Origin of the sequence: Methanosarcina sp. 1.H.T.1A.1 (assembly GCF_000979295.1) — an archaeon.
GTDB lineage: Archaea > Halobacteriota > Methanosarcinia > Methanosarcinales > Methanosarcinaceae > Methanosarcina.
Window position 1 is genome coordinate 1 of the sequence record NZ_JJQY01000017.1, and the last position, 42,079, is coordinate 42,079.

26 protein-coding genes and 2 pseudogenes are annotated in these 42,079 nt (G+C 44.6%); 12 read left to right on the forward strand and 16 right to left on the reverse strand.

Annotation, left to right across the window (positions count from 1 at the left end):
• Positions 1-295: pseudogene (locus EO95_RS02480) on the reverse strand (hypothetical protein); the annotation flags it as partial.
• Positions 296-579: 284 nt separating this feature from the next.
• Here EO95_RS02480 and EO95_RS02485 point away from each other — a divergent pair.
• Entirely contained in the window at positions 580-831 is a 252-nt protein-coding gene (locus EO95_RS02485; protein ID WP_082105900.1) for a type II toxin-antitoxin system death-on-curing family toxin, read from the forward strand.
• A 170-nt stretch (positions 832-1,001) separates the two neighbouring features.
• On the opposite strand, the gene EO95_RS02490 is transcribed toward EO95_RS02485, so the two are convergent.
• A complete protein-coding gene (locus tag EO95_RS02490; RefSeq protein WP_156163955.1) occupies positions 1,002-2,351 on the reverse strand; it encodes a hypothetical protein in 1,350 nt (449 codons plus the stop codon).
• A gap of 593 nt (positions 2,352-2,944) precedes the next feature.
• Here EO95_RS02490 and iorA point away from each other — a divergent pair.
• Genes iorA through EO95_RS02505 form a run of 3 tightly spaced genes read left to right on the forward strand, consistent with a single transcriptional unit; the run spans position 2,945 to position 6,763 of the window.
• Positions 2,945-4,804, forward strand: a complete 1,860-nt coding sequence (gene iorA / locus EO95_RS02495) for an indolepyruvate ferredoxin oxidoreductase subunit alpha (RefSeq protein ID WP_048131833.1) — start codon at positions 2,945-2,947, stop codon at positions 4,802-4,804.
• A complete protein-coding gene (locus EO95_RS02500) occupies positions 4,801-5,463 on the forward strand; it encodes an indolepyruvate oxidoreductase subunit beta (RefSeq protein ID WP_048131835.1) in 663 nt (220 codons plus the stop codon). The genes iorA and EO95_RS02500 overlap by 4 nt, the downstream gene beginning before the upstream one ends.
• Positions 5,456-6,763, forward strand: coding sequence for a phenylacetate--CoA ligase family protein (locus tag EO95_RS02505; protein ID WP_048131837.1), 1,308 nt, complete (start codon positions 5,456-5,458; stop codon positions 6,761-6,763). Before EO95_RS02500 ends, EO95_RS02505 begins: the two co-directional genes overlap by 8 nt.
• A gap of 68 nt (positions 6,764-6,831) precedes the next feature.
• Here the strand turns inward: EO95_RS02505 and EO95_RS02510 are convergent, their stop codons facing one another.
• From EO95_RS02510 to EO95_RS02535, 6 genes are all read right to left on the reverse strand, one after another.
• Positions 6,832-7,959: a mechanosensitive ion channel family protein gene (locus EO95_RS02510; protein WP_048131839.1), complete on the reverse strand. Its 1,128-nt coding sequence runs from the start codon at positions 7,957-7,959 to the stop codon at positions 6,832-6,834.
• Between the two features lie 336 nt (positions 7,960-8,295).
• A complete protein-coding gene (locus EO95_RS02515; RefSeq protein ID WP_235282827.1) occupies positions 8,296-11,529 on the reverse strand; it encodes a fasciclin domain-containing protein in 3,234 nt (1,077 codons plus the stop codon).
• A gap of 742 nt (positions 11,530-12,271) precedes the next feature.
• Positions 12,272-14,392 (reverse strand): hypothetical protein, encoded by a 2,121-nt coding sequence (locus EO95_RS18135; protein WP_048131841.1) that lies wholly within the window; start codon positions 14,390-14,392, stop codon positions 12,272-12,274.
• On the reverse strand, positions 14,373-15,869 hold the full coding sequence (locus EO95_RS02525; protein WP_048131842.1) for a hypothetical protein: 1,497 nt from the start codon (positions 15,867-15,869) through the stop codon (positions 14,373-14,375). The genes EO95_RS18135 and EO95_RS02525 overlap by 20 nt, the downstream gene beginning before the upstream one ends.
• Entirely contained in the window at positions 15,866-19,063 is a 3,198-nt protein-coding gene (locus EO95_RS02530; RefSeq protein WP_048131844.1) for a tubulin-like doman-containing protein, read from the reverse strand. The genes EO95_RS02525 and EO95_RS02530 overlap by 4 nt, the downstream gene beginning before the upstream one ends.
• Positions 19,060-19,788, reverse strand: coding sequence for a hypothetical protein (locus EO95_RS02535; RefSeq protein WP_048131847.1), 729 nt, complete (start codon positions 19,786-19,788; stop codon positions 19,060-19,062). Before EO95_RS02535 ends, EO95_RS02530 begins: the two co-directional genes overlap by 4 nt.
• Positions 19,789-20,063: 275 nt before the next feature.
• On the opposite strand from EO95_RS02535, the pseudogene EO95_RS18685 reads away from it, so the two are divergent.
• Positions 20,064-20,180, forward strand: a pseudogene (locus EO95_RS18685) (RNA-guided endonuclease TnpB family protein); the annotation flags it as partial.
• Positions 20,181-20,656: 476 nt separating this feature from the next.
• Here EO95_RS18685 and EO95_RS02545 read toward each other — a convergent pair.
• The 4 genes from EO95_RS02545 to EO95_RS02560 all read right to left on the reverse strand — a co-directional run bounded on the left by EO95_RS02545 (position 20,657) and on the right by EO95_RS02560 (position 23,552).
• Entirely contained in the window at positions 20,657-21,055 is a 399-nt protein-coding gene (locus EO95_RS02545; protein ID WP_048131851.1) for a molybdopterin dinucleotide binding domain-containing protein, read from the reverse strand.
• Positions 21,055-22,299, reverse strand: coding sequence for a formylmethanofuran dehydrogenase subunit B (locus tag EO95_RS02550; protein ID WP_048131853.1), 1,245 nt, complete (start codon positions 22,297-22,299; stop codon positions 21,055-21,057). The genes EO95_RS02545 and EO95_RS02550 overlap by 1 nt, the downstream gene beginning before the upstream one ends.
• 9 nt (positions 22,300-22,308) lie before the next feature.
• A complete protein-coding gene (locus tag EO95_RS02555; protein WP_048131855.1) occupies positions 22,309-22,773 on the reverse strand; it encodes a (Fe-S)-binding protein in 465 nt (154 codons plus the stop codon).
• A gap of 497 nt (positions 22,774-23,270) precedes the next feature.
• Positions 23,271-23,552, reverse strand: coding sequence for a ferredoxin-thioredoxin reductase catalytic domain-containing protein (locus tag EO95_RS02560; protein ID WP_048131874.1), 282 nt, complete (start codon positions 23,550-23,552; stop codon positions 23,271-23,273).
• Positions 23,553-24,595: 1,043 nt separating this feature from the next.
• On the opposite strand from EO95_RS02560, the gene hdrA2 reads away from it, so the two are divergent.
• Both hdrA2 and EO95_RS02570 read left to right on the forward strand, forming a co-directional pair.
• Positions 24,596-26,977 (forward strand): CoB-CoM heterodisulfide reductase HdrA2, encoded by a 2,382-nt coding sequence (gene hdrA2, locus EO95_RS02565; RefSeq protein ID WP_048131857.1) that lies wholly within the window; start codon positions 24,596-24,598, stop codon positions 26,975-26,977.
• Positions 26,974-28,497 carry a 4Fe-4S binding protein gene (locus tag EO95_RS02570; protein WP_048131859.1) on the forward strand — a complete coding sequence of 508 codons (1,524 nt, stop codon included), beginning with the start codon at positions 26,974-26,976 and terminating at the stop codon, positions 28,495-28,497. Before hdrA2 ends, EO95_RS02570 begins: the two co-directional genes overlap by 4 nt.
• A gap of 205 nt (positions 28,498-28,702) precedes the next feature.
• Here EO95_RS02570 and EO95_RS02575 read toward each other — a convergent pair whose 3' ends face one another.
• Positions 28,703-29,155, reverse strand: a complete 453-nt coding sequence (locus EO95_RS02575) for a universal stress protein (RefSeq protein WP_048131861.1) — start codon at positions 29,153-29,155, stop codon at positions 28,703-28,705.
• A gap of 832 nt (positions 29,156-29,987) precedes the next feature.
• Positions 29,988-31,418 (reverse strand): PAS domain-containing sensor histidine kinase, encoded by a 1,431-nt coding sequence (locus tag EO95_RS16635; protein ID WP_052733461.1) that lies wholly within the window; start codon positions 31,416-31,418, stop codon positions 29,988-29,990.
• A 279-nt stretch (positions 31,419-31,697) separates the two neighbouring features.
• Between EO95_RS16635 and EO95_RS02585 the strand changes: the two genes are divergently transcribed.
• Positions 31,698-32,210, forward strand: a complete 513-nt coding sequence (locus EO95_RS02585; protein ID WP_162197339.1) for an MASE1 domain-containing protein — start codon at positions 31,698-31,700, stop codon at positions 32,208-32,210.
• Positions 32,211-32,889: 679 nt separating this feature from the next.
• On the opposite strand, the gene EO95_RS02590 is transcribed toward EO95_RS02585, so the two are convergent.
• A complete protein-coding gene (locus EO95_RS02590; protein WP_200894985.1) occupies positions 32,890-35,598 on the reverse strand; it encodes an FAD-binding and (Fe-S)-binding domain-containing protein in 2,709 nt (902 codons plus the stop codon).
• 211 nt (positions 35,599-35,809) lie between these two features.
• Between EO95_RS02590 and EO95_RS17405 the strand changes: the two genes are divergently transcribed.
• A complete protein-coding gene (locus EO95_RS17405) occupies positions 35,810-36,031 on the forward strand; it encodes a hypothetical protein (protein WP_156161302.1) in 222 nt (73 codons plus the stop codon).
• A 9-nt stretch (positions 36,032-36,040) separates the two neighbouring features.
• Here the strand turns inward: EO95_RS17405 and EO95_RS16640 are convergent, their stop codons facing one another.
• Positions 36,041-36,457 (reverse strand): nuclear transport factor 2 family protein, encoded by a 417-nt coding sequence (locus tag EO95_RS16640; RefSeq protein ID WP_052733463.1) that lies wholly within the window; start codon positions 36,455-36,457, stop codon positions 36,041-36,043.
• A gap of 529 nt (positions 36,458-36,986) precedes the next feature.
• Between EO95_RS16640 and gatE the strand changes: the two genes are divergently transcribed.
• The 3 genes from gatE to EO95_RS02610 all read left to right on the forward strand — a co-directional run bounded on the left by gatE (position 36,987) and on the right by EO95_RS02610 (position 41,885).
• Complete coding sequence (gene gatE, locus EO95_RS02600) at positions 36,987-38,888, forward strand: Glu-tRNA(Gln) amidotransferase subunit GatE (RefSeq protein ID WP_048131863.1); 1,902 nt, start codon at positions 36,987-36,989, stop codon at positions 38,886-38,888.
• A gap of 656 nt (positions 38,889-39,544) precedes the next feature.
• On the forward strand, positions 39,545-39,928 hold the full coding sequence (locus EO95_RS02605) for a response regulator (RefSeq protein ID WP_048131865.1): 384 nt from the start codon (positions 39,545-39,547) through the stop codon (positions 39,926-39,928).
• Positions 39,929-40,406: 478 nt separating this feature from the next.
• Positions 40,407-41,885, forward strand: coding sequence for an aldehyde dehydrogenase family protein (locus tag EO95_RS02610; protein ID WP_048131867.1), 1,479 nt, complete (start codon positions 40,407-40,409; stop codon positions 41,883-41,885).
• Positions 41,886-42,079: the final 194 nt, after the last annotated feature.

A 42,079-nucleotide genomic window follows, 5' to 3' on the forward strand; every position in this document is an offset into this window, starting at 1 on the left:
CCGTCTCGTGGGCTCGGAGATGTGTATAAGAGACAGGTGTAGCATCGAGAAGAAGGGCGATAACACCTGCAATAGGTGCCATAAGTGCAACTGCAAATACCATCATAGAAACGAATCCTTCGACATCGTAAGCTCCGGGATTAAAAAGCAAGTAAAAAAACGAGTATATGGCAATGTTGATTGCTGCAAAAATGATAGGATCAGTGTATCCTCCGGTCTTTGGCATTTCCCTGTAAAAATGAGATGGGCTTTTCATAACTTCTTTCCAGGTCCCGATGTAATCAAAACGTGTCATGGTAAATAATATTAAGAAGTTTTATTTATATTTGATCTCCAAGAAATGTAAACATAGATGGCTCTGAAAATACGGATTTCTGACAAAAAAATCGAAATAATAGTTTTTTAATCGTTGTCTCTCAGGACGAAGAATACGTTACCATGTTTTCCTTCTCGGACCCGACTAAAGTAAGAAAAAGCAGAAAATATTGATAATTACGCTATCGAGGGACGAGATATAGTAATTGTTGAACACATGCTCGAATATGAAATTAAAGCTGAGAATTCGGTTTTCTAAATGCTGTGATAGTATTGCAGACAATAGCAGGTCAGCACCCTTTCGTTAATGGGAACAAGAGAACCGGAATAGCTACTGCAATAATGATTTTGAGAAATGAAGGATACAGGCTGACAGTTGATGATAATAATGATTTTATAGTTGCTGTGGCAACGCCGGAGAAGAATTTATCGGTTGAACATATTGTGGATTGGGTGAGAGAGAATTCTGTTTTTGAAGTCATAAGGGAGCTACAATCAATGAATAAAAAATTATAAATTAAGACATTTTGAGATCTTACAAGGCTGGTTTATCAATTCAACTGCTAAGTCTACAGAATCTGTCAGTCAACTCTTTCTGGTTTTTATCAGTTCAGTAGATATTCCAAACTATCGGAAATCTATTTTGTTGCAAGTGATATGTCACTTGTTCCATCTCACCTATGACATTAGAAAGAATAATCACTATCATGCTCATCTTTTTCGATCTTTAATCCTATATTTGAGGATACTATATTGATAGGTACACTAATTGACCCTGCCCAAGTATACATCTCTAAAATTCTAGAAGCTTTTTTGGAACTAACTTGGGATACAACTTCATTCAATGACGGGACAATATCTTTAAGATTACTAATGTAAACAATTTTTGATTTAGGTTTTACTTTATCAAAATGAAGTATAACATCTTTTGATATACTTTTAGTAGATACTATAACTGCGTAGTTTGGTTTATACAGATCAATTCGACTGCTAAAAGCATATGCATGTCCCATAGAAAACTCGTTGTCTTTTAGTTCAAACATACAAAGAGCTCCATCGACATCTACAAAAGCATCTATTTCTTCTGCCCCATCACGCAAGTTAAGTAGTATTTGGTTATTTGAAATACCAAGTTTCCGGAGATTATCAACTAATTTGACTGTAGTCCAGTAGCTTTGATCTAACATTTTTCTTAAAACAATATTAGGGGTAAAAAGTTTCTCGTACCGTTCTTCCGAAATAAGTTTGCCACAAGAACACTTTACTCCAACTTCGATCATTTTATTAACAACATCTAGAGAGTTTACTCTGTTAATTTGATTAGAGGTATCTCGACAAATAATAACGTATTCCTCGTTGATAAGCTCTGATTCGACTAACCTATGAATGTGCTCAGTTATCTCTTCAGGTTTTGCGATCTTTTTTTTATTTAAGTCTGATTCTAGAATTGCGCCTGATTGCCTGATAGTGATTGTAATATCACGTATCGCTTGATTCTCTAATATAGTGGCAAGCCTTATTTCTTCTTCAGTAACGGTATCAGCAGATACAAACTTATTATTCTCTTCTTTGGAAAGTTCTAAAAATTTAGGGTTGATTGTTTGACAACGAGTCCATTCTACATCACTTATGTGTAAAGCTTCTGACAAAACACCAATGAAATGATTTAGATGTTCTATCTTTTCTTTATCCCCGATATAACCAACTTCAATTTTAAGTTTATTTTCCTTATTGTTTTTCAAGTCAGTACTTTCACTGGGAAAATCAAAAAGACTGGATTGATTGGCTACTTTTTCGTAGATCACAATATAAAGAAGGCTTTCTCTATCTGGAGAATAAAAAATTTCACCTTTAAGAGGCAAATTATTTTCTTTTTCGTATGAGAAAGACATTCTTCTTCTATAGCCCATGTATCTTAAAGAGTCATAGTCCATTCCAAAATTTAAGGCATTATCTATTTTGGCATTCTCATCGAAAACTTTCAAAAATTGAGATTTCGCTTTTGTAATTAAAGGAGTATAATTATGCTTTCCCAAATTCGTAATTATATCATCCAGTGAAATATCATTTTCACAAAGTCTCTCTTTTCCATATATTATACAAGTCATTAAGTGTCACTGTGAGCTTTTATTAAAAAACTGTAATGTATCTATAATAAGTTTGTCTTTTCGATCCCTCTTAAAACTCATGGTACAAATACTCCATTGCTTGCAGATAGGTGCGCCAGCGCAATTTCGATTTCTAAAAAACTGCTTCAAGATAAAACTAGGAGTTACGCACTTGAGATCAAAAATCAAGCACAATAAACGTTGTAGTTAAATATGAGTATTAAACCGTGAAATGTTTATCGCTATTGATTTCTCGTTTCAACCGCGTAAGTCCTAAAAACAAAAACTTTATATCCGTATTTTACGTACTTCTTCCCGCAGTGTTGTACATAGATGTGCGTCGTATTCCAATTACGTAAAAAAGCGACGAAATATCCAGATATATTTTCCAGGATTCTCAAAACAATTTTGGTAGATGATTTGAGAATGCAGGTTCGTTTTCAACCTCATTTTATTACTTTGAGGCTTGTCTAAATTTATCCAGTTCATTAAAGTATTCCTACGATCCGAGATGAGTTTATTTGACTGAAAAAAAACTGTTAATGGGTAATGAAGCCATTGCACTTGGAGCGATAGAAGCTGGCGTACAGGTAGTTACCGGGTATCCGGGAACTCCCTCGACCGAAGCTCTGGAGACAATTCTCCGGTATGCGGACAGGTGCGGGATTTATACCGAATGGTCGAGCAACGAAAAGGTTGCACTTGAAACAGCTGTAGGGGCGGCTTATTCCGGGGCAAATGTGCTTGTGACCATGAAACAGGTAGGGTTAAATGTAGCATCCGACCCCCTGATGAGCCTGACCTACATAGGGGTAAAAGGGGCTCTTGTCCTGCTTGTTGCCGATGACCCGGGGCCTCATTCCTCTCAGACTGAGCAGGATACGAGGGCTTTCGGGCATTTTGCAAATATCCCTGTCCTTGACCCTGCAAACCCGCAGGAAGCTTACGAGCTTACAAAACTGGCTTTTGAGCTTTCGCATGAATTCGAAATTCCGGTCATCCTCAGGACTACCACGCGGGTTTCTCACAGTTGCGGGGATGTGGAGCTCGCAGCCGCAGAACCTGCTCCGGTTGAAGCTTCCTGTGAAGGCTTTATAAAGGACAGGCGCTGGACTATTTTTCCAAGGCTTACTGCCGAGAGGCACCCCTGGCTTGAAAACGTACAGGTGCAGCTTTCCGAGCGCTTTTCAGGGCTTCCGTACAATTCCGTTTCTGGAAGCGGAAAAATCGGGATCATAGCCTCAGGGGTTTCAGCTCTCTACGTAAAGGAGGCTGTAAAGGGCTTTGAAGAGGTTTTCACCCTATTCAGGGTAGGGACAGTGTATCCTTTCCCTGAAAAGGCAGCCCTTTCCTTCTTAAAGGGCATCGAAAAACTGATCGTGGTCGAAGAACTTGACCCTTATCTTGAAGAACAGGCCCTCCAGCTTGTCGGAAAGGCTCACCTGCCTGTTGATATCTATGGAAAAAAGAACGGCTTTTTCCCGGTGAGCGGGGAATACAATGTTGATATTGTTATTGACAGCGTCAACAAAGTGCTTGCAGACCTTGGAGAAACAGCCAGCCTTTCCCATGCTTCCCCTGCGATTTTGAGAGGGGAGCTTCCGCCTCTGCCAGTCCGGGCTCCTACCCTCTGTGCGGGCTGCATGCACAGGACCGTTTTTTACGCATTCAAGCAGGCTGCAAAACAGCTTAAAAAGAACTCTCAGGTCGAGACTATTTTTTCCGGGGATATTGGCTGTTATACCCTTGGGAACGCCCACCCTCTCAATATGGTTGACACCTGCCTCTGCATGGGGGCAGGGATGAGTATAGCAGGAGGGCTTTCCCGCACGAACCCGGAGGCAAAGCAGGTGGCTTTTATCGGGGATTCTACCTTCTTCCATTCAGGCATCCCTGCTGTGGTAAATGCTGTCTACAACGGAGCTGATGTTACCCTTGCAGTCCTTGACAACCGCACAACTGCCATGACAGGGCACCAGCCGCATCCCGGAATCGGAGTGACGGCCCTTGGAAGTCCCTCAAAAGCCATTGACATTGCCGGCGTGGTCCGGAGCTGTGGAGTTGAGTTTGTAAGGACCGTGGAAACAGGAAGCCTGGAAAACTGCGTGGAGGCGGCAAAGGAAGCCATGGAATTTAAGGGTCCTTCCGCGGTCGTGTTCAAAGGAAAATGTGTCGGGATTACAAAATCCTTTACACGCTTTGCAATTGATCCTGACAGCTGTACAGGCTGTGGGTTCTGCGTAAAGCAGCTCGGCTGCCCTGCCATTTTCCTCCCTGCAGGAGAAGACAAGCCTCTCATCCAGGACAGCTGCAGCGGCTGCGGGCTCTGTGCTCAAATCTGTCCTTCGGGAGCCATAAGGGAAGACGGGGTGAAGAAATGAAGGACGAAGGAACTAAGGGTGAAGGAATGAAGTATGATATTCTGATTGCAGGCGTTGGAGGGCAGGGTGTTGTGCTTGCTTCCCGCATGCTTGCGCTTGCTGCAATGAAAGCCGGGTTCCGTGTGAGCACTGCCGAAACCATAGGCATGTCCCAGAGGGAAGGTTCGGTAAGCAGCCATATCAGGATCGGAGATGAAATCCCGGGTTCCCTGATTCCTGCAGGGCAGGCAGACCTGCTTATAGGGCTTGAACCTGCAGAAACCGTAAGAAACCTGCCTTTCCTGAAAAAAGACGGGAAAATCATAGTGAACTCTCATGCTATACCCCCTGCATCAAAGCCCCCGGGAAGTCCTGAATATGATCCTGCAGCTTTGCTGGCCTTTCTGGAAGCCCATGTTCAGGGTATACTTTGCCTTGATTTTACACAGCTTGCAGAAGAAGCAGGCACATACAGGGCTGCAAATGTTGCAATGCTTGGAGCGGCTGCCGGCACAGGTATGCTGCCTTTTTCAAGAGAAATTATTCTGGCAGTACTTGAAACCGAAATTCCTGAAAAACACAGGGCTGTAAACAGGGCTGCGTTTGAAGGTGCGATCGAAAGAATTAAGCTAATCCCCGGGCAACCAGACGGGGAACAGAAGGTGAAATTAAATGTATGAAGCATCCTTGGAGTCTGAGCTCGATCCGGATGTCCAGCTCTACCACCCCAAACTCTCGGAAGAAGATACCTTCGTAAAATTGAAGGGACTGCTTAAACGTGTGGTTGAAGGAAGCCCATTTTACCAGAAGAAGTTCAAGGAAGCAAACGTGGATATAGAGAATATCAGGTCTCTTGAAGACCTGAAACTCCTTCCTTTCACACACAAAGAGGAACTGAGGGATGCCTATCCCCTCGGGCTGCAGACCGTGCCCGATTCAGAGATTGTCAGGATCCATTCATCCTCCGGGACAACTGGTAAGCCTGTCATTATTCCCTATACTCGAAAAGACGTTGATGTCTGGGCAGAGCTGGTGATGCGCTGCTACATGCTGGCAGGCCTTACCAACCAGGACAGGATTCAGATTACACCCGGGTACGGGCTCTGGACCGCAGGGATAGGGTTCCAGCTCGGAGCCGAGCGCCTTGGAGCGATGGCAATACCCACAGGTCCCGGAAACACCGAAAAACAGCTTGAGATGCTTACGGACCTGAAGTCCACAGCCCTTGCAAGCACCTCTTCCTATGCGATTTTGCTTGCTGAAGAAATTGAAAAGCGCGGCTTAAAAGACCAGATCAACCTCAGGGTCGGGATTGTGGGTTCCGAACGCTGGAGCGAAAAGATGCGCAACAGGATTGAAACCGAACTCGGGATCGAGACCTTTGACATCTACGGGCTGACCGAAATCTACGGGCCGGGAATTGCCCTTGACTGCTCTTACCATGAGGGAATGCACTACTGGTCCGACTACCTGCTCTTTGAAATCATTGACCCGATAACGGGAGAACAGCTCCCAGAAGGTACTCTCGGGGAACTTGTAATTACCACCCTTGCAAAGGAAGGAGCACCTCTGATCCGCTACAGGACAAGGGACCTGACGCGCATAATCCCCGGGCTCTGTAAATGCGGCTGCCCTTTCCCCAGAATTGACAGGATCCTTGGAAGGTCTGATGACCGCATAAAGATTAAGGCAGTAAATATCTATCCCGGCCAGATCGAGGATATAATCCACAGGGTGCCCAGGGTCAGCAGTGAATACCAGATCCTCCTTACCCGCAAAAACGGCAGGGACAGTATGACCTTCAAAGTTGAAATTGAAGGGGCAGAAGATCCTGTAAAGAAAGAACAAACTGAAAAAGCCCTGGGAAAAGCGTTCAAGGACTTTATAGGGGTGAGCGTGGATATTGTGGGTGTTAAGCTCGGGGAACTTCCAAGAAGCATGAAAAAGACAAAAAGAGTAATCGATGAAAGGGAACTTTAAAATCCTTTCATCATTTAACCTACCTGTTTCATTACCCTTTATTTATTTCTCTTTTTTATTTTCCTTTTTTATTGACCTGTTTCATCGTCAATATCTGTTTCATCATCAATATCAGTTAGCCTGCTCCTTGGAGCATATTCCATTTTAGTTCCTTTTGCTGGGGCGGATTTTTCAGGAGACTTTTCCTTCTGAATATCTGTCTTGTACACGATAGTCCTGTAAGGATACGGAATTTCGATACCTTCACTGTCAAAGCGCCTTTTAATTGCTTCCCTTATTTCACACCCTGAACTGTATGCATCGCTCCTGTCCTTAAACCAGACCAGCAGGCGGAGGTTTACGGAAAAATCCCCAAGATCTGTCACGTATACTTTAACCTCTCCTCTTTCCCTGAAATCCGGGTCTACAGTATGCAGCACGGACAGGTCCATGAATCCGTTTGCAAGGGTTTCGGGTTTCAGGAAACTGGGCTTTATAACACTGTGCTTCATGGTCTGGGGAGGCATGACCAGAGGATGCTTTCGGGCTTCTTCAATCATGATTTTTTTTGCCAGGCTAATATCAGAATCATAACCGATTCCAACGTTTATTGGCCAGATAACTGCAGGATCTTCTATGGTCCAGTTGATTACTGCCTCATTGCTGATTATTGAGTTAGGGATGATAAGGCGCCTGTTATCCCAGGTTATAATAACCGTATGCCTGAGGTTGAGGTCCGTAACCTTTCCGTATTCGTTCATAATATTCAGCCTGTCTCCAACCCTGAAAGGCTGAAAAAGAGCAAGGGAAATGCCTGCAATAATGTTGCTCAGTGTGCTCTGGGCTGCAAAACCGATTACGATACCGGCAAGCCCTGCCCCTGTAAAGAGGGCTACAGAGAGACTGCGCAGGTCAGGAATACTGAATATTATAATAATTAGACCTACAAAATAGATTGATGCAACCGTAACGTGCCTGAACATCCGGAAAGCCGTGGTGTCCATGCGCAGCTTGCCGCTTGCTTTTGTAAAGTAACTTTCCATAAGGTGGTTTACAGTCCTTGCGACAAGGATGGTTCCCATGCCTATGAAAATGATGAATAAGAGGGTACCGAAGTTAGCCGAGAACCAGGCGAATGATTGATCTAATATTCTGTCAAAATAGGACATATTTTCTGCAAAAGAAGGGGATGAATCTAGGGTTTCGGGGGTATCCATGCCCTCAACCTTTAGCAGGAAGCTTTATATAAATATTGATTAAAAAATACATGAACTGTAAGAGTGTAGTAAATAAAGTTCTGCAAAAAGGATTGAAGCAGTTGGAATGGTTAACAGGTCAGGTTGAGTAAGGGAAACTAATTAAAACAAGAAAGTAAATTTGAGTAAAAAGAAGATTTGAGTAAAAAGAAGATTTGAGTAAAAAGAAGATTTGAGTAAAAAGAAGATTTGAGTAAAAAGAAGATTCCATAAATGGAAATCTCCTTCTTTTCTCTTTTAAGGACTGTTTTTTCTGGTTTTCATTGGGCTCTTACATTACCTTTCAGGGTGACCTCCTCAGGCATACAGATTTTCATCTCTCACAAAGACCCAGTAACCCTCATATGGTTCGATTTCAAGTTCATCTGTTCCAAGCTGGTTCTCGCCTAATGTCCCGTTGAAGTCATTGTAACCGACATACTGGTAGTAGCCTGTAGTGTTGTTGCCCGGCACCCAGGGACCCACAATTTTTGCATACGAGCTGTCAATGGTCGTGAATGCAACTTCCGCAGAGACAGTCTCGTTTACAGGTGAACCCAGCGCGTTCCAGCCCGGATAGGTCTGTAAGCTCGGTGGAGCAGTAACCAGCTTTTTCTCAACTGAAGCAAACTGCTCTGTAGCATTGAACTCGGTTCCGTTGGGAACATTGATCCAGTATCCTTTTAGAGGCTCAATATTTGAGACATCTTCGAAGAGTTTGGTTGAAGCGTTGTAATAAATCAGAGATGTATAGTTCACATCTGAAAGCAAATAATCAACGCTTGTATTGTTGGCTTCGAAAGGCATCGAGAAGAAGTACCAGTTTCCTGTCTGGTCTCCATCTGTCTGATTTCCATCCGTCTGGTTGCCGTCGGTCTGATCCCCATCTGTCTGGTCTCCATCAGAAGGAAGTCCGCTGTCCGGAGGGATGAGCACTTCATCGATTATACAGATAACTCCATTGTTTACAATGATTATCTGTGTGATAGTTACGTTTTGTATTGTGATATTGTCCCCTACTATATTGATTTGAAGTGCATTGCCCTGAATGTTAGTAACGGTATTCATGCTGGCAAGCTGTTCGCGAGTAAACTTCCCACTAATTACGTGGTAGGAGAGAACCTCCCTGAGCAGAGTTGTATTGCTCATGAGTTCATTACGGGTTGCTGCTGGCAGCTTATCGAAGGCTTCGTTACTCGGAATACAGACAGTATAAGGTCCTGTTTCGTTCAGGGTCTGTGTCAGGTTTGCGGCCTGCGTTGCGTTTACAAATTCGGTTAATCTCGTCTGGTTCTGTGCCGCCTCTATGATGTTTTCTCTTGCTATCATTTCGGCAACCGTAATGTTAGCCACGTAGGTTGCATTCTCGATTGCAGCTTCTCCACCCACTTCAGTTGTGTACCAGAAACTGAGGTTGTCCCCATCACTTACCGGGTTCATTCCGAAGTCATTTTCAGCCGGCTCCCCATTTATGTAGACAAACCACATTTCTCCGGTTTGATTATTGTTATTTATGCCCTCTATGCCCTCAAGTGCGAACGACACACTGGTCATGTTGGTCACATTTTCGGTCATGTTCTGCATTAAAGACGCGTTAAAGTCGAGTCCTGTTGCATATAGAGCTCCGAAGTCTGTGAGATTGTTTATTGTATAATTCCGGGAAGCATTCTGCCTGAACTTGACGTTTCCTTCCGTCAGGTTTACAGTATCGTCGTAGAGTACTGTCAGATTTAGTCCTGGTTCTGGTTCCGGCTCGGGTTCCGGCTCAGGTTCCGGCGGGATAAGGACTGCATCTATTACGTGGATTACGCCATTGCTGGCATTTACATCCTGTACTATAATCTTTGCGTCTCCTACAAACACTCCTTCCTCAGTAACATTAACCGGCAGGCTGCTTCCCTGAAGTGTGGTAATGTTGGTCCTGTTAACAACATCTGCTGCCATCAGCCTCTCACCTGCAACGTGATAGAGGAGGACGTTTGTCAATGCGTTTGTGTCGTTAAGGAGAGCTTCAACAGTGCCGTTGGGAAGAGCATTAAAAGCCTCATCGGTAGGAGCAAAGACAGTGTAGGGACCTTCACCTTTAAGGGTCTGGGTCAGGTTTGCAGCCTCAACTGCTGCAAGAAGAGTCGTGAAGTTTCCAGCCTGAGTTGCGGTTTCAATAATATCTTTCTCCTCAGACGGAACCTCTCCTTCTTCTACAGCAACCGTAATGTTAGCCACGTAGGTTGCATTTTCTATTGCGGCTTCTCCACCCACTTCAGTTGTATACCAGAAACTGAGGTTGTCCCCGTCAGTTACCGGGTTCATGCCGAAGTCTCCTTCAGCAGGCATTCCGTTGAGGTAGAGGAACCACATCTCTCCGGTAGTGTTATTGTTCTCGACTCCTTCCATGCCCTCAAGCACAAATGACACACTCATGTTGTCGGTCATATTCCCATCAGTTACGTTGTCGGTCATATTCCCGTCAGCCATGTTCTGCATCACGGAAACGCTAAAGTCGAGTCCTGTTGCAGACAGAGCTCCGAAGTCCGTGAGATTGTCTATTGTATAGCTCTGGGTAGCATTTTCCGGTGTGAAGGTGAAGCTTCCTTCCGTCAGGTTTACTGTATCATTGTACAGCGTTGTCAGATTTAGTCCTGGCTCAGGTTCTGGCTCGGGTTCCGGCTCAGGTTCCGGCGGGATCAGTACAGCATCTATAGCGTGTATTACTCCGTTGCTGGCATTTACATCCTGCACTATAATCTTTGCGTCTCCTACAAACACTCCTTCCTCAGTGACATTTACCGGGAGTTCGCTTCCCTGAAGGGTCGTAATGTTGGTCCTGTTAACAACATCTGCTGCCATCAGCCTCTCACCTGCAACGTGATAGAGGAGGATGTTTGTCAATGCGTTTGTGTCGTTAAGGAGAGCTTCGACTGTTCCGTTTGGAAGCGCGTTAAAAGCCTCATCATTCGGAGCAAAGACGGTGTATGGTCCTTCTCCTTTCAGAGTGTCAGTAAGGTTTGCAGCCCCAATTGCTGCAAGAAGAGTCGTGAAGTTTCCAGCCTGAGTTGCGGTTTCAATTATGTCTGGCATCTGGGCTTCTGTTGAAATTCCAATCTTTACCAGATATTTTGCTTCTCCAAGGACCGGTTCTCCTCCTTCTTCAAGGGCGTACAGGAAGCTGACAGTGTCGCCTGCACTCACCGGGTTCATGCTTATGTCCGCAGTAGCCTGGACGCCATTTATTAAGATGAACCATTTCTCCCGGGTTTCATTGTTGTTCTGGTATCCTTCTATGCTTTCAAGTACGAAGGTCTTCTCGGGCATGTTCCCGTTCATTTCTCCGGCCATTTTCCCAAGGTCCGTTACCTTAAAATCAAGCCCCGTTGCGTAGAGTGCTCCCAGGTCTGTGAAGTTGGAGATCTCATAGCTTGCAGAGGCGTTATTGCTCGGCACAAAGGTAAAGTTGCCTTCTTTGAGGACAACCGTGTCGTTATAGAGTTCCATAGCTGGATTTTCTTCATCCTGTGCCGAACCGGTACAGGTAGCTGCACTTAATAAAAACAAAATAATTAAAGCATAGGCTAAACTGGTTAATTCCGATCTAATCCGAATTCCCCCCTATTTTTCCCTTCAGCAGACCCTACTTCTATTATACTCTAGTCTATTAGATCTGAAACCCCGTTTTTGTCTGGCTGAAGTTTTATTTCGTGTGAATAGGTATAACTTCCAATCTTATATATCATACAAAGAGTATTTGTATTTTCTTATTAATATTATATTATAATGAATAACAGCATTTTTATAAAAATTATTTTAAATCTTATAATAATAAGAGTCCTTTAATCCATCATCTGAGCATTCAGTTTTTTACCTGATTTTTCCTGGGGGAAAACCTCTTTCTCATCCACATTGAGGTTTAAAACCCATATATCTCCTTATTTGTCTTTTTCGGAAACAAGATACAACCCATATCTCAATAACAAATCTCAGTTTCAGGAAAAATCGAAAGAGGGATTTAATAATTATTATTTTTTATTTGTCTCTAAAAAATAGCCTTCTAAAGTTGAAGAAAAGCCTGTAGAATATAAATTCAACACATGTTTTATATATAAATAAACTAAAAAAGAATCAAGCGGATCGGGTTTTGAATTTTACTTAAGGTAGCGTTGGATATAATTAAGTCAAGTTTAACTTATTTTATTCAGGGAGAACATTTTTAATTATGGTCCTCACATGGTCAGATACCGGGTATTACGGGGTTAAAGGTAATAATTGTCCGGAGAGGGTTCACAAGCCCTGTTCTCTTTTACGTCGTCTCGTTAACTTCTGTCGAGTTAACTTTTGTCGAATTACCTTCTGTCGAATTAACTTTTGTCGAATTACCTTCTGTCGAATTAACTTTTGTCGAATTACCTTCTGTAGAGTTAACTTTTGTCGAATTTACTTCTGTTGAGTTAACTTCTGCTGAATTTACTTCTGCTGAATTAACTTCTGTCGAATTTACTTCTGTTGAGTTAACTTCTGCTGAATTAACTTCTGTCGAGTTAACGTCTGTTGCATTACCCCCGGTCTCATTCACAATATCGCCAAGAATACTGTGGTCCTCCCAAATGCTTTCGTTTACACCGTTTTTGTTCTTATTAAAATTCGTATTTTCAAACTGAATCGTGAAAGGCAGTATACCTGTACTGTTATTTTCAGAGAATGTAACCGAAGGGATTTTCGGCTCCGGAACCGTTTTTAATAGAATCAGGAGCCCGACTATCACAATGAGTAAAAAACTGCAGGCATACTTAATTGTTTTTTTCACTTGTTGGGATTTTTTCATTTTTCGTTCTTTCAAATAATGCCGGCCCAGCCACTTATCCAGTTTTTGGACTTCATTTTCCCTCAATTTCAGAATAAAGTCATTGCCTGTAGGGTAATATGCATCACCTTTCAGGCCATTCATGCCTGTGGCTCTTTCCGGGATCAGGGCTTCAAGCAGAACCTTTCCCCCTTCCCCCGGCATCTCCAGGGCATTAATTACGTACTTTAAGAAATCAATTTCATTAGAAGGGCTCAGATGTGCCAGCCCTTTTTTTACCCCGGTTTCAAAAGCTTCTTTCTCGCGCCGATTTCCATAAAAGGAGGCGCTTGCACACAGCCGAAGTAAAGCCGAATCATCCGGGCTTCCCTGTGACACATGAGATGCATTTTCCAGCAGCTGCATAAGTTCGGCAATGAAATTTTCATAAAAAATATTCTTTTCCAGGAAGTGCCGGTGTATCCTTATTTTCTGTTCCTGATCGTCAAGTCTCCGATACAGTTCCATAAGGAAAGCCTCAAGCCTTTTGTTATTTGCAGGCTGCACTTCCCCAAGCGCTGTGATTAAGTCCGCTGCAAGCTCTTCATCATGGATTATAACGAGATGGTCGGCCCGGTGTGTAGTGAGCAGTGCTTCTACAATTATCTTCAGGGCTTTCGGGTTTTTGCGGTACAGTCCAAAAAAGCTGTCCATTGCTCCGGAAGACGCAAAGGTGTCGATTGATTCCGAAGCATTATTTTCAAGCAGGGATTCCAGGACTCGTTCGAAAAACTCTTCCCGGCCCCCGGAATTAGTTTGGAAATGTTTCTGAAAGTCCGGGTTTTCCACGAGCCGGGAGAAGCTTTCGTATAACAGTTCATAATAGCGTCCTGAGTATGAAGGCTGGCCGGGGTAAGGCCGGACTTCTCCTGATTCGAGATAGAAATCGGGGTCAGGTTCTCCAGGACTGACTGAGCTATCCACCGGAGACGGAGAGAGGGAGAGAGCAAAGCTGAAGTCCAGGAAATTTAAGGGGCTGAATTTTGAAATTAAGCTTCCAATAAAGGGAATCCCGTTTGAAAGGTCGGATGTCCTGACTGAAACCCTCTGTCCCGAGAGAAGTTTTCCTGCCGGATATGCAATGCTTTTTGTGGGGACGCCGGTTGTATGGATCCCCTCAAGGTCTCCTGCTTCCCAGAGGCCAAGCACCTGATATCTTATTGTTTCCAGGTTTTCTACATGGGATTTTGCCTCTCTGTAGAATCTTTTGATCAAGCCCATATCTGAAGTGGGAATCGAAGAGGAAGCGGGAGTGGAAATAGAAGTTGAAGCAGTAGAGGACGAGGAAGTGGAAATCGAAGTTGAAGCAGCAGAGGAAGAGAAAATAGAAGTGGTATCATAAGTTATCTCCTCCGGGGCATAACTTGCAATGAAGACAACCCTTTCTTCTCTCCCCCTCGTTATTTTTACAAGGAGACTGCAGCCGAGAAAAATTTCGCCTTTTCGGGTTTCAACGTACAGGGCGCTTCTTTTAATGTCCAGCTGTTTGGCAAGTTCGGCGTATTCTTCAAAGTTATTATTTCCTGCAAGCAGCCTCCCGGTTGAATTGTATACCCCGAAATCAGGAGCCGAACTGTGCAATTTCTCTGACCCTCCAGGGATAAATCTGGGTAACCCTCTGCTGTCCTTCAACCGTCATTCCTTCTTTTGAAAGCTGGGGGGGCAGCGTTGCATCCACACTAACAGTATATAAATAGACGGGGACCTTCTGGGCTCTGTGCCGGATCTCTCTGAAAGTATCCATTTTGCTCATGAGGTCATAGACTTCCTGTTCTATTTCCTGAGCTGCTTCCGAATCTTCTGAAATTTCGGACAGGTCCTTGAATTTATCAATTTTTGTTACCACAAGGGCGTATGACTTCTCACTTCCCAGGATATCAATAAGCCGCGAATAAAGCCCGAACAGCCGGGTCAATTCTTTTCTCCCTTCCTGCTGGTAATTAAGGAGGTAATCCCCATCTACCAGAAATATGATTTCTCCGGCAGTTTCCATTTTTTTGTAGATGGAGGCAAGAATTAAATTGTGGAATTCTCCCCTGAGTTCCTTTGCATAGTCTTTCTTCAGCAGTTCCAGAAAGCTGATTGTCCCTATTTGCCTGTAAATGGTATTCGCGTTAAAACGTTCAAGCTTTTCCGTCAGGTTTTGGACAGCTGAGGCGTATTTTTCGGGTTCGAGATCTTCTGTATATTCCCCACTGTAATCAACAAAGGAGAATTCTATCGGAATCGCTCCTTTTTTCCCGGATAACTCATACATTGCCATATCAGCACGGCCGGTGCTCTTTGGCATGTTTCCTGCTTCCAGTTCTGCCAGCATTGATTCGATTCTTAGCCTGTTTTCGTTCACTTTAGAGAGATTTCCCTGCATGTCATATGAAATAATAATTTCCCGGTGAGTGCCGTCGTAAAAATTAACAAAGTGGTTGTACAGGGCAAGCAGAAGAAGGGTTTTACCTGACCTCGAAGGCCCGTATACAAAGACCTCTGAAATCCGGATGTCGCTTATAAGTTTTGTTGACATCAACAGGGCAAGCACTACCAGAAGGGCAAAACCCAGATTTTTTGGCTCTTCTGCGCCGCTTTCTAATAACTGTTGAATCCTTTCAATAGAGAGGGGGGACATGAGTCCCAGCAGCTGGACGAAGAGGTATACCGCCAGGGCAAAAAAGAAGAGCCTGGACCCTGTCCTTGTATATCCTGTAAGTGTATTGAACCTGTTATTGTAAAGAGCCCGAAAGTCCAGCAGGCCTCCCGCCAGGAGACCAAAAAGCAAACCGTTTGTCTTTAAAACTCCCGGATAAAAAGAAAGAGTATAAAGGAAAGGCAAAAATGTCGCAAATAAAAAAAAACTTCCTTTCCTTGACTGTTCATGTAAAGCCAGCCCTAAAGCGCTTGTAATAAAAAATGCCGGCAAAAAACTCAGCAAAAACGCACCTATCCAGGAAGTTACCGGAAACTCGATCATCCTTGAAAACTTTAAAAAAAGGAAGGATAAAAGCAGGACAAAAGCTATTGCCAGCAGTTCAAAGAACAGTTTCCTGTTGCTGTGGATCCTCATTTTTCGAAGCCTCTCCCCTCATTTTTCAAGGCTTTTCTTATGCTTTTTTCCTCATACAGTTCGTTGATTCTTGCCCCGACGTTTATCCCTTTCTTTTCCAGGTTTGCCAGTTCTCCTGCTTCCTTCAGGTCAAAAAGAGCTTTTCGGGTCACGTATTTTCCTTCCTGGAGTTTCAGCACGTGGTGCAGCACGTTATCTTTCTTGTTTTCATATATCTCCCAGAAACCTCCCCCTGCGGTCAGGGGGGAGATATTGTCCAGGAAGCCTGTAGCTGAAAAGAAGGTCAGGGAAATATCCCACGGCCTTGTGTGATTGTGGGTGACAAGCCTGGCGTCATTGCTGTTGCTCAGGGCAAGGATTCCGTTTATTTCTTCTTTGATTGTATCAGCTATGGGTTCGCTTGCAATCCGGCTTGAGATGTATGAGGACCTGGAAGAAACAACCAGGGCGGCTTTTCCTAAATTCCAGCGCTCGGTGGTGTTTATCGGGATCATCAAGTTGTGGATCCCGAGTTTATAGTTTTCTATCAGATTTTTGTAAGTAACCAGTATTTCGTTAATGAGTTTGTCAAGTTCGCGTTTCCCGCCCTCGTCCCAGTCAAGGTCCTTCATATCGGAACTTGCGTCAATCAGGGAGAGGATTTTGGGGTTTACGTCCCCGAATTTTGTCATGTAAAGGCTGCTGAAGGTCTTGCTGCCCGAATTTTTAATGTTACTGATCTTTGTGAAATCTTCATAAAATTTCTCATAGTAACGGTTCAGGTCTCTCCTGTAAACAATTGTTTCTTCGGTCAGGTCCTCGAGCTTCTCAAGCATAGCGGAAAGGGTATTTTTCTCCCCCAGGCTCTCTTCCAGCGTCTGGAAATCTGCTTCAACTCCCTTCAGCTTCCCGAAATAGTCTTCTTTTTGCAGGTATTTCCGGGTCAAAATCTCCCTTAACAGGCTTCTTAGTTTTGGCCTGTCTCCGGACTTAAACACCTGCTCGATTTCATCAATATCGACGTCTTTTTCGTCAAGGTCGGGGAAAAAGGAATGCAGGATCGTGTTTTTTAGTTCTTCGGATTTTTTATTGTGGTTTTCACTCAGGAAATTTTCGTGGACAAAAAGCTCGAAGGGAGCATTTATCCGGACGTACTCCTTTCCGGATGTTTTGATATAATCTTCCATGCTCCGCTTCTGCGCTTCAAACTTTCTGAGAGCCTTTTTTTGATTGCCCTTTATGGCTCCTATCATTTTCTCTTTAAATCCGCCTTTTTTAGTTCTGTCGATCCTGTATTCATAGTAATAGTAGAGGGCAATTGATTCTACGAGCCTGGAAAGGGCTGAGAGGTCCAGTTCGAGTTCATGAGAGAAGGTATCGATTTCTCTCTGGAGTTCAGGGACTCCTGACAGACGCAGCCAGCTATCTTTGTCTCCGCTTTTAATATTTCCTGCTTTAAAATTGCTGACAAATAAGTCAATTTTTGTTTTCAGGCTCTGCTCATGTTCCTGAATACTTTTTAATTTCTTTTTCTGGACAAAGTACTGTTCAAGGTCTCTATCATTATCGTTTAACGTCTTGTCAATAGCCTTTTCAACCCTGGACTGCAGTTGTTTGAGGGAAACCTGCTCAGCCTGTTTACTTTCAATTCCGGCTTTTGCTTCCAGGCTCTCTTCTTTGAGGCTTCTGGCTTTTGCATTTAAGCGGTCGACAACGGATACAAGCTCCTGTTTGCCTTTGAGGACATTGATGAGCACACCTCTTGCAGCTTCCTCTTCGATGCCTGCAACCCGTTTGAAAAGCTTTGCTGTGTCTTCGATGCCTGAAAGAGCCTCAGGAATTAGCCTAAATAGCTTTTTGTCGTTTTCATCTTTTAATTCGTCTTCCTTTACGCTGCTGGTAAAAGCTTTTACCTTTGAGATGAATTCCAGAAGATTGTCATAGCTGGTGATTTTTTCGATCCCGCCATCCGATGAGATGTTGTTCTGTATATAAAATTCGACAGCTTCAGGGCTCTGGTAATTGAGGAGTTTTCCAATTTCGTTTTTCCAGATTTTTTCGACGTTTCCATATTCCTTTCTAATAAAGTCGGAATCCATTTTTGTGGGAGGCATTTCTTTGAACTGATCGAAATTGTCCAGCAGGGCTTTTACAGCCCGGTTTATTTCTTTTCTGGCAGTAGTGATATTTTCGAGTTCCAGGATGATTTCTTCATATTGTTTTTTCAGGATTTTGAGCTCTTCTACCGGGTACTCAATTATATGGGCATCTGCAAAAATAAACGAGGAATAAAGGCTTTTTGAGTCGCTGAGGTTAATATCCCCTTTTTCTATATGGAATAAATTTGTCAGGATGTGGGGGAACATGGCGTCGAATTCATGCACTTCCAGCCGCGCCTCTTCTCCTTTTTTATAGCCTGTAGGCCCAAGGGAGGTCAGGATTACATAGTTGAAAAGCCTCTCGTTCAAATTCAGGTATTCGAGTTCTGTAAGTGCAATTGCTGCGTTTAACTGCTCCTTTTCCCCTTCTTTTGTCGTGGGGATTACCGCAAAGAGCCAGATCTGGGTAGCCTCTCCTCTCAGAGCCCGGATATATCGGGCAAGGTCGATAAACATCCCTGACCCTGTGCCGCCCCCAAGCCCTACAATGATTGCCGTCGTCCCGGTATTCGGAAAGGTAGGAAACCCGCTTGCTTGCCCCTGGCTCAGGACTTTATAAAAAATTGCCTTTGAAATCGCCCTTCTCCGGTGCACGCCTCCACCAAAATCATCAATCAAAAAGGGGTCGATTGTCCTCAGTTCCTCAAAACTCAGGCCAAAGTCTCCCTCGTCGTTCAACCACCAGGTCTTAACAGCGGGATCCGATTTCCTGTCCTTTATCTTTGTTGCGACCTCCCGGCTTGCCAGGTCAGAGACCTGGTTTATGTTTGCCAGGGCAGGAAGGTAATAGTACTGGTATTCAATATTCCCCCTGGCTCCTATCTCATGAATCCCAGCCTTGATCTCGCTTCTTTGCACTTCATCTTCGACTTTTTCATTTGCGTCCGTATCCATGGTGTAGATCCGGAGCCGCCTGCCTGAGGCAAGGTAATTGCCAAGGATCCATTCGTGGTTGCAGATTTCCCTGCACAGGCGTTTTCCACAGCCCCCAATCCCCACAATGGTCAGGTCCGTAGGGAGCTGCAGTGCAGAATAAGTACTTTCCCTTGCGTTCATTCCTCTTCCTCCTCTCCGGAATTGCCAGTTCTTACCCCCAGTATAAAGCTCACAGCCGCAATGCCAAGCCCGGCGATCACATAGCCCCAGTTAAAAGAATTTTCTTTTTTCTTGATTAAATAGTCCGCAATTTTGTTTGCCTCGGTGACAAGTCCCCTGTCGAACATGTCCTGCAGGTACACAGCAAAAAAAGAGTCGTCGATGAGCGTCAATTTCTGTCTGAACGCTTCAATTTCGGGAACCGAAATCGCAAACGTGCGAGTATCACTTTCTTTTATGGAGTTGCCTTCTTCATCGGTCAACCGGATCCTGTAGTGGGCATATCCTGTACGCTTCGGGTTGTATTTTACAAGGGTAAGCTTTTCGTACTGCTTGACTTCAGTAATTTCGGGGACCTGGCCTTTTAGCTGGACAACGATTTTGTTCTGTCCGTCTTCAACGGGAAGCACAAAGTGGCTTTCATTGCTTTGAAGGTCCAGGTCCGTAAAATTGTATATCGGCTGGTCGTCATATTTCATCAGGTCCGTATCAAAATAGATATAATCCGCAGCAGCTGGAATGCTGCTAATTGTCAGGACGCCGCTGATTACCTGTTTTTCCTCAACTTCTGCCGGCAGTTCCCCTTCCACCTGGACCTGGCTTGCCGATGCAAGCCCCGAAAGTATGAACTGAAAAAAAAATAGAAAACATAACGTTGTCACGTAGGCCTTATGACCTGCTCTCATACTCGATACCCCCTCTAAAAAATATAATGATACGATCTAAAACCCTATTCAATGTATTCATGTAGCAATAAATAACTTTTTTTTTAAGAATTTTTATAAAGAAACATTGATATAAATTCAATTCTGTTTAGCTGAATTATTCTATTGATTTGAATCGAAATAAAAGAGTATATTTTGCTTTCAAGGAGTTTTGTCTTCAAGAAGGCTGCATCTCATACGAGACACAATATACAGGATATATTCGAGAAATATTGGTACAGTAATATTACGGTGAGATCAAGGACTTTGCCATTCTTTCAACCGGATCAAAAAAATAGAGAAACCTGAACTTGAAAAACTCTTGGGAACGCCTGAAAACTCTCCAGAGGAGGGTCAGCAGGAAACAGAAGGGTTGAAACAGAAAGGTTCTAAGAACCGGAAAAAAGCTGTCAGATACCCCTTTTGCTCTGAATTTCTCTCAACCTTTTTTTCCCAAGCTCAACAATATTCATCAGTTCCTTATACTCATTTTCGGAAATCATACTTCCGGAAGATAGGATTTTTATAAAACTCCCATCCGAATACAGTAAGACTCCGTCCCAGGAAGTGAAATGCAGGCCTGAGAGGTACTCACATGGAAGCTCCCATTTAGGGGTTACATTTTCAAAACCTTGAAAATAGTATGAAATAATTCCGTTTTTTAAATGAGGGGTAAATTTCAGGATCACAGTAGCCGTGTTTTCACCTCATAAAACCTCAGCAGGAAACCCGTTAAATCTTTAGATTTAGCGGGTAGTTGACATGGTGATCATAGAAAGCACTAAAAGGGCAGGGTAAAAAGAAAATTTCCGTTTTTAAGGTCCCTGGGGAACCTTATAAAAAAGGAATTTTAAAAACCGAGTTCGGTTACTTTTTCTCCTTTTGCACTGGTAACGGTTGCAGAGATGTCTTTAAATTTTGGGATCCCCGTACCGCCTGTTTCATCCGAGACCAGCATATTGGACCAGGGGCTGTTGGGCATATACGCAATGCCCCTGTGAGAGGGCTCGTATCCGGATTCTTCAGCTCTTACCACAATCGTTCCGAAAGAGTTTTTCAGGACTACAGTGTCGCCTTTTTTCACGCTCAACTGCTTGAGGTCGGCAGGGTCCAGTTTTATGACGGCAGAGCGGTCTCTGTAATCTTCTCCAAAACGGTTTTCGATCATCGCCTTGTCCTGGAAGATGTCCCTGTACGTTATAACCCTGACCTTTATTTCAGGGGCTTTAAGAAAAGATCCGAAATCCATCAGAGGGCCTCCATTATCTTCTTGAGAACTGCTTCATCCGAAAGACGGGTTGTCTCCACAACAGGTTTGAAGTTTACTTTAACCCCGTCCATACGCGTGGCACTCCCTCCTGACTCCACCCCGCTGATTGCAGTGTTGATATAGACCTTTGCACTTCTGGAGGTAAGGGTTTCGCAGGGGTCCAATGAGATGACGGGAATTTCAAGCAGGTTCTTTGCAACGGACCTGGGCAGGCTTGAAAGCGGATCCGAACCGATGATAAGGGCGGCATCCACAGTTTTAGTTTTCAGAGATTCAACGATTGAATATTCGGGCCCGTGCTTCACAGTACCGTCTTCAAACTTTACACTGTTTACATGCCCTGTTTCTTCAAAGAGGTTTTCATTAAAGCCCCGCATGTTGTAGTGCCCCACCATAGGTATCAGGTGGAAATTTGCTTTTTCGTTCAGGGCATCCATGAGCCGGATAAGGGGTTCAAGGTTTTCCAGGGAGTAGACCAGGCCAAGCCCTACAAAGACCACGCCGAATTTTGCCCCTTTCAGGATATTCGCCAGTTCAAGAATTCTTTTAGGGGGGAAGTTGTAGGATGTTTTCGGAAGCTTTCCGGAAAGCCCTGCAATCAGAGCGTCGATGAACTCGGCATCTCCTCCCGGAGGGATCTGGAAGAAATAGTTCCCGCAGATCTTTGCGGTATGGGATTTCCGGACATCTATTGCAATTGCTGTCCTTTCCTCTTCCCAGCCCCGCTGCTTTTCAGTTCCCCTTGGGAAATAGGAATGTTTCGAAAGGTGACGGGGGTGAGAGTCCGACGGGTCTGCCCCCCAGAAAATAGTAACATCGGCTTTATTTCTTACATCATCAAGAGTACATACCTTGAACTTGTTTTGAAGGAGAGCTTCAACCACACGTCCCTGGCAAAATGAGGAAGTATCGTCAAGGGTTGCACTGGTTTTTCTTGCAAGCTCGATTGCAAGTTTCTGGGTCTCATTGGTAGAAGTCCCAAGCCCGAAAATCAGGGGGTTTTTTGCATTCTTCAGGATAGCTGCAGCCTCACTGATTGCAGTTGCTTCATCTACAGGCTTATCGTCGACCCGAAAAACTGCACTTTCCCGGCCTTCTTTCATGTGGGCTACGCCTACCCTGCAGGCGGTATAGACCTTGTTTACTATGTTCTTTTCAGACTCGACCTCGATATCGTCGCAGAGCATTCCGCAGCCTGTGCATACGTAATAATCTTTCTCCATCCTCTCACCTCACACAAACTCGATAGCCTCTACAGGGCAGGTTACTATACAGCCGTTACAGAGGATCTTGTTCTTTCCGAATCTGCGGCACTCCCCCACGTTCTGGGCTTTGACAATTCCGTCTTCGATGGTCAGGATCAGTTTACTGGCGCTCTTTGGAGCATTGCCCGAACCGACGCCGTAAGGGTCATTTGCAACATTGACAGGGCAGGCAACCACACAGTTTCCGCAACCAAAACAGAGGTCTTCATGCACTATAAGTCCTGTTTCGGTTGCTCCTTCCGACGGCTTGAAGAGGCCGCTGATCTTTTCGTAGCTTTCTTTGTATTTGGTTTCCTCTTTCAGGGGCGGGCAGTCTTCAGGGGTCAGCTCGCGGGCCATAAGGGCAACTGCAAACGCCATACAGGAGGTTTTTCCACATTTTTTGCAGTTAGTCTTTGGAAGCATCTGATAGAGTTCCATTGCATTTGTCATTCCAGGTCACCCTTGAGTCAAATTTATCCTATTGTTAATTTATTAAAGGGATAGCAGGTCAATACCACACCAGGTCGATAGTGTTATGTACAGGCCAATAGTGTTATGTACAGGCCAATAGTGTGAACCGGAAATTTCTTATTGAAGAATATCCGGTTTGAAAGAAACGCTGTCCAAGAATCTTGAGTGTCTAAGAGCATTGAAGTACAATGTCAATAGATTCAGTTAAAGAGATGAATGTAATCAACCTTAAACTATTGCTTTTTAATTCTCAATGTTAATTTTAATTTGCAGTGTTAACAGCCTTCAGAGACTCCAGGTTCTCAAATAAGGTTCTTGCCTTCTGCAGGCTGAAAGACAGGCATTTCAACTTAAGTGAAAAGATTAGAGTGAGGCTGGAAGAGGACAAAAAGTATTTATATAAATTGTCCCCTCCCGCCTTCGCTAATAGTATTTAAAGCTCGTTTTAGGAGCAGGTCTGGCAGAACAAAGTCAGATCAGGAAGGCTTAAAGAAAAGTTCACAGTGGCAGTTCCCGTCTCTTTCAATTTCATCTTTATGATAGATACAGGGACAAACTATCTTTTTATCCTCGTTCTCGTCCCCGGTTACTATCCTGCAAGGACAATAGCGCCTCCCGAACTTTTCAACCCTTGAAGCAAGCCCGTCAAGAACGTAATCAAGAGCTTCTTTATCCGGGTTAAGCCTGTAGCCTGCTTTGCTTGCGTATTTTTCTGTCCATTCATACATCTTATCTTTTACTTCATCATGTTCACTCATGTAGAGTTCCCTCCTGTTTTTGTAAGAGTGATACTGGTTATTTGTGAGAAGGTCATACACGGAAATATTATTAGAGAGTCAGGTGCATTCCTGTTCTTGCACAATTGCCGTAGATATGTCTCACATCCAGGTTTCTTAAGAATTATTTTAAACACCTGCTCACAGGAAATTCCCGCATACATAATAAATTATTAAGTAACAATTCGGCACTGACTGATAGATTACGAATTAAGTTCTCAAACTATAAAATCAATTGGTGAGCATCATAATCTTCGATAAGCCAGTCTGAGGTTATCCGATTAAATTAACCGGATTCTTTCCCGGGAACTTAAACACGGGTTTTAACAGGAATCCGAAAGTTAATATATATACAACCATTATATCTGAATATAAATATAACGCGTCTTATATTAATGGCGTGGTAAATATGCCTTCAAAATAAAGGATTAAACAGATTGTACTCAGGTTAAATAGCTCATCATACAGTATTAAATGATGTAGTGTAAAAAATGATGTAGTGTAAAACTATTCTGCTTATCCGGGCGCAGGACTGGGGTTACCATATAATGAGATTACAGTTGCCTTGAAATATTTCTGCTCTTGCCTGCAATGAGGCTGAAGGAAGGCAAATCCGGAAAGCAAATGGAATAATTACACTAAAGGCTACTGAGTCTGAATTCTCTCTAATAGGGCTGCCGGTCAGAGGCTCAGAAAACTTTTACAAAATAAAGGTTTTGATTTTGTACAAAACGACTACATTTTTATCCTGTTTGAGGGAAAATTTATATTGAGATTTATAAAACACAAAGTCCACAAATGCCCGGAAAGCTTAAAAAAGCCTTTACAGGTTCGTGCAAAAAATTCGCTGAACCAGGGCTACACAGGACCTTACTTATTCTGCACTGGCGGAAATCATATGCAGGAAAGCTTTCCGAAATTATAATTCTTAAATTTTAACTTATAACTTATATACTAATACACATCAAAAAATATATCAGAACTCGATCTCTAAGAATATTCATAGATATAAGGAGTTAACAAGCATGCGAATCGGAGTCTACATTTGCCATTGCGGACTGAATATTGCGGGAGTAATTGATGTTTCAGCCCTTGAGGAAATGGCGAATAAACTGGAAGATGTGGTGCTTGCCCGGGAAGTACAGTTTCTATGTTCCGATTCCGGACAGGAAGGCATCATCAAGGACATAAAGGATAACAAAATCGACAGGGTTGTGGTAGCTGCCTGTTCCCCCAGGCTGCACGAAAAAACCTTCAGGCATGTCATGGAAAAAGCCGACCTTAACCCTTACCTTATGGAAATGGTAAACATAAGGGAGCAGTGCTCCTGGGTGCATGCAGACGACCCGCAGATGGCGACCCAGAAAGCTTTTGACCTGATAAGGATGGGGGTTGCAAAAGCCCGGTTCCTCAGGGAACTGAGTGCGACAAGCTCAAAAGCCAGCAGAAATGTCCTTGTCATAGGGGGAGGGGTTGCAGGAATCGAAGCAGCCTTAAACCTTGCAGAAGCCGGTTTTCCCGTAACCATGGTAGAGAGGGAGTCTACAATCGGGGGCAAAATGGCCCTGATGAATGAAGTATTTCCAACAAATGACTGCTCTATCTGCGTGCTTGCTCCTAAAATGACGGAAGTCCAGAACCACCCGAATATTACTCTTTACACATATTCCGAAATTACCGATATTTCAGGTTCGGTCGGAAAATTCCACGTTAAAGTCAAACGCAAACCAAGATTCGTGATTGAAGACAAATGCAAGGGCTGCGTTGACCTCTGTGCCGGGGTTTGTCCCGTAGAAATCGAAAACCCCATGAATTACGGGATTGGAAAGACCCGGGCTATCTATATGCCAATCCCCCAGTCCGTCCCGCAGGTAGTACTCATTGACCCTGACCACTGTGTGGGCTGCGGGCTCTGCCAGCAGGCATGTCCTGCAGAAGCTGTGGATTATGAACAGAAGCCCGAGGAAATTGAATTCGAAGCAGGAGCTGTAATCGTTTCTACAGGCTACCAGCTCTTTGACGCCTCCAGGAAAAAGGAGTACGGGTTTGGGAAATACCCCGATGTCATAACGAATATGCAGCTTGAAAGGATGCTGAACTCAGCAGGACCCACAGGCGGAAGAGTCCCTGTGCCTTCTACCGGCAAGCCCCCAAAGAGTGTTGCATTTATCCAGTGTGTGGGGTCAAGGGACAAAACAGTAGGCAACGAACACTGTTCAAGGGTCTGCTGCATGGCAGCTCTCAAGAATTCCCAGATGATCAAGGAGCGTTACCCTGATACCGATATTACGATCCACTACATAGATATCCGGGCTGCCGGGGAGATGTACGAAGAATATTACACTCGGACGCAGGGAATGGGCGTTGACTTCATCCGCGGAAAGGTTGCCGAGGTCTATGCCGGCGAAGACGGAAGGCCGGTTGTACGTTACGAAAATACCCTTGAGTCCAGGGTTGAAGAAGAAGCCCATGACCTTGTTGTGCTTTCCACGGGCTACGAGCCCAGCAAGGCCGCAGAGGGAATTGGCAGAATGCTTAATCTTTCGAGGCGGCCTGACCGCTTCTTTGCAAGTGCCCACCCGAAAATGCGCCCTGTAGATGCACCGGTAAGCGGGGTTTTCCTTGCAGGCTGCGCCTCGGGTCCCAAAGAAATCCAGGTCTCCATAGCCCAGGGCAGTGCCTGTGCTTCCAAAGTTATGCAGCTCCTTGGCACGGGAGAACTTGAAGCCGACCCCATGGGCGCTCATGTTGACACGGAAAAGTGCATAGGTTGCAAGACCTGTGTGGAAGTCTGCAAGTTCGGAAAGATCAGCATTGTCGACAAAAAAGCTGTTGTGGACGAGGTCTCCTGTTACGGTTGCGGGGACTGCAGTGCAGCATGCCCAGTTGGTGCAATTCAGATGAGGAACTTTGAAAACGAGCAGATCCTTGCGCAGGTCCGGGCTGCAACCGCCCATAAGTCCCAGAGCCCCTTTGTTGTGGCTTTCCTCTGCAACTGGTGCAGTTATGCCTGTGCAGACCTGACAGGGATGTCGAGGATCCATTACCCGACAAACATCAGGGTCATCCGTACCATGTGTTCTGCAAGGGTAAACCCGGAATTCGTGCTTGAAGCCTTAAAAGGCGGAGCTGATGGGGTGCTTGTTGCGGGGTGCAGGATGGATGAATGCCACTACATTCACGGAAACTTTGATGCGAAAAAACGCATGGATGTCTTAAAGGAAATCATAAAGGAAATAGGGCTTGACCCGAAAAGGCTCAGGACCCTCTGGATCTCGGCTGCCGAAGGAGAACGTTTCTCGAACACGATCACCGAGTTTGTAAAGGAACTCAAAGAAATAGGGCCCATAGGGACCGAACTCAAGCGGGAATGTACGGGAACCGGACAGGAGGAGGTGGCACAATGAGCGAGAAACATCCCGAAGAGTGCCCCGAAGAGTGCCCCGAAGAGTGCCAAGAACAGGAAACTCACGTATGCGGTGGGTGCTGCTGCGGAGCCGGAGAAAACGAAAAGCCCGACACCGGTGAAAACGAATCAGGGAAATTTGAGTCTGAAGAATCCGGATCAGAGGAATTCGAATTAGAGGAACCGGAAGTAGCAGTGTCCGGAGAAGGTGAAGGTGAAAACCAGGAAAAGATCACGGTTACAACCAGCATGGACCTGCAGGGGACCCATTTCCTCTATACGCAGGCGACTGAGAAGTCCCTCAAGACCCTCGATTACGACTACAAGCGCTGCAACGGCTGTGGGATCTGTGTGGAGATCTGCCCCACAAAAGCCCTTGAACTGGGCCCCATGCATGAGATTGCAACCGGGCTTGATGCCCCTCCTGTGATGATGGACCTTGATAAATGCACCTTCTGCAGGATGTGCTCAAACCTCTGCCCTGTGCACGCCATTTCCTTCGAAGCCGTGGGAGAGGTCCCTGATGAAAAGCAGTATCCAAAATATGATACATATGTAAATATCAACGAGAAATGTCTCCCCTGCCTCCTCTGTGAGGGAGCCTGCCCGCAGGATGCAATAGAGGTTGAGTTCACCTTCCCGAAAAAAGAAGAGATTGCTCCCTTTAAGGAAGGATTAGAGGGTGAAATCGAAATCGATACTGAAAAATGTAACTTCTGCGGGATCTGTGCCCGGTTCTGTGACGCTTTTCTCCTGCTTGAGCGCGAACCTACTCCTGAGAACCCTGTACCTTTTGAGCAGCTCCTTGTTGATACGGACAAATGTGACTACTGTGTGCTCTGCCAGGACATCTGCCCGGAAGAGGCAATAAAGGTTAAAGGGGAGCGACCCTGCGAAGCCCCGAAGGTGGAAGGCAAAGTTAAGGTTGACGAGCTGAAATGCACGCAGTGTGCCCGCTGTCAGGCTGTCTGCCCCTACGAAGCTGTTGACCTGCAAAAGCCCATGGAAGGGAAACTGAGCCTTATTGAGCTTAATCTGAAAGAGTGCGATCCCCAGGGCTGCCGCGGCTGCTTTAACGTCTGCCCCTCGGAACTCTGGTACGTGCCGATAGACCCTGAAGACCCGCGAAAGATTGCTTTTGCCGAAGATTTCTGCATGTATTGCGGGGCCTGCGTGAAAGCCTGCCACCTTGCAGCCATAAAAGTAGAAAGATCTGATGTCCACCACACAGAGATCCCGGATACACCCTGGGCTGCCCAGTGGAGGGATGCAATCGAGTCCCTGAAGACAGGAATCAGGAAAGGAGTTGACCGGGCCGTCTTCAGAGAGACTGAAACCCTCAAAGCCCAGAAGTTTATGGGCATAGAGTTCCCATGCACCGATGAGGAAACACTTGCAGCTGTTCAGGCAAAAATCGATTCACTCATGCCTGCCCTTAAGAGTGCGAAGGTCAGGAAACTCTGGGAAACCGACTCTCCGGAAAACGCCTCTGCAGCCGTGAAAAAGAAAATGGAAAGCTGAATTGAAAGCTGAATTGAAAGCAGAAGTGAAGGCTGAATTGAAAGCAGAAGGGAAGGCTGAATTGAAAGCTGAATGAAGTTAAAAGGCAATCGCCTGCCAGGCTAACAGAAGGAATACAAAAGAAGGGCGGCTGAAGAAAAACCGATTGATGCAGATGCAGAAGACAAAAACCTGAGGCTGAATGGTATTTTTTGGGATCTCAGCCTCAGGCCCTGCACTTTTCACTTATAATCATTACCGGTACCTTGCAGTGCCGGACAACATTTTCTGCCACACTGCCGAGCAGCAGCCTGTCCAGCCCTGTCTTGCCGAGAGTTCCCATAACAACAATATCCATCTCATTCTCTTCGGCATAACGGATCAGTTCGGTAGCCGGATGCCCTTCAAGCAGGATGGGCTTCACATCGACCCCTTCCATCTCTCCTGCTCTTTTTACATAACTAACGGCCGCATGTCCTTCTTTTTTCAGGGCTTCATTCATCCTTTCCCAGTCAAAATCCACAGCCATTGACGAGAAATAATCCGTGGACACCACATATACAGCATAAACAGTCCCCCTGTTCAAACGGGCAAGCTCTATCGCATTGTTAGCAGCCATCCTGGAACAGACCGAACCGTCGGTTGCAATCATTATTTTCTTGAAACTAGCGACTCCCATCAAACAACACCCAATTACACTATGTGCCTGTAAGAAATATAATTGCATCGGGGTTTAGAGGATGGAACGAAATAATGAAATAAAGAAATAAATAACGAAAATAAAGAATAAAAGAATAAAAGAAATAAATAACGAAAATAAAGAATAAAAGAATAAAAGAAAGAATAAAAGAATAAAAGAAAGAATAAAAGAATAAAAGAAAGAAAGTAAAAAAGAAAAGAGTGAAGGAACAGAAGACAGGGAAGAGGGAACGAAATTAATTATTTCGGGAAGTTTTGATTAACGACAAAACTATACTTCTATATATGGGAGGAAATTATTGTATAATTTATGGAAGACTCACCCAAGAATTCCCCCTCCACCTGGAAACAAAATGTTCTATTTTTGAAAGATCGTGAAGTAAATCCTGATATATTGATTGGAGTATTGATGCATTTATTCCTTATTCTTTGCCTGATCATTTTACTATACCTGTTAGCAAAACAGTTCCTGTTAATTCACTAAGTAAATTCTCCCTGAGCTAAAGACTCAGGGTTTTCCTGCTGAGGGTTTATGAAACTGTACCGGCGCAGATTCAGAAAAGGTCTGCCTCCAGTCTCCTTCCGCAGGCCGTGTCTCATGGCGTCCGGGTTGATGATTGACAAGACGCTTGAAAAATTGGGGGCGCAACTTTAGAAGTTTCTGATGGAGTTTGCGGCTCCGGTGCCTTATGCGTTGATTTTGCTGGATTGAATGGGGAAATCCCAAACCGGCGTTTCCATTTTTGCTTCGGTAGATAAGGGGTGCCGGGGTTTCTATTGGCTCTCAGGCACCAGGGCTCTCACCGGTGGTGTCAGCTGAGTTGCAGCTCGGTAGGGCTTTGAAGTGGGAGGCTGAAACCGAAGATACTGTACTTTCCGTATTCACTTTTGACCCAAACATCTCCTCCATGGAGTTCAACCAGTTTCTTGACAAGGGATAGGCCCAGTCCTGTGCCTTCAGGCTTCTTTTCAGTGTACCTTTCAGTGGGCCCCTCAACCTGGGAAAAAGGTTTGAAAAGTTTTGGCAGGTCTTCTTCCTTTATTCCTATGCCCTCATCTTCAACCTCGAATTGCATAAACTCTTCAACTACTCTGACTCTTACGGTAATGTTTCCCCCCTCAATGGAAAATTTGTTTGCATTCCCTATGAGGTTGTACAGTATCTGCTTTAACTTACCACTGTCCGCTTCCAAAATACCAACATCATGTTCTATGTCGGTGCTGATAGTTATTCCCCTGCCGCTTGCAGCCGGCCTCATAACTTCTGTGATCTCCCTGACTATCAGGGGGACCGAGACCTTCTCATACTGGAGTTCCATCTTTCCGGCTTCTGCTTTTGATAAGTCTAGGATGTCATTGATGAGGCCGAGCAGATGCCTGCCGCTTATGGATATATTTTTTGCATACTTCATCTGTTTTTCATTTAAGGGTCCTGCGAAATTCTCAATAAGCAGATCGGAAAACCCAATGATCGCATTAAGAGGCGTTCGAATTTCATGGCTCATACCTGCCAGGAATTTGCTTTTAGCAGTGTTTGAAGCCTCAGCAAGTTCCTTTGCTTCCAGAAGAGTATGCTCCATTCTTTTCCTTTCGGTAAGGTCTATTTCCATGGAGAAGATCTCAAACTGGTCTTCAGGTACCTGGACAGCCGAATAGCTGGAAAATACAGGGATTTTTTCCTCCTTCTTCGTTAAAAAAGTACTTTCCGATGCACTGACATAAGTCCTATCTTTTTGCATGGAACCGATGATCTTTAAAAAATCATTTTTATTTTCATAGGGGACTATAAGCTCAGTCAGTTTCTTCCCCATGGCTTCATTTTTGGGATACCCATACATTTTTTCGCTTGCAATGTTCCAGTAAATTACAGTACAATCCGGATCAAAGCCCTGGACAGCAACCTCCGGTACATTGTCAATAAAATTCTGAAATTTTAGTTCACATAGGTAAAGTTTTTTCTCCTGAACTTTAACAGTTCTCAAAAGACCTACCTGCCTGTTGAGAACCATATATACGATATTGGCAATCAGAAGAACCAGAATAAATGTAAGTGCCTTAATAAAAGTTACATCACCGGGAGTGAGTCCATTTACAAGGACACTTTCAAGCCAATTTGCAATATACAACCAGGCACGATAAAGGACTAGAAAAAAAAGCAAAATTGTTGTCACAGCTACAGAATATGGTTTTGCGAACCATTCCTTTAGCCGGAGTGGGTCCATGTCCTCTTGATCGCTTTTCATTGCCATAACTCCCGGTAATGCAATTTACGAAAAATAATGAATCTCCGCCTTGCTGATAAAAATTTGTTCTATTTTGCTGCAGTTATGTTATATACTAAAAATGTTATATATGTTTATGCCATTTTTATATATGTTTATTCCATTACCAGTACCCCTTTCAGAGGACTAGCTACATCTCAATTATGTCATAAAATTAAAGGAGAGTCTATAATTCCCGATATAGAGTCAGTATCAACTCATCTGAATATTTTTCTTTTCTTGATACTGGTAAATTCACTTTTGTCAAGATTTGCAGTTGTAACCTCTCCTATCTCACCTGCGCCCGGCGTATCCAGTATGTATTTTGCAGTCGCTTTTATGATCGTTTTTGCTCTCTGGTATGGAATATGGGGAGGGATTTCTGCCTATCTTGGCTGTATGATAGGAGCAGGAATCCTTGCGGATATGCCCCTTTCATTAAATGTTGTATGGTCACTTGCTGATCTCTGGCAGGTCCTTATACCCCTGACGGCTTTTGCGTACTTCAGGGTTAACATAAGGCTAAGAACAAAACGGGACATGGGGATTTTCCTTTTGTTCGGGTGTCTGCTTAACAACTTTATCGGTGCGATGTGGGGTGCCTTAATGATCGTCAGGGAAGGTATGGTCCCATGGACGGAATTTTTTGTGACATTTGAAGGATGGTTCGTTGGCAATGTTGTTACTACATTGGTAATTGTACCATTTTGCCTCAAGTACATCACTCCATATATCCAGCAGACAAAATCTTACGTCCATAATTACTGGATCTGATTATTAGAGTAAGTATGAAAAGAGATATATTGAGAGCTTAAGAATGTGGTCCGAAATAGGTAAAAAATAACAAAGTAAGAATTAAATATCGCATTGGTCCTCGGTTAAGGAATTTTCTTTCCCGAGAGCTATCGATTTTGCACCAGAAGCCTGCCTTAAGTTTTGGCCCCTTTATATGAAATCGATACCCAGTTCTGGCCTACAATTGGATCAAATATTTGACAACTGTTGTGGAAGTGGAGGCAATTGTCACGACTCTTCACTTAATCGAAGACGCATGAAAGAAAATTACGAAATGTCATCCAGATGTATTTTTTTCAGTTTTCATAGTGACCTTTTTAGTCATCATGCTGTATTTGCTCAGTCACCAAAATGGCCTTTTTAGTTATTCTACTGTATTTTCTCGTTTACTCTAATACTACTTTCAGTCTTTACTGTAGAAATCTCTGACATTAATTTAGATAGGTTTTCTACAAAGCCTGAAATTCAGCCGTTTAAAATTCAGAAACTCTGATTTCGGAAGCCAAAAATTCAGAATCCGGAAAATCCATGAAAAATTCGAATTAAAGAAGAAACGCCTGAGGCGCTTCTCCTGCATCGAACCTGCTGATGTTGCAGGTGTAGGAAGCATATTTTTGTTGGAAGCGTTGGTTTTTCGGAAGCTGAAAGGATTCGGGCCTCAATTCTTTTTTCTCATACAGCTTGTACTTAAAAGCTGTCCCGCCTTCTGCATGAAGACGGAAATGGGTTCGGTAGGGTCGAAAACGTATTCGTAACCCAGAGCTTCAACTAACAGGTCCGTGATGTCCTTCTGTCGGATCGGGGCCTGTGCCAGGTTCGAAGCGAAGTTCAGCTGGGACGCGCAGCCTGCGCAGTTAGTGACCACACAGTCGGCGCCTGTGGCAAGGGCCTCTTTCAGGCGGGTTTCAGCGCAATGGGCTACAGTCCCCATGTCGGAAAAGGAAGCAACAAGGCCGCAGCAGAGGCTGTTTTCCCTTGAGTGCTCCATCTCTTCCAGCTCCAGACCGGGGATGGCTTTAAGCACGTTTCTGGGCTGGTCGTAGGTATCGAACCATCTCCCTACATGGCAGGAATCGTGGTACGTGACTTTCCTGTCCAGGGGCTTTTCAAACTTCAGTTTCCCTTCACGGACAAGCTCGTCCAGGAGAACTGTTATGTGTTTTGTCTCTATGTCCCATTCCAGGCCAAGCATCTCTGCTACATGGGGGTAGTGTTCCGTGAAGGTGGCATAGCAGCCAGGGCACGAAATGACAAGGGTCTTAACCCCGCGCTTTTTCATGTTCTCGATGTTCTTTGCCGCGGCTTTTGCAAAGTCCTCCGTGTAGCCACCAAGTGCCAGGTAGAGCCCGCAGCAGGCTTCCTTTTCTTCGCCGAGGTTCACGAACTCCAGGCCGGCTGCCGTCATAATCCTTGCAATATTCTGGGGCATGTTCTTTGAAACGATGGACGCCCAGCAACCCGGCCAGTAACCGATTGGGCCTTCAGGCAGGGTCCGGATATCGGATTTTACCTCATCGGTGATCCACTCCCTTGCCTCGTCTGGGAGGCCCCAGAAGTTTCCGCTTTTAAGCACGTTTTCCCTGACTGCTGCAAGGCCAGTGTTTTCGAATTTCTTTCCAAGCACGCCCCTGATGTTGATCCAGTGGTGGGCGATTGGGATGTCGGTCTGGCATTTTGCATCGCACTTCTTGCAGGTCGTGCAGTAGAAAAGGGAGTCTGCGGCCTTTTCGTCCAGCTCGATGTTGCCTTTCAGGTACTCGGCAAGGAGGTACCATTTTCCCCTTGGGGAGTTACTCTCCCACGGCCTTGCATCAAAGACCGTACAGCTGCCCCGGCAGGACCCGCACTGGGCACAGACAAAGGCGTCCTTTCCGATCTCGGAAGGCATCCGATCCCCAAAATCAAATGGCAATGGCTCGTTTCCGAGCAGGCTGCCCATGCTGCAGACTGCGGATTTGCTCAGGCCCGCCATTTTCATTGCCGCGTTCAGGAGTTTGATCGGGGAATTCTTTTCAACCGAGGGGGGCAGGACCTTTCCAGGGTTCATGATGTTAAGAGGGTCTGCCTCTTTCTTATAAGCCACAATTCTCTCAAAGAGCTGTTTTCCCAGGTGCTCCTTTGCATTTTCCGTAAAATACATCCCAAGAGCCGTGAGTTCTCCTCCGTGCTTTTTTGCCAGGTCTGTTGCGACCAGGGATGAGGAGTATTTGAGCGGGAAGGTAAGCTTACGCTCATCCGCCAGCATGAAGCCCATCATGGTCAGCTTTTCCGGCGTTACCATGATCCCTTCGAAGACAAAGCCTCCCTTAAACTTCCCTTCTACAGCTTTGAGGTAGGCGGCAAGTGAACCAAGAGGGATGACCATCTCATTGGCCACGACAGAAGGCCCAAGGCGCTTGAGGCGCATGGAGTAGAAGCGGTTTTTCCACTCATGGAGGGCGAGTTCCGTGGAGAGGATTTTACCTGCGTGTCGCTGTACGGTCTTTTCAAGGGGCTGCCCGACTTCCGGGGCCCGGGATTCGGGGTAGACAAAAAGGGCGAGGTACCTTCCTTCAGGCAGCAGCTTTTCCCCGTGGGCCTCCTGGCTCAACTTTGCAAAGCCTGGGGTCTGGATATGCACGGACCAGAGCCTGAGCCCGGAATCTCTTATTTCTTTGAGGGCAGATTCCAGTTTCCCGGCATCAGGGAATGTGGCGAGCAGGGGAATATCAGTATCGGCTTTTCGGACCCTGAGCTTTACTTTTGTGATAAGGCCGGTGATCCCTTCAAGCCCGTAGGCCAGGTCCAGGTCGGAGTTTTTCAGTACTTTAAGCTCTCCTTTAGGGCCTGCAATTTCCACGGAGACCAGGTTCTCCCTAAAGTTTCCATACTCGAAACTTCCTATCCCGCTCCCGCCCTGGGCTACCCAGCCCCCTACAGTGGAACCCGGGGCGCTGCTTGGATAGAGGCGCAGTACAAGCCCTTTTTTCTTCAGGTCCTCTTCAAGCTGCTCCCAGGTAATTCCTGGCTCGACTTCCACAGTTTCGGTTTTCAGGTCTGTTCCAAGCACCTTTTTCATCCGGACAAAATCGACAACAATTCCACCGGCTGCAGGTACGGCTCCTCCAAAGCCACTGGTCGCTCCACCTCTCGGGACCAGGGGAATTTTGTGTTCTGAAGCAAGCTTGATGAGTCCGGCTACTTCAGAGGAATCCACAGGCTGCACCACGGCATCTGGCAGGGTTGAAATGGTTTTTAGTACCATTCCAGGAAGGGCTGCAATGTCATGGGAATAGAGTAACCTTTCCAGCTTCTCAAAAGAAACCCGGTCTTTGAAAAGGGATTTGAGGCTGCCCTGCAAATCAGTATGTTTTCCGTTTTGTGTCAAGAGAAATCCTCTCAATATCCTTTTTTAGAATTAACTCCACATTTTTCATATGTTTACTGTGTTAATTATGTATGTCAAAAGAGTTATTTAACGGTTGTGTATGGTATGTACAAAATCAATCATTTCCATATGTCCAACCTTTTTTCTCTTTCCGGGTCAGGAGTTTGAAGGTCAAAAATCCTGACAAAAAGATCGAGTTTCGTATTTCTGCGTGCCAGAAGTTGTCAGGACAGACAGTGTAAAGATAACGAGGGTATCGAGCAGGACAGGCTTTTCCACAGGATCAACCCCGGAAATATTCAAAATGACGTTGAGTAAGATTATCACCCCCATCAAAATTTTAATCCAAACAATCTCTTCGGATATTTTGGGCAAGTGCCCGCTACAAGCAAAAAATAAAAAAGGAGAATTAAATATCGTTTTTAATCCCTGAAAGGATCATTTAATCAAAAAATTGACTTTGATCAGGGAAAGAAAAATGCCCCTGCACAATGAGCCAGCTGTCCCCACGTTTCTCAAGTACCTCTGTGACCCGGGACGAAAATCTAAGTTTTTGCCCATCTACTTTTGCCTTTAAAACAGCATCAATAGCCACCCAGGCTACGTTGCCGGCTGCTGAAATTGAAGTCCAGTTGTATTCGAGAGCCGGGTCCTCGATTTGAGACCAATCGCGCTCAAACTGAGCTCTTATTTCCTCAAACCCGACACGTTTCTCGTCTGCGCCGGTGCCGTACATTACAACATCGGCATCCGGAGCAATAAGGGACATTGCGCTTTTCAGGTCGCGTCTGGCGTAACTCTCTGCAAATTTATCCAGAACATCCTTAACTGCTTTTTCGGTCACACTATCTGCGTTCATGTATTTTTTCCTCAAAATAATTAGCTAAGGCAGAATAACAATAGAATAATTTAAAGATTGTCCTTCGGCGATTTATAGGATTGTTTTATGAGCGGGTTTTTAAGAGCCGGATCTTTTTCGTATGCAAAAGCAGGAATAGAGATGGCTGTGTTTTACGATTCTCTCTACTAAGAGCAATCAAGCTCTACTAACTCATTTTATGATGAAAAAAGAGTCCGTAATTACTTCAATCTTATATACAGAGATACCTTTATACATTCTACCACACCTTTTACATTAAGTTTCTTACTGACAATAGCCGATAACTACCAGCGCAGCACCTAAAAGAGCTAAGAGAGGAAACAAGCGCAGAAAGAGGGTTTAAATATAAGAGGAAAAAATAGCGAGCCGATGGGCTTAAAAGTGAAGGAAGAGCAAAAAGAGTTAGATTTGAAGGAATAATTAAAGGACAGCTAAAGGAAAACTGAAGGAAAATTTAGAGTGAATTAAAAAGGATTAAGGCGCTTCCTGCTTAGATTCGGGTGAAAATATGGAAAAATACGATTACAGTGAACTTGGGCTGAAAGCCGGGCTTGAAATTCACCAGCAGCTGGATTCGAAGGAGAAGCTTTTCTGCAGGTGCCCTACCCTGATCAGGGACATCGGGGATTCGGACTTCGAATTTTTCAGGTATCTGAGGGCTACGGAAAGTGAAATGGGAGAAAAGGATAGGGCTGCGGTGGAGCAGACAAAGATCAGGAGAAAGTATATCTATAAGGCATATGACACGACCTGCCTTATCGAAAATGATGAAGAGCCACCAAGGGAACTCAATAAGGAAGCCCTGAACATTTCCCTCGGGGTTGCAAAGCTCTTCAACATGAAACCTGTCGACCAGATGCATGTAATGAGAAAGATCGTTGTGGACGGGTCAAATACCAGCGGCTTTCAGAGGACTGCTTTTCTTGCAAGCGATGGGTACATTGAAACCTCGGAAGGCCACTGTGGGATTGACAGCCTTTGTGTGGAAGAGGAAGCTGCCCAGAAAATAGAGGAGATAGGAGACTCAATAGTCTATTCTCTGGACAGGCTCGGGATTCCACTTGTCGAAATTGCAACTGCGCCTGATATCAAATCCCCGAGGCAAGCCCGTGAGGTTGCAGAGTATATCGGGATGGTTCTCAGGTCTACAGGGAAGGTGAAGAGAGGGCTTGGCACGATCAGGCAGGACGTCAACATCTCAATTGCCAGAGGTGCAAGAGTCGAAATCAAAGGAGTACAGGCCCTTGACCTCATAGAAGACATCGTCCGCAGGGAAGTCGAAAGGCAATTGAACCTGCTTTTTATCAGGCAAGAACTCCTTGAAAGAAAAGCCTTTGTTTGCGAGGAGATCTATGATGTAACAGGGCTTTTCATGGACACGAAGTCCAAGGTCCTGCAAAAAGGCGTAAAGAAAGGCGCAATCCTTGCCGCCCTCCTCAGGAAATTCAATGGGCTTGTAGGCAAGGAAGTCCAGCCAGGGAGAAGGCTCGGGACTGAGTTTTCGGACAGGGCAAAGACCGCAGGTGTGGGAGGAATTTTCCACACGGACGAACTTCCTAACTACGGGATAACTGAAAAGGAAGTCCAGGCTGTCAGGGACGCTATCGGCGCAAACCCTGAAGATGCTGTCATCATGGTTGCAGACGAACCTGAAAAATCCAGGCTTGCAATTGAGGCAGTAATTAAAAGGGCAAAAGAAGCCTTTGAGGGAATCCCTGAAGAGACCCGAAAGGCCCTCCCGGAAGGAAATTCTGCTTATATGCGCCCTCTCCCCGGCGCGGCAAGGATGTACCCCGAAACCGATGTTCCCCAGATCGAAATCTCACAGGAATATTTTGGTTCCATAGAGCCTCCGGAACTCCTGACAGAAAGGGCAAAGCGTTTTGTCTCCGAAAGTGGCCTGAATAAAGAGCTTGCCGAAAAAATGGCTTACTCAAAGCATCTGCCTCTCTTTGAGACCCTCCTGAAAACCTACAGGAAGGACGCAAATGTTAACTCAACCCTGATTGCCAGAACCATTTTAGGAATCGTCCCTGAGATCAGGAGAAATGGTGTTGAGACGGACAACCTCACAGATGAACATTTCATTGAGCTTTTTGCAGCCATTTCTAACCAGGAAATTGCAAAAGAAGCCATTCAGGACCTTCTTGCCGCCCTTGCAAAAGAGCCTGAACTGACAGCTCAGCAAGCAATTTCAAAGCTCGGCCTGAGCGCCTTTGATCCCGAGGAAATCGAAAATTTCATTAAAAAGATGGTCCGGGAAAGAGGAGATTTCATCAAAGACAAAGGCCCTGCTGCCCTCGGTCCTCTCATGGGCATTGTCATGAAGGAGTACAGAGGCACGGTTGACGGAAAAGTCCTGAGCCATATGCTGAAAAAAGAGATCGATAACTTTATCAATCAGGGATAAAATCCCTGGTTTTTTTTCTGCATCTGCTTTTCCTTTTATTTCTTTTCCCGTTATTCTTTTCCCATTATTCTTTTCCCATTATTCTTTTCCCGTTATTCTTTTATCTCTACTTTTTCGCTTTTATTATTTCCATTTCCCCTTATCTTCTGGTTCTACTTTCTCCACTACTTTTTCCTTATATCTTTTGTCTCTGTTTTTTCAGTTGTTTTTTTCTTGCCATTTTGTTCCTACTTTATCTACCTTATTTGTTTCGCAACTCAATGGATTAGTTTCAAAAGAACTAAATATTCTTTGTAGAAAACAAATAAAATAGTCATAAAATCCTGGCAGCTTATAGAAGAGGCTATTTACGTAAGTTAACTTTTTATATTAACTAAAATATCTTCTTACTTACAGCATAAAAATTTAGTTGGTAAGTATGCTCTAATGGTATTTCAAAACCATACAATATCATAAGACTTAATTCCTGTCTGTTGGGGTTGAGCTTGCAAAAGGGGGATAGAAGTATGAAATTACACCTTAGCTCAGCATATCTCAGCTTCACATAGAAACTACCAAAAATGCCACCTTGACTATAAAATCTCTTACCAGTAAATGAGGAACGCGAAAGTTCCTTATTTAACGCTGCAAAATCATAAAGCTAAGGAGAAAACCCCATGAAAGTACTGCTTGTAGACGACGACCCAGTATTCCTGGAGCTATCAAAAACGTTCTTAGAAGTGTTCCACGACATAAACTCCGATACAGTGGAATCTGCAGGACAGGCACTCGAGAAGTTAGATGAACTCTCGTATGATGTAGTAGTTTCGGATTATGATATGCCTTATATGGATGGCATTTCATTTTTGAGAACTATCCGTGATAAGAGAATTAATATACCTTTCATCCTTTTTACAGGAGTGGGCAAAGAAGAAGTTATGAACCGAGCTATCGAAAACGGTGCAGATTCCTTTATTCAGAAAAGAGGAGATCCTAAAGCTCAGTACTCCGAACTTTCAAAGCGGATCTGGCAGATTGTTAGCAGTAAGTCAGGTTACTGATTATTGTAAAGAAATAATTTGAATCTCTGAAAGAAGCAGCTTTAGTTTCTGTCAGGTATAGGGATCGTAATCACATTTAATCAACCATTTTTTAGTTAACCCTTTTTAGTTAACCTTTTTTTAGTTAACCTTTTTTTAGTTAACCCATTTTTAGTTAACCTTTTTTTAGTTAACCTTTTTTTAGTTAACCCATTTTTATTTGACTATTTTTAAATATTATTTATGTAACGCTTTCCTCTCTTTTCTATGTTTATCTGAATCACTTTTTTTATCTATCCACTGAGTTTTCTGGTGATGCTCGAAAAAACAACCATGTAAAGGTAAGACTGTCAGGCTTTCTTTTTATTCATCTCTGCTATTACTGCGAAAAGGTTTCAATAAATAACAGTAGAATACTCTGAAATTATTTCGGTTCAGCCGAATCCTTTTTCTGGATATATTTATGTGGTATTATATTCATTGCTTTTAGAGGGATTTTGTGGTTCTGGAGTACAAATTGCTTATAGGTGGAGAGTCGAGAGACTCGTCAACAGGAGAAACTTTTGATGATATCAATCCGGCTACTCTTGAAAACCTTGCTACGATACAGGTAGCCGGGAACGAGGATGTGGACAGGGCAGTTGAGGCTGCCGAGGAGGGATTCAGGGTATGGAGCGAAGTTCCGGCTCCCAGAAGGGCTGAAGTGCTCTTCAGGGCTGCTCGCATCTTGCAGGAGAGAAAGGAAGATCTTGCCATACTCATGACAGAAGAGATGGGGAAGGTGCTGCCCGAAACAAGGGGAGATGTACAGGAAGCAATAGACATCACCAATTATGCCGCAGGGGAAGGCAGGCGGATGTTGGGGGAGACAACGACTTCCGAACTCAAGGACAAGTTCTGCATGACCGTGCTCAGGCCGATAGGAGTTGTGGGCATGATAACACCCTGGAACTTTCCTATTGCAATTCCCAGCTGGAAGATCATGCCAGCCCTTATAGCAGGAAATGCAATCGTGTTCAAACCTTCAAGCGACACGCCCCTGCTTGCAATTAAACTCGTCGAAATCCTGATGGAAGCAGGCCTGCCTCCCGGAGTGGTAAACATTGTGCCCGGACCCGGAGGAAGCGTTGGAAAAGCCATAGTCCAGCATCCCCGAATAAAAGCAATTTCATTTACAGGAAGCCTTGAAACCGGGAAATGGATCATGGGAGAATGTGCAAAAACGATAAAGCGGGTCTCTCTGGAACTGGGGGGCAAAAATCCGGTAATTGTCATGGATGATGCCGACCTTGAACTTGCTCTTGAAGGCGTGCTCTGGGGGGCTTTCGGGACAACAGGCCAGCGCTGCACGGCTACGAGCAGGCTGATCCTGCACGAAAAAATAAAGGACGAGTTTATAACAAGGCTGCTTGCAAAAACAAAATCTCTCAGGATAGGAAACGGGATTCTGCCTGAAACGGACATCGGGCCTGTAATCAATAAAGCCCAGCTTGAGAAAATAGAGAGGTACGTCAGGATAGGAAAAGAAGAAGGTGCAACTCTCCTGCTCGGGGGAAATACCATAGATCCCGGGCTTCCTGGCTATTTTTTTGAACCGACTATCTTTACGGATGTCAGGCCGGATATGAGGATTGCACAGGAAGAGATCTTCGGGCCTGTGCTCAGCATCATTACGGTTTCAGGGCTTGATGAAGCAATTGAAGTTGCCAATAACACCAGATACGGGCTTTCCTCGGCAATTTACACTGAAAATGTTGGAAACGCCTTCAGGGCGATTAAAAAGATAGAAGCCGGGATCACATATGTTAATGCCCCTACAATAGGTGCCGAAGTCCATCTTCCCTTCGGGGGCGTAAAAGGAACCGGAAACGGGTTCAGGGAAGCCGGGACAGAAGCAATCAAAGAATTCACAGAGGTAAAAGCCGTGTACATAGACTACAGCGGCAGGCTGCAGAAAGCCCAGATAGATACGGAATGAAATATGGGAAGAGGGTGAATCATTCTGGATTACACGAAGCCGGAAAGGCTTGAAAAATGGAAAAACTTTGAAAAAACAGAACAATCAGAGGACGCAATGAGGACGCTGGAAACCGATCATGGTTTTTTCGAACAGGACATAGGGTTGCTTGATATGGTCTGTCTCTTATACACATCTCCGAGCCCACGAGACGG

Bases quoted from the DNA above. Each gene is read 5' to 3' on its own strand.
- EO95_RS02500 (WP_048131835.1), top strand. From the start codon at position 4,801: ATGAAGGACGAAGGAACTAAGGGTGAAGGAATGAAGTATGATATTCTG.
- EO95_RS02505 (WP_048131837.1), top strand. From the start codon at position 5,456: ATGTATGAAGCATCCTTGGAGTCTGAGCTCGATCCGGATGTCCAGCTC.
- EO95_RS02510 (WP_048131839.1), bottom strand. From the start codon at position 7,959: ATGGATACCCCCGAAACCCTAGATTCATCCCCTTCTTTTGCAGAAAAT.
- EO95_RS02525 (WP_048131842.1), bottom strand. From the start codon at position 15,869: ATGAGGATCCACAGCAACAGGAAACTGTTCTTTGAACTGCTGGCAATA.
- EO95_RS02530 (WP_048131844.1), bottom strand. From the start codon at position 19,063: ATGAACGCAAGGGAAAGTACTTATTCTGCACTGCAGCTCCCTACGGAC.
- EO95_RS02535 (WP_048131847.1), bottom strand. From the start codon at position 19,788: ATGAGAGCAGGTCATAAGGCCTACGTGACAACGTTATGTTTTCTATTT.
- EO95_RS02545 (WP_048131851.1), bottom strand. From the start codon at position 21,055: ATGGATTTCGGATCTTTTCTTAAAGCCCCTGAAATAAAGGTCAGGGTT.
- EO95_RS02550 (WP_048131853.1), bottom strand. From the start codon at position 22,299: ATGGAGAAAGATTATTACGTATGCACAGGCTGCGGAATGCTCTGCGAC.
- EO95_RS02555 (WP_048131855.1), bottom strand. From the start codon at position 22,773: ATGACAAATGCAATGGAACTCTATCAGATGCTTCCAAAGACTAACTGC.
- EO95_RS02560 (WP_048131874.1), bottom strand. From the start codon at position 23,552: ATGAGTGAACATGATGAAGTAAAAGATAAGATGTATGAATGGACAGAA.
- hdrA2 (WP_048131857.1), top strand. From the start codon at position 24,596: ATGCGAATCGGAGTCTACATTTGCCATTGCGGACTGAATATTGCGGGA.
- EO95_RS02570 (WP_048131859.1), top strand. From the start codon at position 26,974: ATGAGCGAGAAACATCCCGAAGAGTGCCCCGAAGAGTGCCCCGAAGAG.
- EO95_RS02575 (WP_048131861.1), bottom strand. From the start codon at position 29,155: ATGGGAGTCGCTAGTTTCAAGAAAATAATGATTGCAACCGACGGTTCG.
- EO95_RS16635 (WP_052733461.1), bottom strand. From the start codon at position 31,418: ATGAAAAGCGATCAAGAGGACATGGACCCACTCCGGCTAAAGGAATGG.
- EO95_RS16640 (WP_052733463.1), bottom strand. From the start codon at position 36,457: ATGAACGCAGATAGTGTGACCGAAAAAGCAGTTAAGGATGTTCTGGAT.
- gatE (WP_048131863.1), top strand. From the start codon at position 36,987: ATGGAAAAATACGATTACAGTGAACTTGGGCTGAAAGCCGGGCTTGAA.
- EO95_RS02605 (WP_048131865.1), top strand. From the start codon at position 39,545: ATGAAAGTACTGCTTGTAGACGACGACCCAGTATTCCTGGAGCTATCA.